The following is a 42,684-nucleotide window of genomic DNA, read 5'->3' as shown; positions in this document are numbered from 1 at the left end:
AAAAATTGGGCCCTCCCCCGGGGCCTGGGGGGCGGGGGTGTTGGGGGGGGGCCTGGGGGGGGGGGGGCCGGCCCCCCACGGCGCTGGCCGCCGGCATTGCCGCCGCCCCCCATGCCGGAGCCGCCGCGGCGCTGCTGGCCTTGGCCCTGGCGTTGCCGCGTGAAGGTGTCCGCGCCGATATAGCCGAACGAGGTTTTCATGGGATCGGGCTGGGCGCCGCCTGGAAGCTTGTCGCCGCGGTCACCGCGGTCGTCACGCCGTTTTTGCCCCTGCATGCCGTTGCCGGGAGGCGGCCCGTTACGGGGGCCGGGACCGGCATTGCCGCCCTGGCCGCGGCCTTTTCCGCCGCGGCGCCGGTTCCCGCGAGGCGCGGAATCGTTTCGCGGAAGCGGAGGCTGCGAGTCGTCGGGATCCTGGTCGACGCCGCCCTGCGCAGCGGCCCCGGAAGAAACTTCCGCCGGTGGCGCCGCAAACCGGTCGCGCCCGCCGCGCGGCCGCTCGTTCCTGCGCGGGCCCCGCCCCTGGCGCGGCTCGCCGCCTTCGCCGCCGGGCGCACCCACCTGGGGGCCTCCAGCGGCTGAGCGCGGATCGGCGCGGGATTCGGAACGCGTCACCGCATTGGTAAGAGCCCAGATGTCGCGCTCGTCCAACTCGACAAACGCGCCGCGCTTGAGGCCGCGCGGCAGGACCATGGCCCCGTAACGGATGCGGATCAGGCGGCTCACGGCGTGGCCGACCGCCTCAAACATGCGCCGCACTTCGCGGTTTCGCCCTTCGGAAATCGTCACCCGGTACCAGCAATTGGCGCCTTCGCCGCCGCCGGCCTCGATGGAGCCGAACTGGGCGACGCCGTCGTCAAGGGTCACGCCGTCAAGCAGGCGTTTTTTCTCTTCATTGTTCAGAGCGCCCAGCACGCGGACCGCGTACTCGCGCTCAAGGCCGAAGCGCGGGTGCATCAGCTTGTTGGCGAGCTCGCCGGAACTGGTCAGCAGGAGCAGGCCTTCGGTATTCAGGTCAAGCCGTCCCACCGACTGCCATTTTCCCTGGAACAGCTTGGGCAGGCGCCGGAAAACCGTCGGGCGGTTCTGCGGGTCGTCGTGCGTGACGACTTCGCCCGTCGGCTTGTGATAGGCGATCACGCGCGGCGGCGGCGGGTCTATGCGCACGCGGATGGGCTTGCCGTTGACTTTCACGGTGTCACCGAACTGGATGCGCTGCCCGATGTGGGCCGGCTCGGCATTGACTGAAATCCGCCCTTCCAGGATCAGTTGCTCCATTTCCAGGCGCGAACCCAGGCCGGCCTGGGCCAGCACCTTGTGCAGCTTGGGGGTCTCGGGCTGCGGCGACAACACACGCTTGGGCGGCGCGAGGGCGACGTCTTCCTCGTCGGCGTCAAACTGCCCCGTTACCACGTCTTCAAAGCGTATTGCGCCGGCGGCGGGAGCGGCGTTGCGTCCCCTGGCAGGCCGCGCGGGCGGTGGCGTATCGGCTTGCGCCGGCGTGATCAGCTCGGAAGCCTCCTGCGCGGGCTGCTCCTGGGGCTGCGTCTTGACCTGGTCTTCACCAGTGGGCATTTCCACGGGTTGCGAGACGGGAGGATCTTGTTGGGTCATTTTTTACATTCGTACGGGGAAATCGACGTCGTCCTGCCCGGAAGCTTCGGCATCGCCGTCGCCATGGGCTTGCGGTTGCGAGGCTTCGGTCACCGCTTCCACGGGTTCGGGCATTTCACTGTCAGCCACCTCGACGTTGCCGGCCGGTTCATGGCCTTCGCCCATGGCTTCCGGTTCCGGGGATTCGCTCACGCCGGCTGGGCCCTCCACAAGGTCGGCATCCTGTGCCTGCATGCCAAGTTGCAGCCCTTCGAGCTGCGCCTCGCCGTCGGCCAGCCCGGCCATGCCAAACTCGATCTGCTCAAGCATGGCGGCAGGCGTTGAGGTGTTGCTTTCCATGACAGGAAGCTGATCCAGCGACTCCACCCCCAGGTCATCCAGGAATTGCCGGGTGGTCGCATACAGCGCGGGCCGCCCGACGGTTTCGCGATGGCCTATGACCTCGACCCAGCCGCGATCCTCCAGTTGCTTGAGGATCATGCTGTTGATCGTCACGCCGCGGATATCTTCCATGTCACCGCGCGTCACGGGCTGGCGGTAGGCGATGATGGCCAGCGTTTCCAGCGTAGCGCGGCTGTAGCGCGGGGGTTTTTCAGGATGCAGCCGGTCCAGGTACTCGCGCATCTGAGGCCGGCTTTGAAAGCGCCAGCCCGTCGCGACGTGCACCAGTTCCACGCCACGGCCCGCCCAGTCGTTCTGCAATTCTTCAAGTACCAGCTTGAGGCTGTCGGCAGTCAGTACCCCGTTGAACAGCACACCCATTTCACGCAGTGGCAGCGGTTGCTGCGCGCAAATAAGTGCTGTTTCGAGGACGCGCTTTGCATCCGTCGTATTCATGATTGTGGTCGTTCCGAAAAAGGGCGGAAAAAAAGGCCGGGAAAACGTGGGTTCGGCGCTTGTTCGCGCATGCATCCATGCGCAATCTCCTGGTCAGGAGCCATGGTGCAGGTAGCTGGAGACTACTGAATTTGATTGTATATCAGGCCCAAACCGGCCATAGCGGCCTGAAGGTCGGCGGGCGGCTCGGACCGGAACTCCATGGGCTTGCCTGTGACGGGATGGCTGAAGGCCAGGCGCCAGGCATGAAGGCCCTGTCGGCCCAGGCCCCCGGCGGGCGCTCCGCCATAGAGCTCATCGGACACCAGCGGATGGCCCAGAAGCGCCATGTGGACCCGGATCTGGTGGGTGCGCCCCGTATGCAGCTTGCACTTGACCATACAGTGCTTGCCGGCGTTTTGCAGCAACGACACCACCGTGGAGGCCGTCTTGCCGGCATTTTTCTCCAGGTCCACCACCGCCATGCGCAGCCGGTTGCGCGGGTCTCGGCCTATGGGGGCATCGACCTGGCGGGTCTTTGCGCCCTGCCAGGCGCCGTGGGCCAGGGCTACATACTCCCGGCTCACGTCGCGAGCGGCGATCAGGCCGACCAGTTGATCCATCACGGTTCGCTGGCGGGCGACCACCATCAGGCCGCTGGTGTCCTTGTCGAGGCGGTGGACGATGCCGGCGCGCGGCAGGAACACGGCCTGGGGATCATGCGCCAGCAAGCCGTTGAGCAGGGTTCCGCTCCAGTTGCCCGGTGCGGGGTGCACCACCAGCCCCGCCGGTTTGTTGACCACCATCAGGTAAGCGTCTTCAAACACGATGTCCAGTGCCATGGTCTCGGGCTTGAAAGCCTGGCTTTGTGGCGTGGGGCGCAACTCGATCAGGAGCGTATCCCCAGCCTTGACTTTGGCAGAGGCCTTGGTCGCCGGCGCACCGGCCAGCGTCACCATACCGCTCTCAATCAGTTGCTGAAGATAGGTGCGCGAGAACTCGGGCACAATGGCGGCCAAAGCGCGGTCAAGCCGGCTGCCGTGACTCTCAGCGGGAACCGTCACCTCTCGCAACTCCATCTCGGCCGCTGTGTCCCCCTCCTCCTGGGCCTCGTCCGGGACGCTTTCGGGCGCAGCAGCGGCCGATATAATCAATTTGCTTTGTTCTGAATCAGTCATCAAGAAGGTCGATTGCAATGTTTTCCACCAAATTATCGGTTGTTCCCAATGCAATGCCGCTTCTTGCAGCCGTTTGCGCACTGTCCTTTGTGATCGCCGGCTGCTCCAGCACACCGGCTGTCGACAAGACGGCCACCTGGAGCCCCAACAAGATCTACGCCGAAGCCAAGGACGAAGCGAGTTCGGGCGCCTACGAAAAGGCGATTCCCCTGTATGAAAAACTCGAAGGCCGCGCGGCGGGCACTCCGTTGGCCCAGCAGGCCCAGCTTGAAAAAGCCTATGCCCAGTACAAGGGCGGCGAGCAGGCCCAGGCTATCGCGACGCTGGACCGCTTCATGAAGCTGCATCCCGCCAGTCCCGCCTTCGACTATGCGCTTTACCTCAAGGGCCTGGTCAATTTCAACGACAACCTGGGCATTTTTGGTTTCATCTCGCGCCAGGACCTGTCCGAGCGCGACCAGAAGGCCGCCAAGGAATCGTTTGAATCATTCCGGGAACTGGTGACCCGCTTCCCCGAGTCCAAGTACACGCCCGATGCACGCCTGCGCATGAGCTATATCGTGAACTCGCTGGCGCAATCGGAAGTGCATGTGGCTCGCTACTATTATTCCCGCGGCGCCTATGTGGCCGCGATCAACCGCGCCCAGACCGCGATCGCCGACTACCGCGACGTGCCCGCGCTGGAAGAAGCCGTCTACATCCTCTACAAATCCTATGATGCCCTGGGCATGGCCGAGCTGCGCGACGACGCCCGCCGCATCATGGAAAAAAACTACCCACAGAGCCCCTACCTCACCAAGGGCTTCAAGGCTGTAGACAATCCCTGGTACAAGTTCTGGTAAGACCGTCCAGCCTGTCCGTCAGCTCCTGCTCTGACGCCAGACGCCGCATGGGCGGCAACGCCCTCAGCAAACGCTTACCGTAGCCCATGGACGCCAGGCGGCTGTCGCACACGACCAGCACGCCCTCGTCGGTTTCACGGCGTATCAACCGGCCGGCGCCCTGCTTGAGCGCCACGGCCGCCTCGGGCAGAAAATAATCGTTGAACGCGCTGCGCCCCTGTGACTCCAGCAGCTTGGAGCGGGCCTCGGCCAAAGGGTCATTCGGCGGCGGAAAAGGCAATTTGTCGATGATGACCAGTTGCAGCGCATCGCCCGGCACATCGATGCCCTCCCAGAACGAGGCCGACGCCACCAGCACGCAGCCTTTGCCGCCGTTGGCGTTGCCCTCGCGAAAGCGCTCGATCAGCACGCGCTTGGGCATGGCGCCCTGCACCAGCACCTCCATGTCGGGCGACTCGCGGAAAGCGTCCCTGAGCGCGTCGCCAATGGTGCGCAAGGCCCGCAATGTGGTAGTCAACACCATCGTGCGGCCGCCCAGGTGCCGCGACCACCTGGCGGCGGATTCGGCGACCGTCAGCGTATGAAGGGGGTCTCCCGGCTTGGGAAAGGACGGCGGCACATAAAGCGCCGCCTGGCGTTCATAGTCGAAAGGGCTGCCGACCCGCAAGACCTGGGCCTCCTCCAGCCCGCAAGGCTGGGTGAACCAGCTGAGCTTGTCGTCGTCGCCCAGCGTGGCCGAGGTGAACACCCAGGTCTTGTCCACGCCATTGCCGGCACCCAAAACCTTGCTTTTGACGGCCTTGGAAATATCCAGCGGCGACTCGACCAGCCGCAGTTGGGTGCCCACGTCGGCCCAGCGCACGCAGCCCGGCTCACAGGCATGGACAAAGCGCCGGGCGCGTTCGGCCAGCTCCGTAGCGCGCTCATGCAGACGAACAAAGTCGGGGGCAATTTCACTGACGGTATCCAGGGCCGCGCAGGCCTGCTCACAGGAGGCGTGAACGGCTTGCAAAGCACCGTTCCATTCGTCCGCATCCAGGCCCTCGGGGGATTCATCCACCCACCTGAGCTTGGTCCCGGGGTATTGTTTTCCAGCGCACAGCCGCAGCTCGCGCGCGGCGTGCTCCACCGCGGACACCACTTCCTGCCAATCGACCAGGCCGCGCGCCAGTTGCAGGCCGGTGGCCAGCATGTCCCTGGCGAAATCCAGCAGCTGGCCGGTGGTCAGGTTGGTGCCCAGGAACTGCACGCCGGTTTCATTGAGCTGGTGCGCCTCATCAAAGATGGCGATGCGCACCGAAGGAAGCAGCTCGGCCACGCCGGACTCGCGCACCGCCAGGTCGGCGAAAAACAGGTGGTGGTTGATCACCACCACGTCGGCCGCCATGGCCTCCCTGCGGGCGAGATTCACGTGACAGGCCCGAAAACGCGGGCATGGGGCGCCCAGGCAGTTTTCGCGCGTGGAGGTCACCAGCGGGATCATGGGGGAACGCTCGTCCAGCCCCGGCAGCTCGGCCAGGTCGCCGGTACGCGTCACCTTGGACCATTCTTCAATCCTGGCCAGGGCGCGCACGGAAACGCCGTCGGGCAGGTAGGCCTCCTGGCGGGCCATCTCCATGCGGTGCAGGCACAGGTAGCTGGCCCGCCCCTTGAGCAGGGCCGTGCTCACGGGAAGCCCCAGCGCCTCAACCAGACGCGGCAGGTCGCGGCCGAACAGCTGGTCCTGCAAGGCCTTGGTCGCGGTCGACAGCAGCACGCGCTCGCCGCTCAACAGGGCCGGAACCAGGTAGGAAAAAGTTTTACCCACGCCGGTGCTGGCCTCGACCACCAGGGGGTAAGCCCCCTCAATGGCGCGCACCACGGCCAGGGCCATCTCGGTCTGTCCGCTGCGCGGCGTGAAGTGCTCAGCCGCCCGCGACAGCACACCGCCGGGCGCAAAAGCCTCTTCGACTTCAAGCGCGAGCGTCATCAGGCGGGCTCGGGGGGGTCCAGCGACAACTCGAGTTGAGCGATCTGGTCACGCAGCTGCAGGCGCCGCTTTTTAAGGCGTCTGAGCAGCAGTTCGTCGATGGGCATGGTGTGCGCCGCGATATCCACCAGCGCGTTGAGGTCCGCATGCTCCATCCTGAGTTCAATCAGCTGCCGTTCCGGGGAATGTAAATTTAAGTCCAAGGTTTTTTATCCGTACGCGCCGCTTCGCTTGATAATACGTCGATTGCGACCATAAATCGAGCCTCGCGCCCGAACGACCACACAATGTCCAAAGGTTATCGAATCACAGCGTCCACCGGTATCCACAAGGGAGATCGGGACTACCAGCAAGATCAGGTCAACCTGTTCAGCCACTCGCGGATTCCCGGCTGCATGCTGGGCATCGTGGCGGACGGCATGGGGGGCCGCAGCGGCGGGCGCAAGGCTTCCGACCAGGTCATGCTGACCGCCAAGCAGCTCTTTGACCGCTATGCGCCGGAGACCGATGACGCTCCCGCCATGCTCAAGCAGATCGTCGAGGAAGCGCACATCGTGATCAAGCTCACCGCGATCTCGGCCGAACAGGAACCCCACAGCACGCTCGCGGCCTTCCTGATCAACCCGGGTGGCGACTGCCACTGGGTGCACACCGGCGACTCCCGCATCTACCACTACCAGGGCAGCAAGCTGGTGCACAGGACGGTGGACCACTCCTATGTGCAGACGCTGGTCGATAAGGGCGAGATCACCGAGGACGAAGCCAACGTCCACCCCCAGTCCAACATCCTGATGGGCTGCCTGGGCACCGAAGACGCTCCGCCCATCACGCACCACTTCATTCCCCAGTTGCGCCCGGAAGACGTGTTGCTGGCCTGCAGCGACGGCGTCTGGCACTACTTCAGCGCCAGCGAAATGGGCTCGGCCCTGTCCATGCTGTCACCGCGCGAAGCCACCGAGTTCCTGATCCAGAAAGCCCGCTCGCGTGCACGCGGCGGCGGCGATAACCTCTCGTTGGTGATCGTCAAGCTCGAACCCCTGGCCCCCGAGCCACCGCCTCGCTTAGTCCTGGGGTAAAGGCAGGGACTTGGCCGGCGGCTTGGTCTGCTTGAGCCGGTCGCTTTCGTGCTGGGCCTTGCGCTCCTGGGCTTCCTTCACGCGGTCATTGAATTTTTTGGCCTCTTCGGCCGCCGTGGCTTTCTTGTCGCTTCTGGCCTGGGACTTCTCCTGGCTGCCCTTGAGCCTGGCTGCGCTGGCATCGCTGTTGCCCTGCTCACCGGCTTTGGCGGCGGCACGGTCCTCGTTCTTTTTCTTCTCCCGCTCCAGACGCGACTGGTAGTCGGCCGCGGCTTTTGCCCGGCGGTCGGCGGCTTCCTGCTGGTTTTCAGGTGAAGCCTTTTCCTCGGTCTTGCGGATCTGCTCGGCACCGCGGTTGCGCCGCTCTTCATCATTGAGCAGGATTTCCTGGCGGCGAAGGTCACCCATTACTTCGCGGCGACGCTCGTTGACCTTGCCCAGGCAGCTGTTGACGGCGAATTTTTTATAGCACTCGGCGTCTTCGGCCAGGAAACCCGCTTCCAGCCGGGCGCGCTCCGCACCGATCCTGGCGCGCTCGGCATCGATGCTGCGCGGTGCTTCGGCGGGCGCGGCCGGCTGCTGCGCCGCGGGTTGCGCGCCCGCAAGCATGCCCACGGTGGCGAGAAAGCATGCGGCGGCGAATTTTTTCATGTAAGGGTGGTATCCACGTTTCGGCGGTCAAGCGCCAGGAATTCCTTGGACTGCATTTCGTTGAGCCGGGAGACGGTGCGGGGAAACTCGTGCACCAGCGGGCCCTCGGTGTACAACGCCTCGGGAGCGACTTCTGCCGACATGATGAGCTTGACGCGGCGGTCGTACAGCACATCCACCAGCCAGGTAAACCGCCTGGCTTCCGAGGCCATTCGTAAGGGCATGTAAGGCACGTCACTCAAGAGCACAGTGTGGAACTGCGTCGCGATCTCCAGGTAGTCGTTCTGCGAACGCGGCCCGCCGCACAGCGTCTTGAAATCGAACCACACCACCCCGCCCGCCTTGCGCCTGGCCTGGATCTGCCTGGACTCGATCTGCAGCACCGGGTTTTCATCTTGGGACTCCGCCAACGCATTGAAAGTTTCCGTCATTTCGGCGTCGGCCTGGGGGCCCAACGGCGTGTGGTAAAGCCTGGCCTGCTCCAGGGTACGTCTGCGGTAGTCGGTGCCGTTGTCGACGCTGATGACCTCCAGGTTGGCCTTGAGCAGTTCAATGGCGGGCAGCACCCGGTCCCGGTGCATGCCGTTGGGATAGAGCTCGTCCGGATGGAAGTTGGAGGTGGTGACAAAGCCCACGCCGTTCTCGAACAGCGCCGACAGCAGGCGATGAAGAATCATGGCGTCGGTGATGTCGGCCACGTGGAACTCATCAAAGCAGATCAACCGATAGCGCTTGGCAATGCGCCGGCCCAGCTCGTCGAGCGGGTTGGCCGTGCCCTGCAAATCCTGCAGTTCGCGGTGCACCTCGCGCATGAACTCGTGAAAATGCAGCCGGACCTTGCGCCGCAGCGGGACTGCCCCGAAAAAGCAGTCCATCAAAAAGCTTTTGCCGCGCCCGACGCCGCCGTACATGTACACGCCGCGGGGAATGTCGGGCCGATTGATCAGCTTCTTGAAGGCGTTGGAGCGCTGCTCCTTGAAGTCGGCCCACTCGGAGGCGCAACGTTCCAGCGCCTCGACGGCGCGCAGCTGCGCGGGGTCGCTGACGTAACCCCGCGCCGCCAGTTCAGCGTCGTACGCCGCGCGTACCGGTTGAGCCACCGATTCAGTACCTGCTTGGCTCGGCTCAGAAATTCAGCGTGCGCTTGTCCACCGCCAGCGCGGCTTCCTTGGTCGCCTCGCTGAGCGACGGGTGCGCGTGGCAGATGCGCGCGATGTCCTCGCTGCTGGCGCGGAACTCCATGGCCACCACACATTCGGCGATCAGCTCGCTGGCGAAAGGCCCGACGATGTGCACGCCCAGGATTTCGTCCGTGGCGGCGTCGGCCAGCATCTTGACCATGCCGGTGGTGTCGCCCAGCGCGCGCGCGCGGCCATTGGCCATGAAGGGGAAGGTGCCTGCCTTGTAGGCACGGCCGGCGGCCTTGAGCTGCTCTTCCGTCTGGCCCACCCAGGCGATCTCGGGGTTGGTGTAGATCACCCAGGGAATGGTGTTGAAGTTGACGTGGCCGTGCTGGCCGGCGATGCGCTCGGCAACGGCAACGCCCTCTTCCTCGGCCTTGTGCGCCAGCATGGGGCCGCGCACCACGTCGCCGATGGCCCAGACATTGGGCAGGTTGGTTTTACAGGCATCATCGACCACCACCGCGCCGCGCTCGTCGAGCTTGAGGCCCACGGCTTCGGGCGCCAGGCCTATGGTGTTGGCCACGCGGCCGATGGAGACGATCAGCTTGTCGACTTCCAGCGTCTGCGCCTGTCCCTTGGCATCGACATAGGCGACCGACACGCCCTTCTTGGAAGACTTGACCTCGCCGACCTTGACGCCGAGCTCGATCTTCAGGCCTTGCTTGGTGAAAGCCTTGTGGGCTTCCTTGGCGATCTGCTGGTCCACCGCACCCAGGAAAGTCGGCAGGCCTTCGAGCACCGTCACGTCGGCGCCCAGGCGGCGCCAGACCGATCCCATTTCCAGGCCGATCACGCCGGAGCCGATCAGGCCCAGCTTCTTGGGCACCGCGCCTATGCGCAGCGCGCCGTCGTTGGAAAGGATGTTTTCCTCGTCAAACGGCGCGCCGGGCAATGCGCGGGCATTCGAGCCCGTGGCCACGATGATGTGCTTGCCGGAGATGGTTTCCTCGGTGGCGCCGGCGACCTTGATGTCATAGAGGCCGTCCTTGGCGGCGGCAAAAGAGCCACGGCCATGGAAGAAAGTGACCTTGTTTTTCTTGAACAGGTAGACGATGCCGTCGTTGTTCTGCTTGACGACGGTGTCCTTGCGGCCCAGCATCTTGGCGACGTCCAGGCCCAGGCCCTTGACCTCGATGCCGTGGTCGGCGAAGTGGTGACCGGCCTGCTCGTAGTGCTCGGACGACTGCAGCAGCGCCTTGGAGGGAATGCAGCCCACGTTGGTGCAGGTACCGCCCAAGGCGGGGCCGCCCTTGGCGTTTTTCCACTCGTCGATACAGGCGGTGTTAAAACCCAGCTGCGCTGCGCGAATGGCGGCAATGTAGCCGCCAGGACCGCCGCCGATGACGATCACGTCGAATTGTTTGGACATGGTATTTTTCCGATTGAGCGGTGGCGGGCGGCCCGTCAAGCGACGACCGCCCTGCCCCGGAGTTTTTTAGATATCAAACAGGAGGCGGGCCGGGTCTTCCAGCGCTTCCTTCATGGCCACCAGGCCCAGCACGGCTTCGCGGCCGTCCACGATACGGTGGTCGTAGCTCATGGCGAGGTAGTTCATCGGGCGCACCACGATCTGGCCGTTTTCGACCACGGCGCGGTCCTTGGTGGCGTGCACACCCAGGATGGCCGACTGGGGCGGGTTGATGATGGGGGTGGACAGCATGGAGCCGAACACGCCGCCGTTGGAGATCGAGAAGGTGCCGCCGCTCATTTCTTCAATGCCCAGCTTGCCGTCGCGCGCCTTGGCGCCGTATTCGGCGATCTTCTTTTCGATGTCGGCAAAGCTCATCTGGTCGGCGTTGCGCAGGATGGGCACCACCAGGCCGCGCGGCGAACCGACGGCGATACCGATGTCGAAATAGCCGTGGTAGACGATGTCATTGCCATCGACCGAGGCGTTGAGCACGGGGTATTTCTTCAGGGCATGCACAGCCGCCTTGACGAAGAAGCTCATGAAGCCGATCTTCACGCCGTGCTCTTTTTCGAACTTTTCCTGGAAGCGCTTGCGCATTTCCATGACGGGGGCCATGTTGACTTCGTTGAAGGTGGTCAGGATGGCGTTGGTGGCCTGCGATTGCAGCAGGCGCTCGGCGATACGCGCGCGCAGGCGGCTCATGGGCACACGCTGCTCGGGACGATCGCCCAGGTCGGCGGGCTTGGCCGAAGCCGCGACCTGCGGCAGGGCCGTAGTCGGTACGCCTGTGGGAATCGCGGCGGCGGGCTTGGCGCCGCCGGCGGTCGCGCCCAGAACGTCGCCCTTGGTGACGCGGCCGTCCTTGCCAGTGCCCGGCACGGAACCTGCGGCCAGGTTGTTGTCGGCCATCAGCTTGGCGGCCGCGGGCATGGGAACGCCGGCCATGGAGCCGCCCGCCGCGGCGGGAGCGGCGGCGGGTGCCGGGGCCGAAGCTGCCGCGGCAGCCGGTGCGGCCGCTGCAGCGGCGGCGGGAGCGCCAGCGCCTGCCTTGCCTTCGGTATCTATCCTGGCGATCACCTGGTCGGACACCACCGTGCCGCCGTCGGCAACCACCAGCTCGGTCAGCACGCCGGCCGAAGGCGCGGGCACTTCGAGCACGACCTTGTCGGTTTCGATTTCGATCAGGATTTCATCGACGGCGATTGCTTCACCGACTTTTTTCTTCCACTGCAGCATGGTGGCCTCGGCCACGGACTCGGACAGCTGGGGGACTTTGACTTCTACGATAGCCATGTTGTTTCTTTCGTGTACGTTCTTGTGTTCTGTATGGTGAAGTGGCCGGCCTTACTTGGACAGCACAAAGCCCTTGAGCTTGCCGAAGGCACCGTCCACCAGCGCCTTTTGCTGCTCCTGGTGCAGGTGCGAGTAGCCCACAGCCGGTGACGCCGAGGCGGCACGGCCTGAGTAGCCCAGCTTCTGGCCATCGAGCATGTTTTCGTGGATGTAGTGCTGCACGAAGAACCAGGCGCCCTGGTTTTGCGGCTCGTCCTGGCACCACACGATGTCGGTGGCGTTCGGGTAGCGCTTGAGCTCGGTGGCGAAGGCCTTGTGCGGGAAGGGATAGAGCTGCTCGACACGCAGGATGACGGTGTCGTCCGCGCCCTTTTCCTCACGCTTCTTGGCCAGGTCGTAATAGACCTTGCCCGAGCAGGCGATGATGCGCTTGACCTTGTCGGCCTTCTTGTTGATCTCTTCCTTGTTCTCGGGAATCACGGTCTGGAAAGCGCCCTTGGTGAACTCGGACAGCGGCGAAGTAGCGTCCTTGTTGCGCAGCAGCGACTTGGGCGTCATGATGACCAGTGGCTTGCGCAGGTTGCGCACCATCTGGCGGCGCAGCACGTGGAAGATCTGGCTGGCCGTGGTGGGCTGCACCACCTGCATGTTGAGGTCGGCCGACAGCTGCATGAAGCGCTCCAGGCGCGCCGAGCTGTGCTCGGGGCCCTGGCCTTCGTAACCGTGCGGCAGCATCAGCGTGATGCCGTTGACGCGGCCCCACTTCACTTCGCCCGAGGCGATGAACTGGTCGATCACGACCTGCGCGCCGTTGGCGAAGTCGCCGAACTGGGCTTCCCAGATCACCAGCGTGTTGGGATCATTGGAGGCATAGCCGTATTCAAACGCCAGCACCGCCTCTTCGGACAGGATGGAGTCGATGACGACGAAGGGGGCCTGGTTGTCGGCCACGTTCTGCAGCGGCACATAGGTGCCGGTATCGAACTTCTCGCGGTTCTGGTCGTGGATCACGGCGTGGCGGTGCGTGAAGGTGCCGCGGCCGCAGTCCTCGCCGGACAGGCGCACCGGGTAGCCGCTGGCCACCAGCGAAGCGAAAGCCATGTGCTCGCCCATGCCCCAGTCCACGGGGATGTCGCCGCGGCCCATGGCGGCGCGGTCGTCGTACACCTTCTTGACCAGCTGGTGCGGGGTCACGGTGGACGGGATGGCGGTGATCCTGTCGGCCAGGCGCTTCCACTCGGCCATAGGGATGGCGGTATCGCCCGCGTCGGTCCACTTCTTGCCGAGGTAAGGGGTCCAGTCGACCGCGTACTTGCTCTTGAAGTTGGTCAGCACCGGGTCGAAGGTGCTCTTGCCGGCGTCCAGCGCCGCGCGCGTCGCCTTGACCAGGTCGTCGCCCAGCGTGTCGCCCATGCCCTGGGCCGCCAGCTTGTCGGCATACAGCTTGCGCGTGCCGGGGTGTTGCGCGATCTTTTTGTACATCAGCGGCTGGGTCAGCGCGGGGGTGTCCTGCTCGTTGTGGCCCAGTTTGCGGAAGCAGATGATGTCAACCACGACATCCTTGTGGAATTCCATGCGGAATTCGAGCGCCAGCTGGGTGGCCAGCACGACGGCTTCGGGATCGTCGCCGTTGACGTGCAGCACCGGTGCCTCGATCATCTTGACGACATCGGAGCAGTACAGCGTCGAGCGGCTGTCGCGCGGATCGCTGGTCGTGAAGCCGATCTGGTTGTTGATCACGATGTGCACCGTGCCGCCCGTGAAGTAGCCACGGGTTTCGGCCAGCGCCAGCGTTTCCATGACCACGCCCTGGCCCGCGAAGGCGGCGTCGCCGTGCACCAGCACGGGCAGCACCTGCTTGCCCTGCGGGTCGGCGCGGCGGTCCATGCGGGCGCGCACCGAGCCTTCAACCACGGGGTTGACGATTTCCAGGTGCGAGGGATTGAAGGCCAGGGTCAGGTGAACCGGGCCGCCGGGGGTGGTCACGTCGGAGCTGAAGCCCTGGTGGTATTTGACGTCGCCGCTGGGCAGGTCTTCGGGAGCGGTGTGGTCGAACTCGGCGAACAGGTCGGCCGGGACCTTGCCCAGGGAATTGACCAGCACGTTGAGGCGGCCGCGGTGCGCCATGCCGATCACGATTTCCTGCACGCCCTTGATGCCGCCCTGCTGGATCAACTCATCCATGCTGGCGATAAAGCTTTCGCCGCCTTCCAGCGAGAAGCGCTTCTGGCCAACGTATTTGGTGTGGAGGAAGCGCTCCAGGCCTTCAGCGGCTGTCAGGCGGTCCAGGATGTGGAGCTTCTTTTCCTTGGCGAAATTGGGCTTGCTGCGAATCGATTCGAGCTTTTGCTGCCACCAGCGCTTGTGATTCTGGTCGGTGGCGTACATGTATTCGGCGCCAATCGTGCCGCAATAGGTTTCGCGCAACGCGTTCATGAGCTCGCGCAGGCTCATGGTGTCCTTGCCGAAGAAGGTGTTGCTGGTGTTGAACACGGTTTCCTGGTCGGCGTCGCTGAAGCCGTAGAACGAAGGCTCCAGTTCGGGAATCTTGTCGCGTTCGGCGCGCTTGAGCGGGTCCAGGTCGGCCCAGCGTGCGCCGACATTGCGGTAGGCGGCGATCAGCTGCTGGACGGCCGTGCGCTTGCGGCCCATTTCGGAGTCGGCGCCGCTGGCGACCACGACCTTGGTCTGGCCCTGCTTGGCGCGCTCGGCGAAGGCATTGACGACCGGCAGGTGCGGAACGTCCTTGGCATTGCTGCCGTCCACGGCGGGAACATGCTGGAGTGCGTCGAAATACTCGCGCCAGTTGTCGGGCACGCTGCCGGGGTTGGCGAGGTAGTTTTCGTACATCTCTTCGACATAGGGCGCATTGCCGCCGAAGAGGTAGGTATTGCCTTGATAGGCTGAATAGACGGACGATGCCGTCGGGCTGGAACTCATATCCGCTGACCTCCGTTTCCCTTAGGGAAACATTAGCTGGTTAAAGCTGGTTGATTAACCTTCCGCAACACGGCTGGACCGATTAGCGGATGCGACTGTGGCAGGAAGGGCCTTCAGAAACACCCCAGATTGTGCCACCGAACTGTGACAGCCGAAAGACCGCGCCATGCCCATTTGGAATGGGCCATGACTTTTACATGCCTCACAGACCCTCACACGCCGTCACATGCCCTGCATTGACAGCTGTTTGACAGATTGGGGCAAAAACTCAGGCGGCAAGGCCCGGGTCGCCAGCCACACCGACCAGCTTTGGCGTGTTGGGCTTGACGGGCTTGATGACTTTGTGGGCCTTGAGGTAGCTCTCCACCACCTCCCAGACCGGCGGGCCGGCGTTTTTGCTGGCTTCGGCCACCGGCGCCCAGCCGGCCACCTTGTAGGTCTTGCCGGCTTCGATGAGCTTGCCGCCCAGGCGCATGTCCTGGATGCGCTCGCCCATTTTGGCGCCTGGCTCGCAGGTGTAGGTGAGGCCGCCCACGCGCACCATGTCCCCGCCCTGCTGGTAATACGGGTCGGGATTGAACAGGTTGTCGCCCACGTCTTCCAGGATGGTCTTGATCATGTCGCCGCGCATGTCGGTCAGCGTGGTCCACGGATAGCTGATGGCCGTCTGGTCCATCACATGCTCGCGCGTGATGGCCTGGCCGGGCAGCAGCGAGGTGCCCCAGCGGAAGCCCGGCGAGAACGCGATCTCGGCGCCGCGCACCTTCATCAGCGCATCGAGGATCAGCTGGTCGAAGCTGCCGTTGAAATTGCCGCGCCGGTAGAGCGTGCCTTCAGTCACCGCGAGTTTTTCGCCGAGTTTGGCGCTATAAGGCGCCCTCACCTTCGCGATCAGCTCGTTCATGGCCGCGTCGGCCGGCAACAGCTTGGCGAACACCGGCAGCAGCCGGTAATTGAAGCCCGCCACCTTGCCGTCCTTGACGTCCAGGTCCAGCACGCCCAGGAACTTGCCGTTGCTGCCGGCATTGGTGACTATGGTCTGGCCACCCGGGTTTTTGACGATGACGGGCACCGGCACGCCGTCGTGGGTGTGGCCGCCCAAGATCGCGTCTATGCCGGTCACGCGCGAGGCCATCTTGAGGTCCACGTCCATGCCGTTGTGGCTCAGCAGCACCACGGCCTGCGCACCCTTGGCGCGCGCCTCGTTGACGGTCTCCTGCATCTCGCTTTCGCGTATGCCGAAGGTCCAGCTGGGCGTGAGCCAGCCCGGGTTGGCGATCGGCGTATAGGGAAAGGCCTGGCCGACGATGGCCACCGGCACGCCGTTCATTTCCTTGATCACATAGGGCTTGAACACCGGGTCGCCGAAGTCGCTGGTCTTCACGTTCTGCGCGACGAAATCGATCTTGCCGGCGAAGTCCTGCTCGACGATTTTTTTGATGCGCTCCTCGCCATAGGTGAAGTCCCAATGGCCGGTCATCACGTCCACGCCCAGCAGCTTGGCCGCGTCCACCATGTCCTGGCCCTGCGTCCAGAGCGCCGTGGCGCTGCCCTGCCAGGTGTCGCCGCCGTCCAGCAGCAAGGCGCCGGGGCGTCCGGCCTTGAGCTGTTTGACCAGCGTCGCCAGATGGGCGAAACCGCCCACCTTGCCGTACTGGCGCGCGGCTCGTTCGAAATCGAGAAAGGTCAGCGCATGGGCCTGGGGCGTGCCCGACTTGAGGCCGGCCGCCTTGAGCAGATGCTCGCCCACCAGGTGGGGCGCTTGCCCGCGCATGGCACCCACGCCCAGGTTGACGGAGGGCTCGCGGAAATAAATCGGCAGCAGCTGGGCATGGCAGTCGGTCATGTGCAGCAGGTGCACATTGCCGCTGCGCGGCAGCTCGTACAGGCCTGCAGCCTGGGCGGCGCCGGCCTCGCGCTGCAGGGGGAAACCGGCGGCCAGGGCGGCCGCCATGACACTTGCGAATTCGCGGCGGGAGAGATTCATGGCGTTGGACATCCTGCCCGGCGCGCCAGGCATGCTTTCAGGTTGCGATCGATCCGGGCACCGAAGCGCCGCAGGTTACTTGTTGACGGGCGAGTTCGGGTCCAGCAGCAATGCCATCACGTCACGGATCTGTTGCTCGTTCAGGATGGACGCGTGGCCGAAGCGGGGCATGTCGGAACAGGCGTTGTAGGCCTTGGCATTCCAGAGCTTGCCCCAGGTGTAGTCCACGATGGGCTTGCTTTCGGGCGAGGCCGGGTTGCTCACGCCGCGCAGCTTGCCGTAGTTGTAAAGGCTGGGACCTATGGAGCCGAAGGACAGCTCGGCCTTGCTGATCTGGTGGCAGTTGTAGCAGCTGCCGCCGTTGGCCTCGCCGGGTTTGTCGCTCCAGGTGAGGCCTCGGCCGTTCTGCGCAATTTTTTCGCCCTCGCTCCAGTTACCGAGGTACTTGCCGTCCGAAGGCGGCTTCACGGTCTGCAGATTGGCCTCTTCAATGGACTTGGCGAGTTTTTCGTCCAGCGGTTTGCCGGCCGCTTCCGAGCAGGCCTGGTTGGTGGCGTCCAGCGTCAGCCGGTCCATCTTGGCAATGCCCTGCTCGCGGAAGGAGCTTTTGAGCACCTGCTGCGTGGCTTCATCGACCTGCTCGGCCGTGGGCGCGGTGGCGCAGCTGGACAGGAAAAAAGCCGCGAAAGCCAGGCCCGCCGCGGACAGCGCTGCTTGTGTGTAGGAGGTGTTCATGTGGATTCCCGATACCGACTTGGCGGATTAACGTTTCAAGGCGGGCGCGATCGATACGCCGCCCTTGCTGTTGACGCCCATGTACACGCCCAGGGCAATGGTGGCGTCGGAGGCGTAGCCCGGGAAGGGGAAGCGCTGCTGCCGGTAGCAGTCGTTCAGGCGGCGCTGCATGCTCCACAAGTCGCCGCTGGAGACGCGGTAGGCCGGCCAGGCGCCGAAACCGTTGCCGGCGCCGGGCTGCTTGGTCAGGTTGGGCAGGTCCTGCAGGCGCACGCGCTTGTTGTCCTCGCCGTGGCAGGACGCGCAGGAAAAGTCATAGGGGCCGCCTCGAAGGTAAAACACCTTCTTGCCGACTTCGTACATCAGCTTTTCCTTGGCATGCGACTGGGGCACATTGAACGCCATATCGCGCGACTCGGCCGAGATATAGGCCACCAGCGATTCAATCGATTTCTGCTCGCCGGCGCCGAAAGGGGTCTTGGCGATCTCGGCGGCGCTAAAGCCCTGCAGTTGCTCCATGCAGGTCAGCAGGCGGGACTCCAGGTCCTGCACGCGCTGGGTGTCGGGGAAGAAACGCGGCAGCTCGACGAAAGCGCCCTTGACCACGCCCGGTCCCTTGCCCAGGTCGCATTTTTCCAGCGAGGCGTTTTTCGGGCCGCGTGCCTGTTTCCAGAGAGCCTCGCCCTTGGCTTCGTACAGCTCGGCGGGGTTGCCGTCGGCCAGCATGGCGCGGTATTCGGCAATGCCTTCGGCCGTGCTCTTCTGCGCCGCCGCCGGCAGCGGCAAGGCGGACAGGACGGCTAAGGCGGCCGGGGCCGCCAGCCCAAACAGGCTCAATTTCATCGGGGTCTCTCCTCAAATATCATTGTGGGCGGCCGGGGCCGCGGCGCGCAAACCAGCGGGGAACTCAGGAAATGACGGCCTCGTCGGTACGCTTGTCGCCGTGGTTGTCGGTCCAGCTCACAGCGATTTTGTCGCCGGCCTTGCCGCCCTTGAAACTGAACTGCACAAAGGGGTTTTTGGAGACGGCCGTGCCCCACTGGGCACTCATGACGGTCTTGCCATTCCAGGTGGCGCTGATGTTCTGGATGAACCAGGCCGGCACGGTCTTGCCGGCGGCGTCCTTGCGCTGGCCGCTTTCCATTTCATGGCTCACGAGCACACGCACCGTGGTTTTATCGCCTTGGGCCTGGGCCCGGATTCGCATGGGGTCTGACATTTTTTTCTCCTGATTTCAAGCTTGGGTTGGTAGACGGGGGATGGGACGGATCAACCGCCGCAGCCGCCTAGCGTGACCTTCACTTCCTTCACCGCGTAGAAGTACTTGTCGCCGGCCTTGGCCAGCGCATAGACATTGGAGGACTGGCCCATCTTGATATTGGTCGAGACATTGGCGTCGGTGCCGGCCGGGATTTCGAACATGGCGGCCAGCGCACTGGGGTTCTTTTCAACGACCAGCGCGATCTGCGTGGTGCCCACGATATTGCTCTGGGCGCCGACGCGCACCACGTTGCCGTTTTCGGCGATCTCGGGCGCCTGCAGCAGCAGGTCCTTGCTTTCAACAGGCGCGCTGGTGGCGCCCATGGCCTTGGCCGCGTCGGCCAGGGATTTGCTCTCAAAAGCGGCCTTGTTCCAGCCCGGGGCGTTTTGCGCGTAGGCCGGGCTCAGGCCCGAGGCCGCTGCCAGCGCCAGCGCCGTGGCACCGGAACTGCTGGCCAAAAAATCACGACGTTCCATGGTTGAACTCCTCTTTATATAACTTCAATGTCTTAAAAACTTAGCCCGATTGGACATCAAAAACTCAAAAATCCGGGAGGGTATTTCTCCCATGCATGCCTCAAAAAACACCGCCGGTCCGCCGCCCCCTACTTCGCCGCGCCCTGCGCCAGCCATTGGGAAATCTGCGCCGACTCCGCCGAGCTCAAAGCCTGCGGCGGCATCGGAATTGCACCCCAGACGCCCTGCCCGCCTGCCTTGATTTTGCCCGAGAGGTAATTCACCGCGTCGGCACGGTCCTTATATTTGTTGGCTATATCCTTGAAGGACGGCCCCACCAGTTTGTTGTCCATCCCATGGCAGGCCACGCAGGTATTTTTCTGCAGCAGCGGCATCACCGACGCTGCGCCTGTGGCCGCCGTCTTCACCACAGCCGCCACCGGGATCGCGGCGGGCGCGCGCTCCACCTGCGCCACGGAGCTGCCCGATTGTGCCGCCGCGGCCGAAGCCGGCCGTGTCGTGTCCACCCCGCGGCTTTCGCCCACCACGCGGGACTGCTCGGCCAGATTGCCATGGGCGTTGCGCGCATAGTCGGGCAAAAAGCTTTTGATCACTACTTCGGCCTTGCAGTTCACCATGCAGTTCGAGCCTTGCACGTCGGGCCTGGCCGTTCCGCCCAGTTCCTTGCCGGGCCACATCGCGTGCGCCGTCGTCATGCCATTGCGATTGGGCAGGCGATCCTGCACCTCGCGGATGTTGGCGTCGGACAGCGTGAAGTCTTCCGGCAGCACATTGCCCAGGAACAGGATATAGGCCGTCGCGGCATAGACCTCGTCGGGCGTCAGCGTCTTGGGCGCGGTCCAGGGCATGGCGCGGTTGATGTAGTCCCACAGCGTCGACAGCGTGGACACCTTCATCAGCGTGGTGCGGTTGGGCTGGTTGGCGCCCGGCATCAGGCCGTCGACCCGGCCGCTTTTCACGTCCTGCGCCGTGGTGCCGCCGGCGATCGGCGTGAACACCTCGGACGACTCGGCAAAACTCCCGTGGCAGGAGGCGCATTGCGCCTCCCACAGCACCTCACCCTGGCGCACCGAGCCCTGCCCCTTGGGCAGGCCCTTGAAATCGGGCCGCACGTCAATGTCCCAGGCCTTCACTTCGGCGGGCGTGGCGGTCCGGCCGATGTTGGCCAGCGCCGCCTGCCGCGCGGCGGCTTGCGTTTGCGCGAATGCCGTACCCATGGTGCCGAGGCAGGCGAGCACCAGCAACGAGCACCTGACGCGTTTAAACCTGGACATTTTTCACCTCGCCGGTTTCTTCCAGCGACCACGACTGGATGGCGTTGTTGTGATAAATGCTGCGCGAGGCGCGCACCTTGCGCAACTCGTTGTAGCTCGGTTGGATCTGCCCGGTCTCGTCCACCGCGCGGCTCTGGAAAATCGCCGGCTTGCCGTCCCAGACGAAGTCGGCGTTAAAACGCGTGAGGCATTTGGCCAGCACCGGGCCTTCAAGCCGCGCCTGCGTCCAGTTGCGCCCGCCGTCGACCGAGACATCGACCCGGCGTATCTTGCCGCGACCGCTCCAGGCCAGGCCCGTGATGTTGTGAAAGCCTTTTTGCAGCAGCACCTGGCCGCCGCTGGGCGAGGTGACCACGCTTTTGACTTCCTGGATGCTGGTGTACTGCCGGTGCAGGCCGCTGGGCTGCAGGTCTACATAGTGGATGGTTTCGTCCTTGGCACCGTAGGGCATGTCGCCCACTTCGATGCGGCGCAGGTATTTGACCCAGCTCACGCCCTGCACGCCGGGCACGATGAGCCGCAGCGGGTAGCCGTTTTCGGGCCGAAGCATTTCGCCGTTTTGCCCATAAGCGACCAGCACCTCGCCGCTCATCACCAGGTTCATGGGAATGGTGCGCGTCATGCTCGAGCCGTCGGCGCCTTCGGCCAGGATGAATTTCGCGCGCTTGAGGTCGGCGCCGCAGAGTTCCAGCAGGGTGCGTAGCGGCACGCCGGTGAACTCGCTGCAGCTCAGCATGCCGTGGGTGTACTGCACCGTCGGGACGGCGGCATTGCCCCATTCCATGCCGGTATTGGCGCCGCACTCGATGAAGTGCATGCGGCTCACGCTGGGCAGGCGCATCAACTCGTCCATGTTGAAGACCATGGGGCGCTTGAGCATGGCCTCGTCGGAGCCGTTGAGCATCAGCCGGTGTTTGGAGGGGTCTATGTCCCACCAGCCCTGGTGGTGGCGCTCAAAGTGCAGGCCGCTGGGCGTGATGATGCCGAACAGGCCCTGCAAGGGGCAAAAACTCACGCTCGCCTGGCTCACGCGCGTCAGGCCCGGGCTTTCGCGGCGCTGCAGGTTTTTCTCGAACTCGCTGGGCAGGCCGTAGCCGCGGGCCGCCACCGGCTGGCCCAGGCCTTTGCTGTGCGGCGGAAGGTTCAGGATTTCGGGTTCGCCTTCGGCTGCGGCCGCCGCGCCTTGTGCAACAGCCTGGCCCGCGGCCACAGTGCCGGCCGCAGCGGCAAAGACGCCGGCCAGAAAGCCGCGGCGCCCTGCCCGCACTTCTTGTATCTGCTCCCGGGAAAGAAAGTTTTCGGGCGCGCGCTGCAGGAATCGGTTCAGCATGGGTGGCGTCTTTCGGTTCAGGCGTCCTGCATGCCGGGGCGCGGCGACAGGCTTTGGGCCGGCGACAGCGAGCCCGGCTCGTCCAGTTCGATGGCGATCTGGGTGCAGACACTGCGGCACAGCGCCACGGCTTTTTCGCTTTGCACCCGGTAAATCACCTGGGTGCCTTCCCTGCGCTTGGCCAGAACACCGGTGCGGTAGAGCACAGCCAGGTGCTGGGAGAGATTGGGCTGGGTGGTGTCAATTTCGGCCAGCAACTCGTTGACGGATTTTTCGCGCTCGCACAGGGCGCTGAGCACGCGCAAGCGCATGGGCGTTGCGAGCACGGCGAACAGCTCGGCGGCCAACTCAAACACCCGGCCCCGTTCCACCTGCGCGCTGGTCTGAATCATCTCGTCCATAGTGACTTTTTCTTAATATAAGTGATAGCTAATATTATTCCGCCAAATCGGGGAGATGTCCCCCGTAAATACCCTTGGCTACCCCCTGAAACTGGTGAATATCACCAAGTCGGTGCCAAAGCCCGAAAAAGGTGTTGCCGCGCCGCACTTCCTCCCTCTGTAGCAGGTGTAATAAACCCCTGAAAGTCATCCCCGCGTGATATAAAACTTTTGTTGCTTACGGGTTGTTACCTGGGACCTTTATAAAACAATACTTATGTATTCAAAAAACAAACTATTCTCGGGCGGGGTCACTCTTCTTCTTGCCATCCTGGCCAACGGCCTGGCGCACGCGGAAGTCGATGCGCTGGTCAGCAACGCCCGCAGCCTGCTGGACCAAAGCCAGCCACAAAAAGCCTTCGACCTGCTGGAGCCGCAAGAGGCCGCGCGCGCAGGCGACCCGGATTTCGACACCGTGCTGGGCATTGCCGCCAATGAAACCGGCCAGTACACCCGCGCGGTATTCGCCCTGGAACGAGTGCTGGCCGTGCAGCCCAGCAATTCCCGGGCGCGCGCAGAACTCGGCCGCGCGCTGTTCTCCGTCGGTGATACCAAGGCTTCCCGGCAAGTGCTGCTGGAAACCAAGCAGGACAACATCCCGGCCGAAGCCGCCGCCACCATCGACCAGTTCCTGCAGGCCATAGACCGGACCGAGGAAGCCGCCCGCTCATCGGTCAAGCCCTTCCTGGAAGCCAGCATAGGCTACGACACCAACATCAACAGCGGCCCCGGCAACCCGAATGTGGCCGTACCCGCTTTCGGCGGCCTGATCTTCACGCTCAATCCCGCCGGCGTCGAAACCAAGGACGCGTTCATGAGCCTGGGCGGCGGGCTGTCGGCCCGCTACGTGGTGGATCCGCGCTGGTCGCTGATCGGCAACGTCTACGGCAACGGGCGCGTCAACAGCAAGTACAACGACTTCAATACCGGCCAGGTCGATGTCAATTTCGGCGCCAGCTACCGCTACGACAAACACGAGTTCTCGGGCGTGGTGCAGGTCGGGAGCTACACCGTGGCCGGCTCACGTGCCCGCGACCAGCAGGGCCTGGTTGGCGAATGGACTTACCGCATCGACGGCTTTCGCCAATGGAGCACCTATATCCAGTGGGGCGACCTGAGCTACCCCGGCCAGTCGCTGCGCGACGCGACGCGCACCGTGGTCGGAACCTCCTATGCCCATGCCTTCCGCGACAGCAATATCGTGGTTTTCGCGGGCGGCTATGTCGGCACGGAAAAAGAGCGCGCCGCGGGCGTTCCGCACCTGGGCCATGACCTTGTCGGCCTGCGCACCGGCATCCAGAAAACGCTTTCGGACGCGTTGGCGCTGTTCGGCAGCCTCGCCTACGAAGACCGCAAATACGGCGGCGCCGATCCGCTGTTCCTCGTCACCCGCCATGACAAGCAGTGGAACCTGAACATGGGCCTGAACTGGGTGCCCGCCAAACTGTGGCGCGTCACGCCCCAGCTGGCCCTGACCTCGGTGAAATCCAATGTCGCGATTTCCGACTACAAGCGCAGCCTGTTCTCGGTCACGGTGCGCCGCGACTTCTGAACCTGCGGTTTTGACTGAAAACGCCCGCCGCTACAGCCTCATGAAAACTCTCAGGGACCGCCCCCTCCAACGCGCCGCCCTGTCGGTCGTGGTTGCGGCGGCCTTCCCCGCGTACTCCTTCGCCGCCGGCTCGGCCGGCGTCGCCCAGTTCATCGCCGGCGACGTCAACGTGCTGCGCGCCAACGGCAGGGCCGAGGCGCTGGCCAAAGGCAAGCCGCTTGAGAGCGGCGAATCCATACTGACGGGCACGGCCGGCCGTGCCCAGGTACGGTTTTCCGACGGCGGCCTGGTATCCCTGCAACCCAACACCGAGTTCAAGATCGCCAACTATGTCGACGAGGCCGATCCCAAGCAGGACCGCTTCCTGGTCGACCTGCTGCGCGGCAGCATGCGCGCCATCACCGGTCTGATCGGCAAGCGCAACCGCGAAAACTACAAAGTCACCACCACCACGGCCACTATAGGCATACGCGGCTCCGGCTTCAGCGTGGGCTACAACCCCGATGGTTCATTGGGTATCACGACGGAACTGGATGCCATCGAGGTCTGCAACGCCGGCGGCTGCGTGGGCCTGACGGCCGGTGAATCGGTACGGGTCATCAACAGCTCCGAAGCGCCGGTTCGCACCAATGTGCGGGCCAATGTGCCGACGCCGCCGCCCACACAGGAAGCAGTTGTGGCGGGCAACCAGACAACCTCCGACGGCAAGCCCGCCATTGTTCCTCCGCCCGTCACACAGGCGCCCGTCAAACAGGTGTTCACCGACCTCGCCGCGGCGGTCGCCTTCACCGACCGCACAACGACCAACTCGGTGGTCGAAAGCTACTACCCCGAGGCCGGCGCCGCCGTGCTGACCAGCTTCCTGAGCGGTAAACCGATCGACTTCGACAGCCTGGACAGCCGCAACGTCCTGACCCAGTTCCGCAGCACGCCCGGCCTCACCACGATGGAAAAAGGCGCGTTGGGCGTGCCGGCCGATGCCGATTTCGTCGGCTGGGGCAGCTGGGTGACGGGGCAAAAAATCGTGGCGGGTTCAACCACCGCCATTGAATCCGTTCATTTCGTGATGGGCCGGCCAACGCCGACGGCCCAGATGCCGGCCGACAACATGCAGGGCACTTACCAGCTGGCCGGCGGCACCGCCTACTCGAGCACGCTGGGCGCGGGCCAGCTCGTCGGCGGTTCGCTGGTCGCCTACTTCGGCGCCTACAGCCCAGGCCAGGGCTATGGCAACCTGGACCTCACCACGCGCTTCGGCGGCAATGACTACGGCATCACCAACAACGTCGACATCAACAACTCAAAGATCACCAGCACCTCGGGCACCAACGTCGCCGGCTTTTTCACCGGCAACAATGCCAGCCGCGCCGCATTGGTCTACAGCGCACCATCGGTCACAGGCGCGGGCCCCGGTGCGGGCAAGGTTTCCGGCGCGGCCGTTTTCCAGCAGACCAACCTGGTCCTGAGCCCGCCCCTTTGAGCGGAACCGCCCCTTAGCCCCTCACGCCAGCCCCGTGCGCACCCTCTAAAAATACCGGAGAAACCACCATGACCCCGCACATCAAGCTCCAGCACACCGCTCTGGCCATGGCGTTGGCCGCCATTTACCCGCTGCAGGCTTTTGCCGCGCCTTCCGCGGGCGTGGCCCAGTTCATCGTCGGCGATGTCAACGTCCGCCGCGCGGACGGCGCGACCACGGCCTTGGTCAAGGGCAAGGACATCGAAAGCGGCCAGGCCATCCTGACCGGCGCCAGCGGGCGCGCTCAGGTGCGCTTCACCGACGGCGGCCTGGTGTCCCTGCAGCCCAATACCGAGTTCAAGGTCGCCAACTATGTCGACAAGGCCGACCCCAAGGAAGACCGATTCCTGGTCGACCTCCTGCGCGGCAGCATGCGCGCCATCACCGGCCTGATCGGCAAGCGCAACCGCGAAAATTACAAGGTCACCACCACCACGGCCACCATAGGCATACGCGGCTCCGGCTTCAATGTCGGCTACAACCCCGACGGTTCGCTGGGTGTGACGACCGAGCTGGACGCCATCGAGGTCTGCAACGCCGGCGGCTGCGTGGGCCTGACGGCCGGCGAATCGGTGCGGGTCGTCAACAACACGGATGCGCCCGTGCGCACCAATGTGCGGGCACCTGTGCCGACGCCGCCGCCAACGCAAGATCCCGTGGTCATAGGCAACAATCCCGACCCTTCCGGTCCCGGCGGGATCATCAACAAGCCAATCCCCCCCACCCCACCGGCCAACACAGGCACCTTCACCAACCTCAAGGTGGCGGCGAGCTATTACGTCCCCTTCGTCTCCGGGCCGGGGCCCCAGGTCGGCCCCGTGGTGGCGACTTCCACGACCCTGGATCTCGGAAAAGTCACGGACTTCACGAGCGGAAGCAATGTTTTCAAGCCGACCACGGCCAACAGCTTCGGTTCGGCCGGCACCATCGCGGCAGGCGACTTCATCGGATGGGGTACCTGGACGACGGCCACGAAAAACAGCTCGACGAATCTGGCGGACCTTCACTACATCGTCGGCCAGCCCACGGCGGTCATGCCCACCACAACCGGCATCGCCACATACACCCTGATTGGCGCCACGCCGGTCACCGGCTATACCAGCCCCAGCGGCCCGGCGACCGCCATGGGAACGCTCACCTCCGCATCGATGGCGGTCGACTTCACCAACAGCAAGCTTGGCGTGAGCATCAGTACCACCCTGGGCAATATCAGCGTGGGCAACGTCATCGCGATTTCCGGTGCGCAATTCACCTACAGCTCCGGCACGGGCATCTATGTCAACGGGTTTTTCACGGGCGTGAACGCCAATCGGGCGGGCCTGGTCTACACCGGTCCCGGCTCAACGATCTTCTCCGGCGCGGCAGCCTTCCAGGCGCCGTGAGCCGGGCGCCTCAGCGCAAATAGAAAGCCAGGTCGCGCTCGATGGCCTTGGGGCCATGGGTGTCGATCGCTTGTTGCATCGCGGCTTCACCGACACGGCGGCAGAGTTCGGGCGAATCGCCGAGGGCAATCAGGCTGTCGTAGGCTTGCTCCTGGGACTTGACGAGAAAGCCCGATACGCCGTGGGCCATCATCTCCGCGTAGCCGCCGGTCTCGTGCGCCACCACCGGCAGGCCCGCCCCCATGGCCTCCAGCACCACGCGGCCATAAGCCTCGATGAACAAGGCCCCCGTCCGGTAGAAGACGGCATCGAGCGAGCTGTAAAACTCAGGCATGCTTTGTGTCCCTGCCGCCAGCAGTTCAATGCCCTCCACGCCGCCCAGCCCCGGAGCCAGGCAAGTGCCACCCATGATGCGCACCCGGATGCCTCTGCTGGCAAGCATTCGATAAAGGCTCAGGTCGTCCGGGCTATGTTTCTCCAGCAGATCACGGCTGGCACGCCCGACCGTAAAGGGTCTGGACTTTTGCGGGGCCTCGAATCGCTTTTCGGCCACCCGCAAAAAGGGCTCCAGGTCCAGCATGCTCGGTATCACGGGGCCCGGCAGCGCGGCACTGCGCCGCACAAAATCCGACACGAACACGATCTCAGGATCGAGCCCGGTTGACTCGCGCACACTCTCGACAATGGCAAAAAGCTGCCCCTGGTTCGAGAGATTGTGGAAAAGAATAATGCGCTTGAAACGCGTGTACTTGAGCCAGATTCCCGGCTGCAAATGCACACCGCCGATCAGCAGCGTCCCGTCTTTGGGAAACTGGTGCGCGAAAGGCTGGATCGCGGTAATACCTTCGCCGGCATAGGCCGGGTGAACCGGCACGTCGGACCACAGCTTGACCGCACGCCTGCCGGCCAGAAGCCGCCCGAGGTCCAGCAGTTCCCGTTCCGCACCGGTGTATAGCTCACCGAAGCGTCCCAGCAGATGCAGCGGCGCGGATGGTGGGCTGGCGTACGGATCAGTCATTTACCCGGATTATCCCCGGGGCCGGTGCGGGCCTACGCAGGCCGGTGCCACATAATTCCAGCATGCAGGACAACCGACCAGCCATGCCCCTACAGGAGCCCCCGCTCCCCGTGGATGCCAAAGACCATGGCCCCTGGATGTTGCGCGGCGCGCAGCTGCATGCGGCCGGCCAGCTTGAACAGGCGCTCGCCGCTTTTGAGCAGGCCCTTGCCCTGAATCCGCAGGACGTGAATGCCGCGTCGGCCTGCGCAACCTTGCTGAGCCTGCTTGACCGGCCCATGGCCGCCTACAGGACATTGCTGTCGGTAGAGTCCCAGCTGATGCAGGACGCCGACGGCGCGGCCAACCTCGCGATCATGGCCGAAGCCTGCGGCGACCTGGCCAGGACCGATAGCGCGTATGCCCGGGCCCTGCAGCTTGACCCCGGGCACCTGCGCTCACTGAACAACGTCGGCATCCTGGCCGCGGGTTCGTCGCGCTGGGACATCGCGATCGGGCTGGCGCAAAAGTGTGTGGCGCTGCAACCCGGCCATGCGCCCTACCATGCCAATCTTGCCGAGTACCTTTCAGGCGCGCGGCGCTATGCCGAGGCGCTCGACGTGGTCATCGCTGCCACGGCGAAATTCCCTCTCGACAACGAACTGCGAATACGCCATGCCGTTCTTCTCGCCTTCCACGGCGAGCTTGAAAAAGCGGACGCGGCCCTGGCGGGGCTCGATGCTCCAACGCGCCTGCTTTTTGAAAAATTCCTGTTGAAACTCGACACCCCGGGCGACCTGTGCGGCCGCGCCAGCAGCCAGGCGCACAGGCTGATGCTTCAGCCGCCCGACGCATTGCAGATTCATGTTGACCAGGCATTCCGGGGCCTGTCGGCAGGCGACTGGCGAAACAACGATCAGCTCACCGCCCTGCTGCGTAAAGCCCTGGCCGACAGCACTGCCAACGGCCGGGGCCGCAACTGGGGTGACGCGCCGTTTTACGGCCTGCTGCTGGACCTGCAGGACCACGAACTGGCACAGATGCACAGCGAGTCCATCCCCGTGCTCAACGCCCGGCTCAAGGCATCCCTGCCGGCTTTTACGCGCCAGCGAAAGCCGATCGCGGGGCAAGACAACCGCATCCGCGTGGGCCTGGCCGTGCGAAGCCTTCATGATTCGCGCCAGCTGCAGGCGCTCACGCAGCAGCTTGCACGGCATGACGCATCGCGCTTTGCCATCCATGTCTATGCATTCACGCCGCCGGGCCCGCAGCCGGCCGAAGCGCTGCGGCCTCATGCGGCCAGCGTCAGCGAGATCGGCCATATGGCGGCGGCGGAAGCGGCCGGGCGCATGCGGCTGGACCAGCTGGATATTTATGTCGAAATGGCTTCGGATTCATCCTGGAGCCGGCAGGACATCGCGGCCATGCGGGTGGCGCCCGTGCAATTGCGCCAGACCGGCCTCTACCGTCGCCATGTGCCCGGGCATTGGGACTACAGCTTGTCGGACAGGTTCGCCCACCCCGACGACGCCGGGCTTTCACAGGACGGTGCCATCGTCCGCCTGCCGCATAGCTGCTGGCTGGCAAGCGCCGGCCAGCAGCCAAGCGAGGCGAGCGGGTCTGCGATATCGCGTGAGGACGCAGGATTGCCCACCGACACGCTGGTGCTGGCTTCATCCCTCGCGCCGGCTAGCATCGATCCACGCAGTTTTTCCGTGTGGATGAAAATCCTGCGCGGCCTGCCCGACGCCGTGCTGTGGCTTCCTCGCTGCGGCGCGGCGGCCATCAACCTGGCGCGTGAAGCCCAGGCGGCCGGTGTGGGCCCGACCCGCTTGCTGTTTTCAACGTCCATGGATCGAAGCGACGCACTGGCCGCCATGCGGCATGCCGACCTGTTTCTGGACACCTTGCGGCTCAATGCCGTGCAGGGCCTGGAAGACGCCCTGCACCTCGGCGTGCCGGCCATCAGCTGTGCGGGCAGCCGTCCGGCATCACGCTTGGGCGGTAGCATCCTCCACGCCGCCGGCCTTGCGCAATGTGTGCTGGACAGCCCTGAAGCCTATAGTGCCGAAGCGGTGCGCCTGGGGCGCAACCCCGGTGCGCTGCAGGACTTGCGCAAGCACGTCGAGGCAGCTGCCGCTGGCCGCGCTCCGCTGTTTGACCTCGCGGCACGCATTCGCGAATGGGAATCGGCCTGGGCCACCATGGCCGAGCGCTCACGCGCCGGATTGCCGCCCGCGGCCTTTAACGTGGCCGCCGTTTAGGCGCCAGGCTTGCCAGCAGGCACGGGCAGCTCGCAGACCTCGCCCGTGGGCGCCAGGCCGGCCTGCGCCTTGGCCTCGGCGACGCCCACGGCGCGCGGCAAGGCCACCTGGTTCTTCACCGCCGTGAGTTCGGCCAGGATGGAAATCGCGATCTCGGGCGGCGTCTTGCTGCCGATGTAAAGGCCTATGGGGCCGTGCAGCCTGGCCAACTCTTGCGGCGTCATGTCGAAGTGCTCGGCCAGGCGCTCGCGGCGGCGCTGGTTGTTAAGCCGCGAGCCGATCGCGCCCACGTAAAAAGCCGGCGAGCGCAGCGCCTCCATCAGCGCCAGGTCGTCCAGCTTGGGATCGTGCGTGAGCGCGATCACCGCGCAGCGCGCGTCCAGCTTCATGGCCTGCACCACGTCGTCGGGCATGCCGGTGGCCAGCTCCACGCCTTCGACCTGCCAGCTGTCCCGGTATTCCTCGCGCGGGTCGCAGACCGTCACCGCGTAGTCCATGCCCTGGGCGATCTGCGCCACAAAACGCGACAGCTGCCCCGCGCCAATGATCAGCAAACGCCAGCGCGGGCCGTGCAGGGTCACCAGCGCGGCTTCGGACACCTGCATGGACTGGCTGGGCTGAGCGGTGCCCAAGGTGACGGCGCCGGTATGCAAGTCCAACCGGCGCGCCACCAGCTCACCGGCCTGCAGGCGCTGCAGCAGTTCGTCCACGCGGCTGGCCGCCGACAGCGGCTCGATCGCCAGCTCAATGGTGCCGCCGCAAGGCAGGCCGAAGCGGCGCGCCTCGTCGGCCGAAACGCCGTAGGTGACGATGGCGGGCCGCGCGCGGTCCAGGCCCTCGCGGCGCGCCCGGTCAATCATGTCGTCCTCGATGCAGCCGCCGGAGACCGAACCCACCACCCGGCCGTCTTCACAGATCGCCAGCATGGAGCCTTCGGGCCGCGGGCTGGAGCCCCAGGTCTTGAGCACGGTGACCAGCTCGCAGCGCAGGCCCGCGGCCAGCCACTGCGAGGAGGTTTTCAGAACTTCGAGGTCTATGTTGTCCATGCGCCGGATGCTAGCAGCCCGTGCCCATTTCCGCCTCGGCCTCCCGCCAATTCCTCATGCCTTGGCAAGGTTGTCGTTCAGCGGCAGCGTGCGCACCCGTTTGCCGGTGGCCGCGAACACCGCATTGGCCACCGCGGGCGCCACCAGCGCCGTCGCCGGCTCGCCGATGCCACCCGGCTTTTCAGTACTGGGCACCAGCGTAATGTCCATCACCGGCGCTTCATGCATGCGCAGCACCGGGTAGTCGCCGAAATTGCTCTGCTGCACCCGGCCCTTGTCCAGCGTGATCTGGTTGTTCAGCGCCGCCGACAGGCCGAAGATGACGCTGGACTGGATCTGCGCCTGCACCGTGTCGGGATTGACCATGCGGCCCAGGTCGGCCACCACCGTGATCTTGTGCACCGTGACCTGGTTGTCCTTGACCGACACCTCGGCCACCTGCGCCATATAGGTGTCGTAGCCCTCCATCAGCGCGATGCCGCGGCTGCGGCCGGCCGGCGCCGGCGTGCCCCAGCCGGCCTTGTCGGCCGCGAGTTTGAGCACATTGGCAAAACGCGGCTGTTTCTCGAGCAGCGACATGCGGTAGGCATACGGGTCCTTGCCCGCGGCCAGCGCCATTTCATCGACAAAACTCTCGTTGGCAAAGGCATTGAGCGCATGGCTCACCGAGCGCCAGTAGCCCACGCGCAGCCCGCTGTCGTGGATCACCAGGTCGTACTGCGTGTTCGGGATGTCGTAAGGCATGACGCCGGCCTCGGCCATAAACGGGTCCAGCGTGTCCTTGGGCAGGCCAAAGGCGCGCTGCGTGATGGACTGCGAGGTCACCTTGAAATTGAGCGCCACCGGCTTGCCGTCGGCCCCCAGGCCGGCCGAGAGCTGGTTGACCGCCATGGGCCGGTAGAAGTCGTGCGTGGTGTCGTCCTCGCGGCTCCAGAGCAGCTTGACCGGCTTGCCCACGGCCTTGGAAATCTGCGCCGCCTGCACGATAAAGTCCAGTTCCAGCCGCCGGCCAAAGCCGCCGCCCAGGAAAGTCGTCTTCAGCGTGATGTCCTCGGGCTTGATGCCCAGCGCCGCGGCCACGCTGCCTTCGGCGCCCTGCTGGAACTGCGTGGGACCTATCAGCAGGATTTTCCCGTTCCTGTAGTCGGCCGTGAAGTTCATGGGTTCCAGCGTGGCATGCGCCAGCAACGGCGACACGTACTCGGCCTTCAGCGTCTTGGCTGCACCTTTCATCGCGCCGGCGGCGTCGCCCTTGGGCGCCACAATGGGAATCGCCTTGCCGCTGTCGGCCGCCTTGCGTATGCCGTCCAGCATGCTGGCATTGCTGATGGCCGCGACCGGGCCCTCGTCCCACTGCACTGTCAGCGCCTGGCGCGCCTTGAAGGCATGCCAGTAGCTGTCGGCCACCACAGCCACGCCGTCGGGAATCTGCACCACGTCAATCACGCCGGGCATGGCCTTGGCCTTGGTCGCGTCAAAACTGGTGACCTTGCCGCCAATCACCGGGCATTGCTGCAGGCTGGCGTAGACCATGCCGGGCAGCTTTACGTCGATGCCGAACTCGGCCGTGCCGTTGACCTTCATCGGCGTGTCCAGCCGCTTGGTGGGCTTGCCGATCACCGTGAAGTCCTTAGGGTCCTTGAGCGCCACGTTCTCGGGCACGGGCAGCTTGGAGGCCGCTTCGGCCAGCGAGCCGTAGGTCGCCTTCTTGCCCTTCGGGCCTATGACCATGCCGTTCTCGGCCTTGAGCGTGGCGGCATCGACATTCCATTTCGCGGCCGCCGCGGAGACCAGCATGCTGCGCACCTGGGCGCCGGCAATGCGCAGCTTCTCCCAGCCGTCGCGCACCGAGGTCGAGCCACCGGTGATCTGCGCGCCCAGCAAGGCATTGGTGTAGACCTTGCCCGGCGGCGCGATCGCGACCTTGACCTTGCGGATGTCGACGTTGAGCTCTTCGGCGATCAGCATGGGCATGGAGGTGTAGACGCCCTGCCCCATCTCGGAGCGCGCCGAGATCAGCGTGATGGTGTTGTCGTCAGCGATATGCACCCAGGCATTCGGGGTGTAAAGCGTGCCCGCGGCCTGGGCTGACGGCGCGCCCAGCGTGACGCCCAGCATCAGCCCGCTGCCCGCGACGGTCAGGGCTGACGATGTCTTGAGGAAAGTGCGGCGGTTCGGAGAAATCAGTGAGGTAGTGGTCATGATGGTTCTCCTCAGGCTTTGCGCATGGTGGAAGCAGCATCCTTGATCGCCGCCTTGATGCGCGGGTAGGTGCCGCAGCGGCAGATATTGCCGCTCATCGCGGCGTCGATGTCGGCGTCGCTGGGGTTCTTGTTGGCCGTGAGCAGGGCCGCCGCGCTCATCAGTTGGCCCGACTGGCAGTAGCCGCACTGCGGCACGTCATGCTTGATCCACGCCACCTGCAAGGGGTGCGTGTTGTTGCGCGACAGGCTTTCAATCGTCGCCACCTTCTGCCCCGCCGCCGCAGACAGCGGCGTCTGGCAGGAGCGCACCGGCTTGCCGTTGAGGTGCACGGTGCAGGCGCCGCACAAAGCAGCGCCACAGCCGAACTTGGTGCCGGTCATGCCCAGTTCATCGCGTATCACCCACAGCAGGGGTGTGTCGGGTTCGGCATTGACGGAAACGGCCCGGCCGTTCACGTTGAGTTTGGTTGTCATCTGGTGTCCCCTTTGTTGGAATATGGCAGGGCCCCCAGAAGTCAGTCAGCTACTACCCGAGGGCCTTGCGCGAGTCATGCTACGACCGGGCGCAAGGGGGTATCCGGGTAGAAACCCTTGGCTGAAACAAAGTGTCGAGAAGTTTTCTCAAGATGAGACATCGAAGGCGCACCCGCTGTGCCCTCTAGAATCTGCCAACTCTCATGACCACTAAGGCTTGATTCACATGAACTTGGAAGTCAAGATGATCCGACGCACGCTGGCAGGAATACTTTTGATTGCAAGCGCCTGCACTTGGGCCAATCCCGCCGCAACGCCTTCTACACCACAGCCCACGGAAGTTCAGCTGCAGGACCCCATGCCGGGGCAGGCATTGCTGTATCTGGTGAGAATTTCCGGAGATACAGAGACCGCTACGGTGTTGGTGGACGGTGCAAAGGTGGCCACTCTGCCGCAAAACAGCTACACCGCCATCAGTGTCGCGCCAGGCACCAGGCGGCTCACAGCTGCCACATCTGTAGGGCAAGAGCGTGTCACGGAGATCACGGCGCAAGCGGACGAGCGGCGGTTCTTTTACTTGCTCGCGCCCTTCGCACGACCGACAGGAGACTTCTCCCTCATGTTTGGTTTGCTCGGTGCCCTTGTTCAGGAAACCATTAACCGCCCCGTTGCGACCAGCGGAAACCGCGTCTGGACCGAGATCCAGGAACCGGAAGCAAAGGGCATGATGGCCGGCACCACTCTTGCCCTGCCGGACTAAGGCAGATCGAAGGCTTCGCGGTAGTGCGTTACCCAGCCACCCGATCCCGAATCTGCTGCAGCGCCGCCGGATCGTCCATGGTCGTCAAATCCCCCGGGTCCCTGCCCTCGCACACCGCCTGAATTGCACGCCGCAGCATCTTGCCGCTGCGGGTCTTGGGCAGGGCCGACACAAAATGCACACGCGCCGGCCGGGCGACGGCGCCCAGGTCGCCGTCCACGCGTTTCATGATTTCGCCTTCGAGCTTCATCGCCGCCGCGTTGTCGGTGAGCACGCTCGAATCCTTGGGCACAGCGAAGGCCATGGCGACCTGGCCTTTGAGCTGATCCGCCACGCCGATCACCGCCACCTCAGCGACGCCGGCATGGCCTGAAATGCTTTCCTCGATCTCGCGTGTGCCCAGGCGGTGGCCGGCGACGTTGATGACGTCGTCGGTGCGGCCCAGGATAAAAAAGTAGCCGTCCTCATCGCGTATGCCCCAGTCGAAGGTGGAATACACCATCTTGCCGGGCACGCTCTTCCAGTAGGTGTTGACGAAGCGCGCGTCGTCCTTCCAGATGGTCTGCATGAAACCCGGCGGCGTCGGGCCTTCGATGACGACCACGCCTTTTTCATGGGGCTGGGTCAGCTCTTCGCCGGTGGACTCATGCAGGATCTTGACCTTGTAGCCGTACATGGGCACGCCGGGGCTGCCGAAGCGGCTGGGCTTTTTTTCGACGGCGTTGGCAATGGTGATGATGGGCCAGCCCGATTCGGTCTGCCAGTAGTTGTCGATGATGGGCACATTCAGGCCCTCGCTGATCCAGCGCGCCGTGGGTTCGTCCAGCGGCTCGCCGGCCAGGAAGAAGGCGCGCAGGCTGGAGAGGTCGTGTTTTTTGAGCAGGCCCGGGTCCTGTTTTTTGAGCACGCGCACCGCGGTGGGCGCGCTGAACATGCCGGTGACCTTGTATTTCTCGACTAGGCTCCACCAGATCGCGGCGTTGGGCTGCTTATCCATGCCCTGTGTGGGCAGGCCTTCGTACATGATGGTCGCCATGCCGGCGATCAACGGGCCGTAGACGATGTAGCTGTGGCCCACCACCCAGCCGATATCGCTGGTGGAGAAATAGGTTTCGCCGGCGCGGCCGTCGAAGATGTGTTTCATGCTGGCGGCCAGCGCCACCGCATAGCCGCCGGTGTCGCGCTGCACGCCCTTGGGCTTGCCGGTGGTGCCGCTGGTGTAAATGGTGTAGCTGATGGCGCCGGAATCCAGCCATTCGCAGTGCACCTGGGCGTGCATGTACTTGGCGCGCAGGGTTTCCCAATGCAGGTCGCGCCCGGCCACCATGGGCATGGGCGCCAGGCCGCGGTCTACCAGCAGCAAGGCTTCGGGCTCATGTTTGGCCAGTCGTATGGCTTCGTCGAGCAGGGGCTTGTAGGCCACGACTTTGCCGCCGCGCGAGCCGGCGTCGGCGCTGATGACGACGCGCGGCGTGGCATCGTCAATGCGCGAGGCCAGCGAGCCGCTGGCAAAGCCGCCGAACACCACGCAGTGGATGGCGCCTATGCGCGCGCAGGCCAGCATGGCAAAGGCGGCCTCGGGAATCATGGGCATGTAGATCAGCACACGGTCGCCCTTGACCACGCCCATGGCCAGCAGGCTGGCGGCCATGCGCTGCACTTCGGCATGCAGCTCGCGGAAACTGTAGGTTTTTTCGACGCCGGTTTCGCTGGAGACGTAAATCAGCGCGGCCTGGTCCGCGCGCTCCTTGAGGTGCCTGTCGACCGCGTTGTGGCACAGATTGGTTTGCCCACCTTCAAACCATTGCACAAAGGGCGGATTGTCGTCGTTGCAAACGCGGGTGAATGGCTTGTGCCAGTCGATCAATTTGGCCTGTTCGGTCCAAAAGGCCTCGGGCTGGTCTATGGACTGGCGGTAGAAGTCTGCGTAGCTTGGCATGTCTTTTGTCTCCGTTCACCTGTTTTGTTCAGCTGGGTCAGATCTTGACGACGATGCGGCCGCGCACCTTGCCCGAGATCAAGTCAGCCGCTTTCTCCGCTGCTTTCGCCATCGGAATCTCTTCCAGCATGGTTTCGAGTTTCGCGGTGTCCAGGTCTTTTGCCAAACGATCCCAGGCCTGCTGGCGTTTGGCCAGCGGCGCCATCACGCTGTCAATACCGGCCAGCGTCACGCCGCGCAGGATAAACGGCATCACCGTCGCCGGGAAATCCGCGCCCTGCGCCAGTCCGCAGGCCGTCACCACGCCGCCGTAGCGCGTCTGCGCGCAGGCATTGGCCAGCGTGTGCGAGCCCACGGCATCCACCACCGCAGCCCAGCGCTCTTTTTGCAGCGGCTTGCCGGGGGCAGAGAGTTCGGCCCGATCGATGATGCTGCTGGCGCCCAGCTGCTTTAAATAGGCCTCTTCACCGGCCTTGCCGGTGGCGGCCACCACGGTGTAGCCCAGCTTGCCGAGCAAGGCCACGGCCACGCTGCCCACGCCGCCGGTGGCGCCCGTGACCAGCACCTCGCCGCCATCGGGTTTGACGCCGTGCTGCTCGAGCGCCAGCACGCTGAGCATGGCGGTGTAGCCGGCCGTGCCTATCGCCATCGCCTGGCGCGGCGTAAAGGCGGCCGGCAGCTTGACCAGCCAGTCACCCTGCAGGCGCGCGCGTTCGGCCATCAGGCCCCAGCGGGTTTCGCCCAGGCCCCAGCCGTTGTGCACGAAACGGTCGCCGGGTTTCCAGCCAGTGTGGGTCGATTCGAGCACCGTGCCCGCGCCGTCAATACCCGCCACCATGGGCCAGCTGCGCACCACCGGCCCCTTGTTGGTGATGGCCAGGCCGTCCTTGTAATTGAGGGTGGAATATTCGACCTGCACCAGCACGTCGCCGGCGGGAAGCTGGGCCTCATCGGTGTCGGCCACGGCGGCCGAAAACCCGGCCTCGGACTTGCTGAGCAAGAGGGACTTGAACACGGCGTTGTCTCCAGATAGTTGGTTGTCTCAAGGCCAAAAACGCTAAAAAACCGGCAAAACTGAATTCTTAATTATGGATAACGGGCTTTCAGGAGGCTGACGACGCGCAAGACTGCTACTCGCGCAGGATCGCCTCACCGGTCCGCGGGTTGACAAGGGTGACATTCTCAAGCGCCCGGATGCGCCAGATATCGTTCTGTCTCGTCAGCACTGCAAGGATCAGGGTATCCACCACGTGGGGGCCGGCCGGATGGGCTGGGCCGGCAGCCAGGCGGCTCCAGAAATGGATGACCGCCACTCCCTCGGCAATAGGGGCGATATCGATCAACTCGTTCTGGAGCGTGGAGTCGCGATAGATGGTTTCGTGAATCGGAACGTGGAGTGCCACGATCTCTTCAACGCCCCGGACATAGTGCCCGAAGCGATTCACGAAGGTCGCGTCCTGATCGAACAGCTCACCGAGCGCCACCATGTCGTGACCATTCCAGGCGTCTTGGAACGCGCCGGGTGTGTCTTCAGGCTTTTTCATCTTGGTCATGCGCTACTGACTCGGCTGGATGCTCATGTCACAGCGCTGTTTCACATCAATTGATGATTTTTCCCATGCCGTTCTCTACGCGGGTTCTCAGTTGTTGAATGAACTCCGGGTCATACAGTTCCCAGGATTCGAGTTCGCCAATCACTTTCAAAGGCAGCTTGCTTCGATAGGATCGCGTCGGGTTGCCCGGGAACTTCTTGTCGGTCACGTTGGGATCGTTCTCAAATTCCCCCGTCGGTTCAACGATGTAGACGCGCGGCCTGCCGCTGCCTTTGGCTATTTCCGCGGCAAGCCCGGCGCCTTTGGCGATGGCCGTGAAGTAAATGTGATTCATCACGACGCTTTCGTCGTAATTCGATGTAAAGCCCGACCTTAGTAGATCGCCTGGCTGCAATTGGGCTTTCGTGCCATGAAAAAAGGGGCCGGTGTCCAGAGCCGTCATAAGTTGTCAGGCGAAAAAATGTTGTGCTGCGCGTTCCAGTTCAAGGGGTTTTCGCGGCGGTCGGCGCAGGGCCGACGTCCATGCCGTCGTAGGACGCCACCCCTTGTTTCTCAGCGAGTGCGTAGAACTCCGTGTTACGCGCGTGCAGCGAAGCGGGTGTGTGCGCTTCTATTCGCTCCACGTGCAGACGAAATAGCCGCCTTCCGCTGACTTGCTGGATACCCACTACGCAATAGCCCGACGCATCCAGTTCTGTGGCGACCCGCTGCAGCTTCTCTTCGTCAGGATCGAAGAAGAAGTAGCCCCAAAGCATCGGACCATCGACATTCCATTTTGTCCTGGCGCGCATGTTTGCGAACATTTCCTCCAGCTGTGCAAGCTGGATTCTTTGTGCTGTTTGAGCCATGGCGGGAGGCACGGCTGTGACAGCCGCTGCAAGAAAGATAGCAAGAGTGCGTCGGCGAGTGATCATGGGACGTGAATAGTTGGGGTAAAGCCTCTCGAGAGGGTTGACGTAAAAAGACCCGGCCACCAATGAGCGGCAGCGGCGCTCACAGCCGGCTACTCGAGCCTGTAGTTGATGGGGGCGTTCATCCAGGAATCCACGGCGCGGCCTGATCGGGTTCGTGCGGGATTGAATTTGAAGCTTTTCGCGGCAACCATCGCGGAGGCATCCAGCCTGGCGAAGCCTGAACTTTTAGCGAGTTGCACCTCGCCCGGATCACCGTTCGCCAATACATGCACCCGCAACTCCACGCGGCCCTGCTCCATCATGCGCCTGGAGAGGGCTGGATAAGCCGGCCTTGGCGGACTTGCAAAGCTTGCGAGCTGCACAATTTCATCCGGGGAGGCACAAGCCGCAAGAAGCGTAAACACAAGAAGCCAGAGTGCGCGCATGGGTAGATGGATTGCGAATCGGCGTCCGTAAGACGGCGAAAGTAGGGGAAAGAAAGGTGCCTGCCAACTAGAGTGCCTGGCAGAACGCGTTAATCAGCCCAAGTGCTTGACTGCCTGACTGATCTGTCCTTGTTGACTACTTGGTGACACCAGCCTCGGCCATGGCTTTTTGCATCACGGCTTGCATCTTCTGCATGAGCTGCGGCATCCGTGCCTGCATGACAGATGTCGATTTCTGCATGACAAGAGGCATTTTGTCGATGAAGGCTGCGCCGGTGGGGCTGCGATAAAACGCGATCAACCCATCGATTTCTTCCTGCGTAAATGTCTCCTGGTAGATCGGGACGTACATCGCCTTGATGTTGGTCCACGACAATTCTTCTTTCATGACAATGGAAAACTCCTTGGACGCAGCCTCGATAACCCGCACTTGCTCATCCGTGACTTTCCGCCCGGCAAGGGTCTGCGTCAGGGTCTGCCTCATCATTTGCTCCATCTGAGCCTGCATGGTGGCGACGAGCGCCTCGGATTTTGTGACGACCAGCAGCGTGTTGATCGACTCCTGTGACGCGGGCGCGGCAAAGCAGGCGATGGAGGCGGAAAAAAGCAAAGAGAAAAAGAGTGAGTTGCGGATGGTTCGCATATGTGATGAGGTTTGGTTGATATGGAGGCTGGTGGCAGAGAGGAAAAATGCATGGGTGCCTGCTGCGCCCATGCCGAGTATGCAGGCTAACAGGCCGGTGTGTCATCAGTCGCGTGGCCGGAAAGAAAGGGCCGGCAAGGCCTTAGCTCTTCAGCCCCGGCACATCCTTGAAAGACGCCTGTTCTGCTCTGGCGTCATTCTTGAAATCAACTCCCCCTACTTTGACCTGAGGTCGGGCGCTGGTCGCAGACCTGTCCGCTTGACGGATCGCTTAGGCGGCACTATCGGCATGACTCGGCTTGCCGGCTTTGCACATTCTGCCCAATATAACGCTGCTCATCGCCGCAATGGGACCGAGCCGATCCCAGCAGGGCGAAAAAGAGAAACATAAGGGAGAAGACCACCGCAAAGAGGATCTTCGCAATGCGACCAAGCCGGGTTCTGAAGAGCATAAAAACCGCGAACAGGCCAGCGCATATAAAAGACCAAAACACCAGCGTGTGCCAGTGCCGTGTTTCCACCTGACCCGGTACAAGGAGTGCCAGTTGCCAGGATCCGACGGCAATGACAAAGGGAGCCAGGAATACGGCCGGGAATTTTATCCAGGAAAGAAGGTTCTGGGGAGTGATCATTGCATTGTCTCCATCGACTGACAGGAAGAGTGCTCAACGAGCTTCAATCCACACCTGGTTACCCGTATGACACCCGCCCTCAGGACGGCGCGTCAGCCCGTTTCTCGAGAATCACCAAGGCAATGCCGCCAAGGATGGCCATGGAGGCCAGCATCAGGCGCAGGGTGACGGGTTCACCAAGCAGGGCGGCACCGCCCAGCGCCGCGATCACCGGGACGCTGAGTTGCACCGTGGCCGCACTGGTGGCTTTCAAGGCAGGTAGCACGGTGTACCAGATGATGTAGCCAATGGCCGAAGTCAGGGCGCCGGATGCCAGTGCATACAACAGGCCCTCCACGTCGACCGCCATGTGCCCGGCCATCAGCACGCTCGATGCCAGCGCAATGGGTGCCGCCCGCAGGAAGTTTCCGGTGGTCACCCGCACGGGGTCGCCTTTGCCGCGGCCGCGCAGCGAATAGATGCCCCATGCCGCACCCGAGCACAGCATAAGCACGGCAGCCCCCAGCGGCGGCGCATAAATTCCCGGCAGCAGCAGGCCCACCAATCCGCCGCATGCCAGTGTCAGCCCGGCCAGTTGCGGCATGCGAAAACGCTCCCCCGCCCGGATTCCTTGGCCGATCATGGTGGCCTGCACCGCGCCAAAGAGCAGCAATGCGCCGCTTCCCGCCGGCAGACGCGCATAGGCAAAGGAAAAACAGACGGCATAGGCAAACAGCGCCAGCGCCGACAGCCAGCTTCCCGCGCCCGGCAGTGGGCCGGTGGCGCCATCCACGCCATCGCGGCTGCGGCCTGCGCCCGCTTTGGTGCGCATCACCAGCCAGAGGGTTAGCGCCCCGCTCACCAAGCGGACCGTGGTGAAACTCGCGGGGTCAATCCCGGTGTGTCCCAAAGCCAGGCGGCATAGCAGTGAGTTGCCCGCGAATGCCATCATGGCAAGTACGGTCAGCATTGCGATGCGCGCGCGAGACATGGTTTTGCTTTTATGCGAATGGCGAAAGCCAGGCAGCAAGCAGCGCGAACCGGCTACAGGCTGGCATTTTCCGAAAGGCCACGCCGGGCCTCACTTCACCAGCCCCAGCACATCCTTGAAGGCTTCATGCTCGGCCGTGCGCAGCCACTCAAACGCCACCATCTCGGTGGTCACCAGTTCGGCGCCATTGCCGGCCAGCCGGTCAAAGGCCGCGTCGCGGTTGCGTTCGCTGCGCGAGCTGCAGGCGTCGGTCACGACCCAGACCTCGAACTCTTCCTCGAGCAGGTCGAGCGCGGTCTGCAACAGGCAGACATGGGCTTCGCAGCCGGCGATCACGATGGTGCTTCTGCCCTCTTCCGGTTCGGGTGCCGGTTTTTGCAAATGCTTGGGCAGGCTGCGCGCATTGCGGCCCTGGCTGGGCTGGCGCACCGGCGGGCGCAGCAGGTCGGACAAGCCGTCGGCCACAGCGCTGAAGGACATCTTGTCCAGCACGCGGCCACCGCCGGCGGCAATGGCGGCCTGGACCTCGGGCACCAGAGGGCCCAGGCCGCCGGGATTTTCGGCCGTGCCCCAGACCGGAACCTCCAGCAATTTGGCTATGCGCGCCAGCTTCACGGCATTGGCCAGCACCAGGCTGTTTTCAAAAATGGCGGGCATGAGGCGGGACTGGTAGTCCACCAGCACCAGTTGGGAGTCGTCGGCATCGAGCAGCATGGAGGGGTTCCTGGAAATAATTGAGGAGGGGATGGTTAAATGTAAGGGCAAGGTTTGGTTGGCCGGGTCTTGCTCCGGCGGGCGCGCTCTCCCCCTTATCTCCTTCTCCTCTCTTCGTCTTTCTGCTTACTCTGCTGAGGGTGGCTGGCCGGGGGTAGCCCGGCAGCTACTCACTTTTCTTTTGCTTCGCCAAAAGAAAAGTAAGCAAAAGAAAAGGCGA

Annotated in this window: 39 protein-coding genes; 8 read left to right on the top strand and 31 right to left on the bottom strand. The window is 64.0% G+C overall.

Going from position 1 to position 42,684, the window contains the following annotated elements; translation table 11 throughout:
- From ACEN8I_RS22400 to ACEN8I_RS22390, 3 genes are all read right to left on the bottom strand, one after another.
- Positions 1 to 1,613: pseudouridine synthase (locus ACEN8I_RS22400; RefSeq protein WP_413330833.1), on the bottom strand; the 1,613-nt coding region annotated here is incomplete at its 3' end.
- A gap of 3 nt (positions 1,614 to 1,616) precedes the next feature.
- Positions 1,617 to 2,450 carry an SMC-Scp complex subunit ScpB gene (gene scpB, locus ACEN8I_RS22395; protein ID WP_413330832.1) on the bottom strand — a complete coding sequence of 278 codons (834 nt, stop codon included), beginning with the start codon at positions 2,448 to 2,450 and terminating at the stop codon, positions 1,617 to 1,619.
- A 122-nt stretch (positions 2,451 to 2,572) separates the two neighbouring features.
- Complete coding sequence (locus ACEN8I_RS22390; RefSeq protein ID WP_413330831.1) at positions 2,573 to 3,607, bottom strand: RluA family pseudouridine synthase; 1,035 nt, start codon at positions 3,605 to 3,607, stop codon at positions 2,573 to 2,575.
- A 17-nt stretch (positions 3,608 to 3,624) separates the two neighbouring features.
- On the opposite strand from ACEN8I_RS22390, the gene ACEN8I_RS22385 reads away from it, so the two are divergent.
- Positions 3,625 to 4,449 (top strand): outer membrane protein assembly factor BamD, encoded by an 825-nt coding sequence (locus tag ACEN8I_RS22385; RefSeq protein ID WP_413330829.1) that lies wholly within the window; start codon positions 3,625 to 3,627, stop codon positions 4,447 to 4,449.
- Here ACEN8I_RS22385 and ACEN8I_RS22380 read toward each other — a convergent pair.
- Positions 4,412 to 6,418 carry an ATP-dependent DNA helicase gene (locus ACEN8I_RS22380; protein ID WP_413330828.1) on the bottom strand — a complete coding sequence of 669 codons (2,007 nt, stop codon included), beginning with the start codon at positions 6,416 to 6,418 and terminating at the stop codon, positions 4,412 to 4,414. The genes ACEN8I_RS22385 and ACEN8I_RS22380 overlap by 38 nt on opposite strands.
- Complete coding sequence (locus ACEN8I_RS22375) at positions 6,418 to 6,621, bottom strand: DUF465 domain-containing protein (RefSeq protein ID WP_007871178.1); 204 nt, start codon at positions 6,619 to 6,621, stop codon at positions 6,418 to 6,420. The genes ACEN8I_RS22380 and ACEN8I_RS22375 overlap by 1 nt, the downstream gene beginning before the upstream one ends.
- A gap of 84 nt (positions 6,622 to 6,705) precedes the next feature.
- Here ACEN8I_RS22375 and ACEN8I_RS22370 point away from each other — a divergent pair, with 84 nt between their 5' ends.
- On the top strand, positions 6,706 to 7,494 hold the full coding sequence (locus ACEN8I_RS22370) for a PP2C family protein-serine/threonine phosphatase (protein WP_413330827.1): 789 nt from the start codon (positions 6,706 to 6,708) through the stop codon (positions 7,492 to 7,494).
- Here the strand turns inward: ACEN8I_RS22370 and ACEN8I_RS22365 are convergent.
- The 13 genes from ACEN8I_RS22365 to ACEN8I_RS22305 all read right to left on the bottom strand — a co-directional run bounded on the left by ACEN8I_RS22365 (position 7,480) and on the right by ACEN8I_RS22305 (position 22,437).
- On the bottom strand, positions 7,480 to 8,145 hold the full coding sequence (locus ACEN8I_RS22365) for a hypothetical protein (RefSeq protein ID WP_413330826.1): 666 nt from the start codon (positions 8,143 to 8,145) through the stop codon (positions 7,480 to 7,482). The genes ACEN8I_RS22370 and ACEN8I_RS22365 overlap by 15 nt on opposite strands.
- Positions 8,142 to 9,245 (bottom strand): cell division protein ZapE, encoded by a 1,104-nt coding sequence (gene zapE, locus ACEN8I_RS22360; RefSeq protein WP_413330824.1) that lies wholly within the window; start codon positions 9,243 to 9,245, stop codon positions 8,142 to 8,144. Before zapE ends, ACEN8I_RS22365 begins: the two co-directional genes overlap by 4 nt.
- Positions 9,246 to 9,270: 25 nt before the next feature.
- On the bottom strand, positions 9,271 to 10,698 hold the full coding sequence (lpdA, locus tag ACEN8I_RS22355) for a dihydrolipoyl dehydrogenase (RefSeq protein WP_413330823.1): 1,428 nt from the start codon (positions 10,696 to 10,698) through the stop codon (positions 9,271 to 9,273).
- A gap of 66 nt (positions 10,699 to 10,764) precedes the next feature.
- Complete coding sequence (gene odhB / locus ACEN8I_RS22350; protein ID WP_413330822.1) at positions 10,765 to 12,033, bottom strand: 2-oxoglutarate dehydrogenase complex dihydrolipoyllysine-residue succinyltransferase; 1,269 nt, start codon at positions 12,031 to 12,033, stop codon at positions 10,765 to 10,767.
- Positions 12,034 to 12,084: 51 nt separating this feature from the next.
- Positions 12,085 to 14,973, bottom strand: a complete 2,889-nt coding sequence (locus ACEN8I_RS22345; protein ID WP_007871164.1) for a 2-oxoglutarate dehydrogenase E1 component — start codon at positions 14,971 to 14,973, stop codon at positions 12,085 to 12,087.
- A gap of 268 nt (positions 14,974 to 15,241) precedes the next feature.
- Positions 15,242 to 16,960, bottom strand: a complete 1,719-nt coding sequence (gene soxB, locus ACEN8I_RS22340; protein ID WP_413330821.1) for a thiosulfohydrolase SoxB — start codon at positions 16,958 to 16,960, stop codon at positions 15,242 to 15,244.
- A gap of 75 nt (positions 16,961 to 17,035) precedes the next feature.
- Positions 17,036 to 17,695 carry a sulfur oxidation c-type cytochrome SoxX gene (gene soxX, locus ACEN8I_RS22335; RefSeq protein WP_413330820.1) on the bottom strand — a complete coding sequence of 220 codons (660 nt, stop codon included), beginning with the start codon at positions 17,693 to 17,695 and terminating at the stop codon, positions 17,036 to 17,038.
- 27 nt (positions 17,696 to 17,722) lie between these two features.
- Positions 17,723 to 18,538, bottom strand: coding sequence for a sulfur oxidation c-type cytochrome SoxA (soxA, locus tag ACEN8I_RS22330; RefSeq protein ID WP_413330819.1), 816 nt, complete (start codon positions 18,536 to 18,538; stop codon positions 17,723 to 17,725).
- A 64-nt stretch (positions 18,539 to 18,602) separates the two neighbouring features.
- Entirely contained in the window at positions 18,603 to 18,914 is a 312-nt protein-coding gene (gene soxZ / locus ACEN8I_RS22325) for a thiosulfate oxidation carrier complex protein SoxZ (protein ID WP_007871154.1), read from the bottom strand.
- Between the two features lie 50 nt (positions 18,915 to 18,964).
- Entirely contained in the window at positions 18,965 to 19,432 is a 468-nt protein-coding gene (soxY, locus tag ACEN8I_RS22320) for a thiosulfate oxidation carrier protein SoxY (RefSeq protein WP_413330818.1), read from the bottom strand.
- Positions 19,433 to 19,560: 128 nt separating this feature from the next.
- Positions 19,561 to 20,706, bottom strand: a complete 1,146-nt coding sequence (locus tag ACEN8I_RS22315) for a c-type cytochrome (RefSeq protein WP_413330817.1) — start codon at positions 20,704 to 20,706, stop codon at positions 19,561 to 19,563.
- Complete coding sequence (soxC, locus tag ACEN8I_RS22310) at positions 20,693 to 22,036, bottom strand: sulfite dehydrogenase (protein ID WP_413330815.1); 1,344 nt, start codon at positions 22,034 to 22,036, stop codon at positions 20,693 to 20,695. Before soxC ends, ACEN8I_RS22315 begins: the two co-directional genes overlap by 14 nt.
- Before the next feature lie 17 nt (positions 22,037 to 22,053).
- A complete protein-coding gene (locus tag ACEN8I_RS22305) occupies positions 22,054 to 22,437 on the bottom strand; it encodes an ArsR/SmtB family transcription factor (protein ID WP_413330814.1) in 384 nt (127 codons plus the stop codon).
- A 256-nt stretch (positions 22,438 to 22,693) separates the two neighbouring features.
- On the opposite strand from ACEN8I_RS22305, the gene ACEN8I_RS22300 reads away from it, so the two are divergent.
- From ACEN8I_RS22300 to ACEN8I_RS22290, 3 genes are all read left to right on the top strand, one after another.
- Positions 22,694 to 24,028 carry a surface lipoprotein assembly modifier gene (locus ACEN8I_RS22300; protein WP_413330812.1) on the top strand — a complete coding sequence of 445 codons (1,335 nt, stop codon included), beginning with the start codon at positions 22,694 to 22,696 and terminating at the stop codon, positions 24,026 to 24,028.
- Between the two features lie 40 nt (positions 24,029 to 24,068).
- Positions 24,069 to 25,508, top strand: a complete 1,440-nt coding sequence (locus ACEN8I_RS22295) for a FecR domain-containing protein (RefSeq protein ID WP_413330811.1) — start codon at positions 24,069 to 24,071, stop codon at positions 25,506 to 25,508.
- A 68-nt stretch (positions 25,509 to 25,576) separates the two neighbouring features.
- On the top strand, positions 25,577 to 26,929 hold the full coding sequence (locus ACEN8I_RS22290) for a FecR domain-containing protein (RefSeq protein ID WP_413330810.1): 1,353 nt from the start codon (positions 25,577 to 25,579) through the stop codon (positions 26,927 to 26,929).
- Between the two features lie 10 nt (positions 26,930 to 26,939).
- On the opposite strand, the gene ACEN8I_RS22285 is transcribed toward ACEN8I_RS22290, so the two are convergent.
- Positions 26,940 to 27,947 carry a glycosyltransferase family 4 protein gene (locus tag ACEN8I_RS22285; RefSeq protein ID WP_413330808.1) on the bottom strand — a complete coding sequence of 336 codons (1,008 nt, stop codon included), beginning with the start codon at positions 27,945 to 27,947 and terminating at the stop codon, positions 26,940 to 26,942.
- A gap of 110 nt (positions 27,948 to 28,057) precedes the next feature.
- Here ACEN8I_RS22285 and ACEN8I_RS22280 point away from each other — a divergent pair, with 110 nt between their 5' ends.
- On the top strand, positions 28,058 to 30,190 hold the full coding sequence (locus ACEN8I_RS22280) for a tetratricopeptide repeat protein (protein ID WP_413330807.1): 2,133 nt from the start codon (positions 28,058 to 28,060) through the stop codon (positions 30,188 to 30,190).
- On the opposite strand, the gene ACEN8I_RS22275 is transcribed toward ACEN8I_RS22280, so the two are convergent.
- From ACEN8I_RS22275 to ACEN8I_RS22265, 3 genes are read right to left on the bottom strand one after another with little or no spacing between them, the layout of a single operon-like run.
- Entirely contained in the window at positions 30,187 to 31,236 is a 1,050-nt protein-coding gene (locus ACEN8I_RS22275; protein ID WP_413330806.1) for an XdhC family protein, read from the bottom strand. The genes ACEN8I_RS22280 and ACEN8I_RS22275 overlap by 4 nt on opposite strands.
- A gap of 54 nt (positions 31,237 to 31,290) precedes the next feature.
- Complete coding sequence (locus ACEN8I_RS22270) at positions 31,291 to 33,438, bottom strand: molybdopterin cofactor-binding domain-containing protein (protein ID WP_413330805.1); 2,148 nt, start codon at positions 33,436 to 33,438, stop codon at positions 31,291 to 31,293.
- Positions 33,439 to 33,449: 11 nt separating this feature from the next.
- Positions 33,450 to 33,914: a (2Fe-2S)-binding protein gene (locus tag ACEN8I_RS22265; RefSeq protein WP_413330804.1), complete on the bottom strand. Its 465-nt coding sequence runs from the start codon at positions 33,912 to 33,914 to the stop codon at positions 33,450 to 33,452.
- A 226-nt stretch (positions 33,915 to 34,140) separates the two neighbouring features.
- Here ACEN8I_RS22265 and ACEN8I_RS22260 point away from each other — a divergent pair, with 226 nt between their 5' ends.
- Positions 34,141 to 34,674: a hypothetical protein gene (locus tag ACEN8I_RS22260; RefSeq protein WP_413330802.1), complete on the top strand. Its 534-nt coding sequence runs from the start codon at positions 34,141 to 34,143 to the stop codon at positions 34,672 to 34,674.
- A 28-nt stretch (positions 34,675 to 34,702) separates the two neighbouring features.
- Here ACEN8I_RS22260 and ACEN8I_RS22255 read toward each other — a convergent pair whose 3' ends face one another.
- From ACEN8I_RS22255 to ACEN8I_RS22225, 7 genes are all read right to left on the bottom strand, one after another.
- The gene (locus ACEN8I_RS22255; RefSeq protein WP_413330801.1) at positions 34,703 to 36,613 is read right to left on the bottom strand and encodes a propionate--CoA ligase; all 1,911 of its coding nucleotides are present in this window, start codon (positions 36,611 to 36,613) and stop codon (positions 34,703 to 34,705) included.
- 37 nt (positions 36,614 to 36,650) lie between these two features.
- Positions 36,651 to 37,628: an MDR family oxidoreductase gene (locus ACEN8I_RS22250; protein WP_413330800.1), complete on the bottom strand. Its 978-nt coding sequence runs from the start codon at positions 37,626 to 37,628 to the stop codon at positions 36,651 to 36,653.
- 115 nt (positions 37,629 to 37,743) lie between these two features.
- Entirely contained in the window at positions 37,744 to 38,166 is a 423-nt protein-coding gene (locus ACEN8I_RS22245; RefSeq protein ID WP_413330799.1) for an SgcJ/EcaC family oxidoreductase, read from the bottom strand.
- A 46-nt stretch (positions 38,167 to 38,212) separates the two neighbouring features.
- On the bottom strand, positions 38,213 to 38,608 hold the full coding sequence (gene arr / locus ACEN8I_RS22240; protein ID WP_413330797.1) for an NAD(+)--rifampin ADP-ribosyltransferase: 396 nt from the start codon (positions 38,606 to 38,608) through the stop codon (positions 38,213 to 38,215).
- A gap of 40 nt (positions 38,609 to 38,648) precedes the next feature.
- Entirely contained in the window at positions 38,649 to 39,080 is a 432-nt protein-coding gene (locus ACEN8I_RS22235; protein ID WP_413330795.1) for a ribonuclease E inhibitor RraB, read from the bottom strand.
- Positions 39,081 to 39,169: 89 nt separating this feature from the next.
- Complete coding sequence (locus tag ACEN8I_RS22230; RefSeq protein WP_413330794.1) at positions 39,170 to 39,505, bottom strand: energy transducer TonB; 336 nt, start codon at positions 39,503 to 39,505, stop codon at positions 39,170 to 39,172.
- A 136-nt stretch (positions 39,506 to 39,641) separates the two neighbouring features.
- Positions 39,642 to 40,220: a DUF2059 domain-containing protein gene (locus tag ACEN8I_RS22225; protein ID WP_413330792.1), complete on the bottom strand. Its 579-nt coding sequence runs from the start codon at positions 40,218 to 40,220 to the stop codon at positions 39,642 to 39,644.
- A 227-nt stretch (positions 40,221 to 40,447) separates the two neighbouring features.
- On the opposite strand from ACEN8I_RS22225, the gene ACEN8I_RS22220 reads away from it, so the two are divergent.
- The gene (locus ACEN8I_RS22220; protein ID WP_413330790.1) at positions 40,448 to 40,801 is read left to right on the top strand and encodes a hypothetical protein; all 354 of its coding nucleotides are present in this window, start codon (positions 40,448 to 40,450) and stop codon (positions 40,799 to 40,801) included.
- Positions 40,802 to 40,859: 58 nt separating this feature from the next.
- Here ACEN8I_RS22220 and ACEN8I_RS22215 read toward each other — a convergent pair whose 3' ends face one another.
- A complete protein-coding gene (locus ACEN8I_RS22215; RefSeq protein ID WP_413330789.1) occupies positions 40,860 to 41,750 on the bottom strand; it encodes a DMT family transporter in 891 nt (296 codons plus the stop codon).
- A gap of 90 nt (positions 41,751 to 41,840) precedes the next feature.
- Positions 41,841 to 42,464, bottom strand: coding sequence for an isochorismatase family protein (locus ACEN8I_RS22210; protein WP_413330787.1), 624 nt, complete (start codon positions 42,462 to 42,464; stop codon positions 41,841 to 41,843).
- Positions 42,465 to 42,684 lie beyond the last annotated feature (220 nt).

The organism is Polaromonas sp. CT11-55, from assembly GCF_047303325.1.
GTDB lineage: Bacteria > Pseudomonadota > Gammaproteobacteria > Burkholderiales > Burkholderiaceae_C > Polaromonas.
The sequence above is the reverse complement of the archived record's forward strand: the minus strand, read 5'-3'. Positions and strand labels throughout refer to the sequence as shown.

Bases quoted from the DNA above. Each gene is read 5' to 3' on its own strand.
- ACEN8I_RS22215 (WP_413330789.1), bottom strand. From the start codon at position 41,750: ATGTCTCGCGCGCGCATCGCAATGCTGACCGTACTTGCCATGATGGCA.
- ACEN8I_RS22290 (WP_413330810.1), top strand. From the start codon at position 25,577: ATGACCCCGCACATCAAGCTCCAGCACACCGCTCTGGCCATGGCGTTG.
- ACEN8I_RS22315 (WP_413330817.1), bottom strand. From the start codon at position 20,706: ATGTCCAGGTTTAAACGCGTCAGGTGCTCGTTGCTGGTGCTCGCCTGC.
- ACEN8I_RS22390 (WP_413330831.1), bottom strand. From the start codon at position 3,607: ATGACTGATTCAGAACAAAGCAAATTGATTATATCGGCCGCTGCTGCG.
- soxC (WP_413330815.1), bottom strand. From the start codon at position 22,036: ATGCTGAACCGATTCCTGCAGCGCGCGCCCGAAAACTTTCTTTCCCGG.
- ACEN8I_RS22275 (WP_413330806.1), bottom strand. From the start codon at position 31,236: ATGGACAACATAGACCTCGAAGTTCTGAAAACCTCCTCGCAGTGGCTG.
- soxX (WP_413330820.1), bottom strand. From the start codon at position 17,695: ATGAACACCTCCTACACACAAGCAGCGCTGTCCGCGGCGGGCCTGGCT.
- ACEN8I_RS22380 (WP_413330828.1), bottom strand. From the start codon at position 6,418: ATGACGCTCGCGCTTGAAGTCGAAGAGGCTTTTGCGCCCGGCGGTGTG.
- ACEN8I_RS22300 (WP_413330812.1), top strand. From the start codon at position 22,694: ATGTATTCAAAAAACAAACTATTCTCGGGCGGGGTCACTCTTCTTCTT.
- ACEN8I_RS22235 (WP_413330795.1), bottom strand. From the start codon at position 39,080: ATGATCACTCGCCGACGCACTCTTGCTATCTTTCTTGCAGCGGCTGTC.
- ACEN8I_RS22385 (WP_413330829.1), top strand. From the start codon at position 3,625: ATGTTTTCCACCAAATTATCGGTTGTTCCCAATGCAATGCCGCTTCTT.
- arr (WP_413330797.1), bottom strand. From the start codon at position 38,608: ATGACGGCTCTGGACACCGGCCCCTTTTTTCATGGCACGAAAGCCCAA.
- ACEN8I_RS22210 (WP_413330787.1), bottom strand. From the start codon at position 42,464: ATGCTGCTCGATGCCGACGACTCCCAACTGGTGCTGGTGGACTACCAG.
- ACEN8I_RS22255 (WP_413330801.1), bottom strand. From the start codon at position 36,613: ATGCCAAGCTACGCAGACTTCTACCGCCAGTCCATAGACCAGCCCGAG.
- soxY (WP_413330818.1), bottom strand. From the start codon at position 19,432: ATGGAACGTCGTGATTTTTTGGCCAGCAGTTCCGGTGCCACGGCGCTG.
- scpB (WP_413330832.1), bottom strand. From the start codon at position 2,450: ATGAATACGACGGATGCAAAGCGCGTCCTCGAAACAGCACTTATTTGC.
- ACEN8I_RS22370 (WP_413330827.1), top strand. From the start codon at position 6,706: ATGTCCAAAGGTTATCGAATCACAGCGTCCACCGGTATCCACAAGGGA.
- ACEN8I_RS22270 (WP_413330805.1), bottom strand. From the start codon at position 33,438: ATGACCACTACCTCACTGATTTCTCCGAACCGCCGCACTTTCCTCAAG.
- lpdA (WP_413330823.1), bottom strand. From the start codon at position 10,698: ATGTCCAAACAATTCGACGTGATCGTCATCGGCGGCGGTCCTGGCGGC.
- soxB (WP_413330821.1), bottom strand. From the start codon at position 16,960: ATGAATCTCTCCCGCCGCGAATTCGCAAGTGTCATGGCGGCCGCCCTG.
- odhB (WP_413330822.1), bottom strand. From the start codon at position 12,033: ATGGCTATCGTAGAAGTCAAAGTCCCCCAGCTGTCCGAGTCCGTGGCC.
- ACEN8I_RS22260 (WP_413330802.1), top strand. From the start codon at position 34,141: ATGAACTTGGAAGTCAAGATGATCCGACGCACGCTGGCAGGAATACTT.
- ACEN8I_RS22305 (WP_413330814.1), bottom strand. From the start codon at position 22,437: ATGGACGAGATGATTCAGACCAGCGCGCAGGTGGAACGGGGCCGGGTG.
- ACEN8I_RS22225 (WP_413330792.1), bottom strand. From the start codon at position 40,220: ATGGGCGCAGCAGGCACCCATGCATTTTTCCTCTCTGCCACCAGCCTC.
- ACEN8I_RS22265 (WP_413330804.1), bottom strand. From the start codon at position 33,914: ATGACAACCAAACTCAACGTGAACGGCCGGGCCGTTTCCGTCAATGCC.
- ACEN8I_RS22365 (WP_413330826.1), bottom strand. From the start codon at position 8,145: ATGAAAAAATTCGCCGCCGCATGCTTTCTCGCCACCGTGGGCATGCTT.
- ACEN8I_RS22295 (WP_413330811.1), top strand. From the start codon at position 24,069: ATGAAAACTCTCAGGGACCGCCCCCTCCAACGCGCCGCCCTGTCGGTC.
- ACEN8I_RS22285 (WP_413330808.1), bottom strand. From the start codon at position 27,947: ATGACTGATCCGTACGCCAGCCCACCATCCGCGCCGCTGCATCTGCTG.
- soxA (WP_413330819.1), bottom strand. From the start codon at position 18,538: ATGAAATTGAGCCTGTTTGGGCTGGCGGCCCCGGCCGCCTTAGCCGTC.
- ACEN8I_RS22345 (WP_007871164.1), bottom strand. From the start codon at position 14,973: ATGAGTTCCAGCCCGACGGCATCGTCCGTCTATTCAGCCTATCAAGGC.
- ACEN8I_RS22230 (WP_413330794.1), bottom strand. From the start codon at position 39,505: ATGCGCGCACTCTGGCTTCTTGTGTTTACGCTTCTTGCGGCTTGTGCC.
- ACEN8I_RS22245 (WP_413330799.1), bottom strand. From the start codon at position 38,166: ATGACCAAGATGAAAAAGCCTGAAGACACACCCGGCGCGTTCCAAGAC.
- soxZ (WP_007871154.1), bottom strand. From the start codon at position 18,914: ATGTCAGACCCCATGCGAATCCGGGCCCAGGCCCAAGGCGATAAAACC.